A 57,420-nucleotide genomic window follows, 5' to 3' on the forward strand; every position below is an offset into this window, starting at 1 on the left:
GTCTCCAAACTTGGTAAGAAGCCCTATCTGACTGCAGGGTGCGGTGGCTTTGTCGATATTACCGCGCGCGCCAAGAAGATCGTGTTCTCGGGCTGGTTCGAAGCCGGCGCCAAGATTGATCTGGCGGATGACGGTATCCGTGTGAAGGCCCCCGGAAAATTCACCAAGATGGTGGATCAGGTCGAGCATGTCACATTCTCCGGCCGCCGTGCCCGGGAAACCGGTCAGGACGTGCTGTATGTAACCGAGCGCTGCGTTATTCGCCTGTCAGATCAAGGTCTGGTTGCGACGGAAATCATGCCCGGAATTGAGGCGCGACGCGACATTGTCGAAGCTTCGGGCGGTCGCGTCAAAGTCGCGGAGAACGCGGTTCAGATGTCCAAATCTCTGTTCGCAGTTGGCCCGATGGGGATGACGCTGTGAGCAAGCTTGGGTTTCATATCGAGGGTGCGACCGCTGTGCTGACATTGGACAACGTGTCCAAGCTCAATGCTCTGACGGTGGACATGCTGAATGCGCTGGAGGCTCGTCTGCAAGAGGTCGAGCGTGACGCATCCATTCGTGCGCTTGTTCTGACCGGTGCAGGGGAAAAAGCGTTCTGTTGCGGGGCCGATATTGGCGCATGGGGTGGTCTGAGTCCCGCCGAATTCGCGCGCCATTGGGTCCGTGACGGCCATCGGATCTTTGACCGTCTGGCACGGATCGGCAAACCGACGATTGCTGCGATCAATGGCCACGCCTTTGGCGGCGGGCTGGAGCTGGCCAGTTGTTGTGATCTGCGTCTGATGACCCCGCGCGCCACGCTGGCCTTGCCCGAAGCCAAGGTTGGAATCGTGCCGGGCTGGTCCGGGACGCAACGGTTGACCCGGCTGATCCCCGAGGCTGCGGTGAAGGAGATGGCACTCTTCGGGCGCCGTATTGGTGCCGACCGTGCGCTGGCTTTAGGCTATGCGACCGAGGTGATTGACGAGGTTCTGGCGCGCGCGCTTGAGATCACCGCCGATCTTAGCGACCTGTCGCCCCGCGCCACCGAAATCTCGAAAAACATGATCCACGCTGCGGTCGGTGAGGACAGCCATGCTGCGGTCGAAGCCCTCGGCAGTGCAGCAATTGCCGCCTCGGCGGACCGCGAAGAAGGCGTCGCGGCGTTCATGGAAAAACGAAACCCAACATTTTCGGGCCTTTGAAATTATGAAAGACATCGCAATCAACCCTGCCATCCCGTTCGAGCTGCCGCCTCTGTTTGAAGGCCGGCACCTCATCAATGGCATATGGCAGGACAGCGCCTCGGGTGAGACGTTCGAGCGCCGCTCTCCTTCGCACGGCCACATCGTCAGCCGTTCGGCCATGGGGGGAGAGGTTGAGACCCAGGCCGCGATCCAGGCGGCGCGCAAGGCGTTCGACAGCGGTGCCTGGAGCCGTGCTTCGGGCAAGGAACGCGCCTCCGTCTTGCTGAAAGTCGCCGATTTGATCGAGCAGAACGTTGACCGGATTGCCCTGATCGAAACACTGGAAAGCGGCAAGCCGATCAGTCAATCCAAGGGCGAAGTTGGCGGTGCGGCAGATCTGTGGCGCTATGCGGCCTCATTGGCACGCAGCACCCACGGCGACAGTCACAATACTCTTGGCATGGACATGATGGGTGTCGTGTTGAAAGAACCCATCGGTGTCGTGTCGATCATCACACCTTGGAACTTTCCGTTCTGGATCCTCAGCCAGAAACTGCCATTTGCACTGGCCGCAGGCTGTACTGTCGTCGTGAAGCCATCCGAGATGACGCCGTCGACGACCTTGATGCTCGGCGAGTTGCTGGTCGAAGCAGGATTGCCCGCCGGTGTCTGCAATATTGTGCTTGGTTATGGCGTTCCCGTCGGGAGCGTGATGTCCGGTCACAAGAGCGTGGATATGGTCAGCTTTACCGGCTCGACAGCCGTGGGCAAGACGATCAGCGCAGTTGCGTCTGGAACGCTCAAAAAGGTCGCGCTCGAGCTTGGGGGCAAAAACCCGCAGGTCATCTTTCCCGATGCCGATCTGGATGCAGCGGCGGATGCCGTTGTGTTTGGCATCTATTTCAATGTCGGCCAGTGCTGCAATTCAAGCAGTCGCATCATTGTGCACGAAGACATCGCCGACGATTTCCGAGGGCGTGTCGTTGCCTTGTCGCGCAAGGTCAAATTTGGCGATCCATTGGACCCGACGACGCAAGTCGGAGCTATCGTAACGCCCGAGCACAACTCAAAGATAGACGCTTATGTCAAACAAGCGAAAGCGTGCGGCGCGACTATAGACTTGGGTGGTAAGCCGCTAGAGGTCGATGGCCTGGGTGATCAGTTCTACCAGCCGACAGTGATTTCTGGCGTCTCGCCAGAAATGCCCGTCGCCCGCGATGAGGTATTTGGACCGGTTCTGTCCGTTTTGACCTTCAAAACACTGGACGAAGCAATCGCGCTAACCAATGATAGCGCTTACGGTCTGTCGGCAGGGGTCTGGAGCGAAAACGTTCACACCTGCCTTGAGTTCGCCCGTCGTGCAGAAACGGGAACGGTCTGGACCAACACCTGGATGGACGGATTCCCGGAGGTCGCCTTCGGTGGGTTCAAACAATCCGGGCAGGGGCGGGAAATCGGACGTTACGGGTTCGAGGAATTCTTCGAAGTGAAATCAGTAGTCATGCGCATCGGCAACAGCCGAGCGCCATGGGTTCCGCAAGATTAAGACCGGGCACCGGATTGGTCCCGAATAAGAAGAACGCATTAAGGGAGGAAACAAGAATGCGTAAACTGCTGAAGACAAAATCGCTGTTTGTGGCCGGTCTGCTCTGCACGACCAGCCTTGCGCACGCGGAAGACGTGGAAGTTCTGCACTGGTGGACTTCAGGTGGTGAGGCCGCAGCGTTGAATGTTCTCAAGGAAGACCTGTCCGGGCAGGGAATCGGTTGGACCGATATGCCCGTTGCGGGTGGTGGTGGCGAACAGGCGATGACCGTTCTGAGGGCTCGTGTGACTGCCGGTAACGCGCCGACTGCTGTTCAGGCTTTGGGCTTCGACATTCTGGACTGGGCCAATCAGGGCGCGCTGGCTGATCTGAATGAGGTCGCAGCGAAAGAAGGATGGGATGATGTCGTCCCGGATGCTTTGAAGGCCTTTGCCAAGCATGACGGCAAATGGGTCTCGGCACCAGTCAATGTGCATTCGACCAACTGGGTCTGGGCGAACAAAGCGGTGCTGGACGCTAACGGTATTGCACAGCCCACCAACTGGGACGAATTCGTCGCGGCGGTTGAGGCGTTGGAAGCTGCCGGTGTCACACCAATCGCGCATGGTGGTCAGGCCTGGCAGGATGCGACCATCTTCGATGCTGTGGCGATGTCGACACTTGGGCCCGATGGCTACAAAGCAGCCTTCGTTGACCTGGACGAGGAAACACTTGGTGGCGACGCCATGAAGGAAGCGTTCGACCGTATGGCGTTCATTCGCGACAACGTGGATGAGAATTTCTCGGGCCGCGACTGGAACTTGGCGACTGCAATGGTCATCAACGGTGAAGCCGGTTTCCAGATGATGGGTGACTGGGCCAAAGGCGAATTCCTGAACGCGGGCAAAGTGCCGGGTGAGGACTTTTTGTGCTTCCGATTCCCGGGTACTCAGGATCAGGTCACATTCAATGCTGACCAGTTCATGATGTTCGATCAGGGCGGTTCGGTGTCGGCCGAACAGGCCGCGCTGGCCAGCGCGATCCTTTCACCATCCTTCCAGATTGCTTTCAACAAGGTGAAGGGCTCTGTCCCGGCTCGTACTGACGTGGATGGCAGTGATCTGGATGCTTGCGGCCAACAGGGCATGAAGGATCTGGCAGCAGCGGCTTCGTCGGGCAACTTGTTTGGTTCGATGGCGCACGGCCATGCCGCGCCGGCATCAGTGAAGAATGCGGTCTATGACGTCGTCACAGCCCATTTCAACGGCGAGTATGACAGCGAGACTGCAGTGGTTGAACTGGTCGACGCAGTTTCGATCGCCAAGTGATCTTATCGTGATCCTCCCGATGGGGCGGCAGGTTGGCCGCCCTGTCACCAAGCGGGCGCTAACGCTCCGACCTACAACTACCCGAACGAGGAGGGCGCGCCATGGCTGGTTCAGCCGACGCGGATTTCAAGACACGCCTTCAGAACTGGATTCCCAAGCTGGTCCTGTCCCCATCGATCGCGATGATGACGGTCTTTGTCTACGGTTTCATTCTGTTTTCGGTCTACCTGTCCTTTACTGACAGCCGCATTCTGCCGACCTTTGGTTGGGTCGGGTGGGAAAACTACGATAAGCTGTGGCGGCTCAGCCACTGGGAAACATCGCTGATCAATATGGGCATCTACGCCAGCCTGTATATCGTGATCTGCACCTGCCTCGGGCTGGGTTTGGCAATCTTCCTTGATCAGAAAATCCGCGGCGAGGGGCTGTTGCGCCCGATCTACCTGTATCCGATGGCGCTAAGTTTCATTGTCACGGGTACCGCCTGGAAATGGTTTCTTGACCCGGGTATAGGCCTTGAGAATGTGATGCACACCTGGGGTTGGACCAGCTTCGAGTTCGACTGGATCAAGAACCGGGATTACGCAATCTACACGGTTGTTCTGGCGGCCGTATGGCAGACCAGCGGTTTCGTGATGGCGATGTTTCTGGCCGGCTTGCGTGGGATCGACAATGAAATCCTTCGGGCCGCGCAGATGGATGGGGCCTCGAACTGGAACCTCTATCGCCGGATCATCATCCCGCAACTGCGCCCTGCATTCTTGTCAGCCTTCGTGATCCTCAGCCACCTGGCGATCAAGACCTTTGACCTTGTGATTGCGTTGACGGGAGGCGGACCTGGCCGTGCGACCGAACTGCCCGCGACCTTTATGTATTCCTACACCTTTACGCGGAACCAGATGGGGATCGGCGCGGCCTCGGCCACGATCATGCTGATGACCATCGCGGCGATCATGATCCCCTATCTTTATGCCGAATTGCGGGAGAAACCCTGATGTCCCAAGCAACTCAGGATACCGCAATCCGCACTGGCCGCGTCACGCGCACCTTGATCTATCTGGTGCTGCTGCTGTTCGGTCTGTTCTACCTGCTGCCGCTTTACGTCATGCTGGTAAACTCGGTGAAACCGCTGGAGGAGATCACCGGCGGTGGCATGATGAACCTGCCACAGGTGTTCACGTTGGAGCCTTGGTTCAAGGCATGGTCCTCGGCTCAGATCGGTGTCGATCCTACGGGGTTGAAGCCCTACTTCTGGAACTCGATCAAGATGGTTGTTCCGGCGGTGATCGTTTCGACCATCCTTGGCGCGCTGAACGGCTATGTACTGACCAAGTGGCGCTTCAAATATGACACCATCCTATTCGGTCTGATGCTGTTTGCCTGCTTCATTCCGTTCCAGATCGTGCTGATCCCGATGGCGCGGATGCTGGGTATCATCGGGCTGGCGGGTACCACTTGGGGTCTGGCACTGGTGCACGTGGTCTATGGGATTGGCTTCACCACGCTGTATTTCCGCAACTACTACGCCGTGTTCCCGACCGAGCTTATCCGGGCTGCCCAGATTGATGGGGCCGGGTTCTTCCAGATCTTCTGGCGCATCCTTCTGCCCAGTTCCGGGCCGATCGCAGTGGTGTCGATCATCTGGCAGTTCACCAACATCTGGAATGACTTCCTGTTCGGTGCATCCTTTGCCGATGCCAACAGCCAACCGATGACCGTTGCGCTGAACAACCTCGTGCAGTCTTCCACCGGTGTGAAGGAATACAACGTTCATTTTGCAGGCGCCATTCTGGCCGCCATGCCAACTCTGCTCGTCTACATCGTGGCCGGACGGTACTTCGTCCGCGGCCTGATGGCGGGTTCGGTGAAAGGATAAAGTCCCATGGGATTTCTGGACATAGACAACGCGACCAAATCCTACGGGGCGGTCGAGGTTCTGCACAAGGTCGATATTTCGGTGCAGGAGGGTGAGTTCCTGGTGCTGGTCGGTCCGTCGGGCTGCGGCAAGTCGACCCTGCTGAACATGATCGCGGGGCTGGAAGAAATCACCAGCGGAGAAATCCGCATCAAAGATCAAGTTATGAATGGGGTGCACCCGTCGAACCGCAACATCGCTATGGTTTTCCAAAGCTATGCGCTTTACCCCAACATGACTGTGGGGCAAAACATCACTTTCGGGCTTGAGATGCACGGGGTGCCCAAGCCTGAGCGCGAGAAAGCGATGCAAGAAGTTGCCAAGCTGTTGCAAATCGAGCAATTGCTGGATCGCAAGCCCGGGCAGTTGTCGGGTGGTCAGCGTCAGCGGGTTGCAATGGGTCGCGCGCTGGTGCGAAACCCTGATGTCTTCCTGTTCGATGAGCCGCTCTCGAACCTCGATGCCAAGCTTCGGGTCGACATGCGAACCGAGATCAAGAAGCTGCATCAGAACCTCGGGACCACCATCGTCTACGTGACCCACGACCAGATCGAGGCGATGACTCTTTCAAGCCGCATCGCTGTGATGAACGGTGGCTACGTGCAGCAACTGGGCACGCCGCAGGAAATCTATGACACGCCCGCGAATATCTTCGTCGCGACGTTCATGGGCTCGCCCGCAATGAACGTGATGCCGGCCAAAGTATCAGTATTGAATGGTCGCCCTCACGCAGAGGTCGCCGTTCACGACGGATCTATGGCGCAATTGCCGTTCAGTCAGGACAATCTGGCCGCTTGGGACGGTCGTGATATCCTGCTGGGCATCCGGCCTGAGACGATCACTGACATGGATGGTGCGGACAGAAAGTCGTCGAACATCGCGCAGATGACCAACCGTATCGTGGTGACAGAACCTGCCGGATCGGACACCTTCGTCTCGATGCAATTGGGCGGACGAGATGTAATTGCGCGTATGCGCTCGGATGCCGAGGTTGCACCGGGACAGGATTTCAACTTTGCGGTGAACATGGAAAAGGCAGTGGCCTTTGATCCGGAAAGCGAGATGCGGATCCTTCCATGAAAAGGGCTGACGTTATAATCATTGGGTCGGGTATCGGGGGGGCAACGCTGGCTGCGGCGTTGGCTCCGTCTGGCCGTCGTATTCTGATCCTGGAAAGGGGAGAGCGGTTGCAGCCCTCACCTCAGGATCGAGACCCAAGGGCGATCTTTGCCAATGGGCACTTCCGCCCCGATGAAACATGGCTGGATGGAGCAGGCAAGCCTTTCAACCCCGGAAACTACTACTGCGTTGGTGGCAATTCCAAGTTCTACGGCGCAGCTTTGATCCGCTATCGGAAAGAGGATTTTGCGCCGCGTCAGCACATGGGGGGGCATTCGCTCGGCTGGCCCATTTCCTACGAAGTGCTGGAGACGGATTACTCCACCGCAGAACAGCTTTACGACGCGCGTGGCACCACTAAAGAAGACCCCACCGAACCGCCGCACAGTAGGGGTTACCCGCACCCACCTGTGCCGGATGAGGTTGATATTGCAGACCTGAGAAACCGGCTAAGCCACGCAGGCCTGACGCCATCCTCAGTACCGTTGGGCGTGGATATCGATACCTGGTTGCAGGCCGGGCAAACGACTTGGGATGCGTTTCCCAATACATGCAGTGGCAAAATGGATGCCGAAACCTGTGCGATCGCCAAGGCAATGAAGCACGGGAATGTCGAACTGTTGACTGGTGCGCGTGTCCGAAAACTAACGGTTGGTGACGATGGTCGCGTTACGAGTGTCGAGGTTGACGGCCACGGTACCCTGCGCGCGCCGGTCATCGCGCTTGCAGCAGGCGCGGTTCAGTCCTCGGTCCTGTTGCTGCAGTCCGCGAATGACAATTGCCCAACCGGTCTTGCCAATCGGTCCGATCAAGTCGGGCGGAATTTTATGAACCACAATTGTTCGGCGGTGCTGGCCCTTCATCCGTTGCGTCGAAACAGAGCAGTCTATCAGAAAACGTTGATGTTTAACGATTATTACAACAGCGACGGGCAGGGTGGTTTGCCATTGGGCAATATTCAGATGCTGGGAAAGATCACCGGGCCGATCCTTTCGTCGCAATCTCACCTACCGGGGCCGATTGCAGCGCTAATCGCCGATCGCAGTTTTGATTTCTATGCCATGTCCGAGGACCTGCCGAACCCGGACAGCCGGGTTACGGTCGAAGGAGACCAGATCACACTGGACTGGAAACGCTCGAATTGGGCAGCGCACGAGGCCCTTGTCGCACGGTTAAAGGCGCATCTGAAACAGGCAGGGTTTCCTGTGATACTTTCTCGACCATTTGATCGGCGCACACCGTCGCATCAATGCGGCACGGCCCGGATGGGCAACGACCCGGATAGCAGTGTCGTCGACACGTTTTGCCGCAGCCACGACCACAAGAACCTATTCATTGTCGACGCTTCTGTCCTTCCGACGTCTGCTGCGGTTAACCCGGCCCTTACGATAGCCGCGCTGGCGCTCAGGGCGGGTCGTCACATTATTGAAACGGAGTTTTCCGTATGACCGGAACAGCATTGGTGACCGGAGGACAGCAGGGTATTGGCCTTGGGGTGGCCCGCGCTTTGATTGCGGCGGGGTACAGGGTCGCGGTGGCCTCTAGATCGGCACCTGAAAAACCGGCTGTGCAGGCGGCTTTGGCCGAGCTTGGCCCAAACGCGATTTATGTGCAGCACGACGTGTCTGACATTGATCACGTACCGGTGTTGCTGGACCAGATCGAAGCCGAGTTGGGGCCGATCACAGCCCTGATCAACAATGCTGGTGTCGGGGCACCGGTACGTGGCGACATGCTGGATCTGACGCCTGAAAACTGGGACTTCGTGCAAAATATCAACCTGCGCGGCGCGTTCTTTCTGGCGCAGGATGTGGCCCGGCGCATGTTGGAGCAGCCGCAAGACACCTATCGTTCGATAACCTTTGTAACCTCAGTCAGTGCCACGATGGTGTCGATTGAACGGGCCGAGTACTGCGTGTCCAAAGCGGCCGCGGCGATGATGGCCCAGCTGTTCGCGGTGCGCATGGCGCCCCATGGCATCGGCGTTTTTGAACTGCGACCGGGCATCATCGCGACTGAGATGACGGCGGGCGTGCGCGACAAGTACACCGACCGTATCGAAGGCGGTCTTGTTCCCGCAGCACGCTGGGGTGAGCCCGAGGACATCGGGGCCGTCGTTGTCCCGCTGGTTCAGGGGCAGATGCATTTTGCCAACGGCGCCGCCATCCCGGTGGACGGCGGTCTGTCGATCTCACGTCTTTAACGCAGGGCACATCAGAATGTCTGAAGGATTTGATTTCATTGTTGTCGGAGGCGGCTCGGCAGGTTCGGTTATCGCCGCGCGCCTTTCCGAAGAACCGTCGGCGAAAGTGCTGTTGTTAGAAGCCGGCTCAACCGACCGCCACCCGTTCTTTCACCTGCCCGCCGGGTTTGCAAAAATGACCAAGGGCATCGGCAGCTGGGGTTGGTCCACGGTTCCGCAAAAACACATGCAGAACAAGGTCTTCAACTATACACAAGCCAAGGTAATCGGCGGCGGATCAGCGATCAACGCGCAGATCTACACACGAGGCGCGGCGCAGGACTACGATGACTGGCGACAGATGGGGTGCGAGGGGTGGAGCTATGCTGACGTGCTGCCCTATTTCAAAAAGTCCGAAGACAATGACACTTATGAAGACGAATTCCACGGCAAGGGCGGACCGCTGGGCGTGTCCATGCCCGCAGCACCTCTGCCAATCTGCGACGCCTATATTAAGGCCGCCGGGGAATTGGGGATTCCTGAAACACGCGATGTGAATGGCGCGAAACAGGATGGCGTGGGGTACTATCAGTTGACCCAGCGCAACGCGCGGCGCTCATCTACCGCGATGGCGTTTATTGCGCCCAACCGCAGCCGCCCGAACCTGACGGTGCGCACCGGCGCACAAGTCCGCCGCATCATTGTGGACAAGGGCAGGGCGACTGGAGTCGAGATGGTGAACGGGGACAAGATCTCCGCCGCGAAAGAAGTCATTCTTTCCTCGGGTGCCATCGGTTCACCGCGCTTGTTGCAACTATCGGGCATTGGGCCAGTGGATCATTTGGACAGTCTTGGTATCGACGCGGTTTATCATCAACCTCAGGTCGGCGCGAACCTGCAAGACCATTTGGACTTGTACTCGATCTGCGAAGTGACCGGCCCGCACACCTACGACCGTTACGCTAAGCTGCACCTTTCAGCCTTCGCAGGCCTGCAATATCTTTTCACCCGCAAGGGACCGGTCGCGTCCAGTCTGTTTGAAACGGGTGGGTTCTGGTACGCCGATCCGGATGCGCGCTCACCTGACCTTCAAATGCATCTGGGGCTTGGCACCGGAATCGAGGCAGGGGTCGAGGCGATGCCCAATGGTGGAGTTACCCTGAACGCCTGTTTCCTGCGCCCAAGGTCACGCGGAACCGTCCGGTTGCAAAGCTCAGACCCCGCGGTCATGCCGCTGATCGATCCCAACTATCTGGCGGATTCTTATGATCGCGAGATGTCCATTCGGGGTCTAAAGCTGGTGCAGAACATCCTCGCACAGGATGCGCTGAAGCCGTACATCATGGCCGAACGTTTGCCGGGCCCGGACGTGCGGACCGAGCAGGAGTATTTCGATTTTATCTGCGTACATTCCAAAACCTCGCACCACTGCGCTGGAACCTGCCGAATGGGCAGCGATGCCGAAGCCGTTCTGGACCCGCGCCTGCGCTTCAACGGGATCGAAAGGCTGCGCGTCGCGGACGCGTCGATCATGCCGACGGTCAATTCATCGAATACCAATGCACCCACAATCATGATCGGCGAAAAGGCTGCTGACATGATCAAAAAAGATCAAGGCTTCTGAAAATGATCCGCCACATCGTACTGACCAAATTTCGCCCTGACGTGACCGAAGAGACCGTCGGAGTCATCTACAAGGGCCTCGCAGAAGTATCTGAGGCCCTTCCCGGCGCCAGCGGGTTCACCGGGGGGCGCAGTAAAAGTCCCGAGCAGATCGAACGCGGATACATGCATGGGTTTGTGATCGACTTCGATGATTGGGCCGCGCTGGAGACGTATCAGAACAACGAAACACACAAGGCGTTGGGCGCGCAACTTGTCGAGAACGCCGTAGGCGGTATCGACGGTATTCTGGTTCTGGATTTGGAGGTTTGAAACAATGAAACTGATTTTGCCAAATCCCGAAGGGAAGCTTGAACCCTATGCGCTGACTGGGACGCCATTGGTGCCGCGTGCGCCGCAAGTGCCTCTGACGCGGACGGCCTTTGCAGCAGCACATGTGGTTTCAGACCCGCTGGCAGAACGTAGCCCTTGGGATGGACGCCCGGCCGTTGACTGGGACGCGACCTTGCGTTTTCGTCAGGGGCTTTGGGATCAGGGGCTGGGCCTGGCCGAGGCGATGGATACCGCACAACGCGGTATGGGGGTCGATTGGGAGACCGCGTTGGAATTGATCCAACGCACGATGAAGGCTGCGCAGGCACACCCGTTGTCGCCTCGGGTGGCTTGTGGGGCAGGGACCGATCACTTGCCGCTGAGCGCGTTGAACACAGCGGGTGAAATCCTGTCAGCCTACGAGCATCAGGCCGAGGCGATTGAAGCCGTTGGAGGGCAATTGATCCTTATGGCGTCACGCGCCTTCCCAGCTATCGATGCGGGTCCGGACACCTACCATGATGTTTATCGCACGCTGATCGATGGGGCTGCGGCGCCCATAATTCTCCATTGGTTGGGGGACATGTTCGATCCTGCGCTCAAGGGCTATTGGGGCAGTGCGGATGTTGATACGGCCAGTGATTTTGTGCTGTCCTTGATCAAGGAAAACCCTGCCAAAGTTGACGGAATCAAGATCTCTTTGCTGGACCAAGCGCACGAAGAAGCCTTCCGCGCTCGGCTGCCGGAAGGCATACGCCTTTATACCGGGGACGATTTTAACTATGCGGACCTAATTGTCGGGGATGGAACACATTTTTCCCATGCTCTTCTTGGGATTTTCGCTGCTATCGCTCCAGCCGCCAGCCAAGCGCTTGAGGCGCTTGCGATGAATGACATGGATCGCTACAGTGCTCTGTTCGCGCCGACGGTGCCACTCAGCCGTGAGATTTTCCGCGCACCAACCCGGTTCTACAAGGCCGGTATTACGTACTTGGCGTGGCTGAACGGGTCGCAGTCCCATTTCATCATGCCGGGTGGCTTCCAATCCAGCCGCGACATCTGCCACTACGCGCAGGTCTTCAGGCTGGCGGATCAGGCCGGTTTGCTCTCGGATCCGGAACTGGCTAAAGCACGGATGACCACGCTTCTCAACCTGCATGGAGTTGAACAATAGCCTAAATGCGCAGACCCACGATCATAGATGTCGCCAACTCGGCGGGCGTTTCCAAGTCGACGGTCAGCCTTGTTTTGCAGGGCAGTCCGCAGGTGAAGCCAGAGACACGCAAGCTGGTTCATGCCGCCATGAAAGAGATTGGGTATGTCTACAACCGGTCGGCGGCAAATCTGCGATCCACGGGAACGGCGCTCATAGGCTTGGTTATCAACGACCTGAACAACCCATTTTTTACTGAGTTTGCGACTTCCTTGCAGATGGCACTGGGGTCCCGAGGCTATGCGGTTGTTGTGGCTAATACAAACGAAGACCCCGAGCTTCAGGATCAGGTGGTGGGCGCGATGCTGGAGCATGGGGTTTCCGCCTTGATCCTATCGCCTGCTTATGGCGATGTCTCAAACACCCTTTCCGCGGTCGAGCGAGCTGGCATCCCTTTGATGCAGGTCTTGCGGCAGGTTGAAAGCGAAACGGCCAGATTTCCCTTTATCGCGCCTGATTACGCAGAGGGTGGGCGCGCGGCAACACAGTACCTGATCGAATCGGGCGCGCGGAACATCGCCTTCATCGGTGGTCTGGATGGCGCCGAAGTCACTCAGGAAAGACTGTCCGGCTATATCAGAGCAATGAAAGACAACCACTTGCAGCCTGTTGTTAAAACAGGGGAATCCAGCCGATCATTTGGACATAAGGCAACAGTCAGCCTCTTCAAGGAGCAACCGGCGTGCGATGCCGCAGTTTGTTTCAATGATCTTGTTGCTTTTGGGATGATTAATGCCTGCCATGAAGCTCAGGTAAAGATTGGCACGGAGTTTCAGATTGTCGGTTTCGACGACATCAAGGAAGCATCAGAATGCTGGCCAGCTTTGTCTACAGTACGTTGCGGCGTATCCGAGTTTGGAGAAAAAGTCGCGGACACTGTTTTGCTGTGGCTGCAGGATGGAGTCGCGCCAGCGCGGCACACGCGCACTTCAACGCGCTTGGTTTTGCGGCAAACCACGAAAGACACAGTATAGCATAAGGTTATACCGGCCCTTGTCGAGAAGCTCCTAGCGTCTTGTCAGAATAACTTGGGTTGAGGCGGGCAGGGTGCTCTCGTAGCTTTCGCGCATGATTAAACAGTCGCCATTCAATTACTTCAAGACCAGTCCAGAGGTCATTCGTTTGGCTGTAGTGCTATACGTTCGGTTCCCATTGCCGCTTCAAAACGTGGAAGATCTAGTGCGTGTACAGGGAACCGAGGTGAGCCACGAAACCGTCCGATTTTGGTGTAACAAGTTCGGCCCGATGTTTGCCTCCGAGACCAGGCAAGAGCGAGCCCAGCAACTGCTCGCATTCTCTAAACAGAAGCAGCACGTGGATGAGGTCTTTGTGAAGGTGAATGGCAAGAGACACAACCTTTGGCGGGCCGTTTATCACGAAGGGGAGGTGCTGGAAGCCGCTATCACCAAACGCCGAAACAAAGCTGCAGCATTGATATTCCTCAAGAAGTTATTGAAGCGCCATAGTTGTGTCGATGAGATCGTGACCGACTGTTCTGCACCCTTTAAGGCTGCGCTCAGACAATTGGCTGCTCTCAAAAACAAAGGACGGGCAGGTGGCCCAACAACTGCGTCGAGAAATCACTTCTCCCGTTTCAACGACGCGAACGCGCCATGCAACGTTTCAGGCGCATGCGAAGCTTACGGAAATGCGCCTCCGTCCACTCCTGCATCTACAACCACATCAACCCGGAAAAATCGCTAGCCAGCCGTGACACCTTCATGCTGACGCGCGCCGCCGCTCTGGCCGAGTGGCGCGAAATTGGCGCGAGATAAAAGACAGTGTCACCGGCTTATCAGAGTCGCGTTCGAATTCGTCTGACAGCTCCGCCACCAGAACAGGTTATAACTCGGAATTGCTCTGCGAATCCTTCTTATTGTTTTGTTTGCTCTGGGGTTGGGGTCTTTCGTAGCCTCTATCGATGATTTGGAAGTCACCATTCATTTGCCTCAACGCCGGTCCCAAGATCGTTCGGCTTCGCGTCATATCAAACGGCCCTCTGAGTACTCGGTGCGCAGGAAAAGCAAAAAGAAGGATCCCTTCGACCAAAACGTGAAGCAGGGTCTGGTCAGCGCATGACAAATGGGTTCGACATTGGCCGGTCTGACGTATTCAGCCAGACTGTTTTGGTCCGGGTATAGTCGTGAATAGTCTCGACGCCCGCCTCCCTGCCATAACCGGATTGATTATAGCCACCGAAGGGCGCGATTGGGGATACGGCGCGGTAGGTGTTGATCCAGCAGATTCCCGATTTCAATCGCGATGACACACGATGGGCACGGGCGACATTTTCGGTGAAAACGCCGGACCCAAGCCCAAACTGCGAGTCGTTGGCCAATGCGATGGCTTCATCTTCCGTTTCGAAAGGCAAAAGGGACATCACAGGACCGAACATTTCGACCTTCAGGGTCTCTGTCTCGGCACTTGTGCATTCAACCAGCGTCGGGGCCATGTAGTTTCCTGGCCGGTCCAGTGGCGTACCACCAAAACGGATGCGCGCGCCTTGTTCTGTGGCCTTTGCCAAAGTCGCCTGAATTCTGGCAATCTGGGCGTCGGTACAAAGCGGGCCGATATGGGTGGCTTGTTCCAAAGGATCCCCGATAACGACGCCCTTCATCTTCTCTTCGATCTTTTCGGCCAGGGCATCCAGCACCGGACGATGTATCAGCCCGCGTGACCCAGCCACGCAGCTTTGGCCTGAGGCACCAAAGTTTCCTGCAATCAGGCCGTTTGCCGCGCCATCCAGGTTGGCATCATCAAAAACTATGATCGGAGACTTGCCGCCCAACTCCAACGTGGTTACCGCAAAGTTTTCAGCCGAGTTGCGCACCACGTGGCGTGCTGTCTGCGGTCCGCCAGTGAACGCGATCCGGTCGACCTCGGGATGCCGGGTGAGGGGGATCGAACAATTCTCGGCGTCGCCTGTAATGACGGAAACAACACCGGGCGGAAAACCCGCTTCATCGATCAGCCGCGCAAACTCCAGCATCGGAGCAGGCGCAATTTCTGATGCTTTCAGAACGACCGAACACCCTGCCGCAAGAGCCGGTCCAAGCTTGGTTGCGGTCAGGAACATCTGTGCATTCCAAGGCACGATCGCGACCACTACGCCAATGGGTTCGCGCCTGGTAAAGACATGCATATCCGGTTTGTCGATCGGCAGGACCGCACCTTCGATCTTGTCTGCGAGCCCTGCATAGTATCGATAATAATCACCGACATAGGCTGTCTGGCTTGCGGTTTCGGCCAGTAGCTTTCCGCTGTCCTTTGTCTCGAGCTCGCCCAGGAGTTTGGCGTTCTGTTCGATCAGGTCCGCAAGCCTGTACAGGAGTTTGCCGCGTCCGGTTTGCGTCATGTCGCGCCACGCTGGGTCATCAAGGGACCGGCGCGCCGCAGAAATGGCGCGGTCCACGTCATCTTTAGAAGCGCAGGCGAAACTGGACCATCCCTCACCCGTTGCGGGGTTTTGCGAACTCATCACCTGTCCGCGCGATCCTTCGGTCCATTCGCCGTCAATATAGAGTTGAAAGTGTGGTTTCTGGTTCATGATCGAGCCTCACTGAAACTTTGGCATTACGTCGTCGATGAAACGCGCCAGCGACGCGCGCTTGCGCTCGAAGCTCATGCCGCTGTCGATCCAGTACGAATACTCATCATAGCCAAGGTCTTCGTAGCGTTTCAGACGGTCCGTGACCCCATCCGCAGTACCGACGGTCAGATCACGAGCCAGGTTTTCCGGGGCCATCATAGCATTGGCCGCCATCTCTTCGTCCGTCAATTCCTGGATCAAGCCCTGTTGGACTGGCCGCTTGTTTTGGAACCAGGCCCCGAAGTAATTGTAGAAGCGGGATAAATCCTTTGCGGCCTGACCCAGGTCAGCATCATCGCGGCCAACATAGGTGTGGTGCAACAGCATGATTTTGGGGCGCGGGCCTTCGTAATTTGTGCAGGCGTCTTCAAAGCGACTCATCAGCGTTTCTATTTCCTCCATGCCCTGCCACAGCGGCGTAACCTGGATGTTAAAGCCGTTCTGTACGCCGAACTCATGGCTGTTTGGATCCCGCGCCGCGATCCAGATGGGCGGCCCGCCGGGTTGTACGGGCTTGGGGGCCGAGGTGGTGGCCGGGAATTGAAAGAACACTCCGTCATGCGCACAGTCACCGTCCCAAAGCTTGGGCAGGAGGGGGGCGATTTCGCGCATACGCTGGCCGGCTTCCCACGCATCCATGCCGGGCATCATCCGTTCATACTCGTAGGAATAGGCACCGCGCGCGATGCCCAGCTCAATTCGACCGCCCGTCATAAGGTCGGCCGCTGCCGCTTCGCCGGCCAGCTTGATCGGATGCCAGAATGGCGCAATCACTGTACCGGTGCCAAGCCGCACGTTTTTGGTGTGATGTGCAATATCCACCAGTGACATCAGCGGGTTGGGCGCGATGGTGAAGTCCATGCCATGGTGCTCGCCAGTCCAGACAGCGCGCATTCCGGCCTCATCGGCCATCTTGCACAGCTCAATGAATTCGTCATACAGCTTCTCATGGGGCTGATCGGGGCTCAGCCGCTCCATGTGTGCAAAGAGAGAAAACTCCATCATTCAGGTCCTTTCCGAGAGGCTGTGCGTGTCGCCCTGCTGCGCGTTGCCGAGGTAAAGTGAGAAGTCGCGGGTTCGGCTTTCCAGTGCATAACGAGACATCATGGTGGCGATTGGAGGCGTCGCGTAAGAAAGGGTCGCCAAATCCTTGATTGCGACCGCCTCGAGATTGCCGTGCCGTGGAAATTCCGCCGCATTGGCAAGTATGTAGACATGGTGCGTCGTGGCATCGTCATAGACCGAGTAGGCAACGCCCAGACGCGCGTCTATTCCACGAGCGTGCAGGTCTTGCCGAAGGCCGTTTCGCAATTGGCTCCGGTCTGAAAGCGTGACCTGGGGCGGTCTGAAACCAGCACCGTTTTTCTCCAGCAACACATGCCCTTCATGTTCGACGATTGCGCCGCAGACGACCTTTCGCCCTGTGGGTTCAAGCGCACCGCGTTCCAGACCGAGACTGAAATACCGTCCGTTCGCAAAGCCAAGCGCTGGGGTTTCGTTGTGGGAATACGCCTCGACCTGCCCGATCAAAACGCAATGGTCGCCTGCCTCGACCACCTGATGGGTCCGGCAGGAGAACGTCGCGACCGCGCCGTCGATCAGTGGAATGCCGCGTGTGTCGAGGGTGTGGCCAGCTTTGGCAAAACGATCACCTTTGAAGCCGGCGAATGTGTTGGACACTTCTTCTTGCCCCTCGGCCAGAATGTTCACTGCAAAATGGTCGCAGGCTGAGAACTCGTTGTATGAAGACAGGCTTTTGCCGGGGCAGACCAAGATTAGCGGCGGGTCAAGCGAAACCGATGTGAAGGAATTTGCCGTGAAGCCCACGGCAGCGCCAGAGGCATTTCGTGTGGTAACGACTGTCACGCCGGTCATGAAGCTGCCAAAAGCGCGCCGGAGGTCACGGGGGTCGAGTTTGGTCATGGTTGCACCTCGCTCAGAAAGCTGGAAATGGCGGCGTTGACCTGAATTGCATGTGTCATCGGCATCATATGTGCCGCCCCGTCAATGACCTGCGCCCGCCCGTTCGGAGTGGCATCTGCCATGTCGCGGGACATGTCGGGGGTGGAGTTCGGCTCCAGACTGCCGGTCAGAAAAAGCGCGGGGCAGGCGAGTTTCTCCAACTCGTCGCGCCGCGGACTTTGGCTTTGGGCAAAAACCGTATAGGCCAACTTGTAGGCTGCTGGATCCATGGCCATCAGCCACTCACGACAGGCATCGCGTTCAGGTGAGGCGGCATCGCCGAACCACCGGCGCAACGTGCCCGTCGGATCGGCACGTGTTTCGCCGTCCAGTTCCGAGGCCCGATCCTGTACCGCCTGTGCTGCTTTTGCACTGCGTTCAAAAATGGCGTTCAAAGCCACGACACCACGGACCTGATCCGGTGCTTTGGCGGCAAGTTCCAGCGCGATCATGGCGCCCATCGAGTGGCCCACTAAAACGACCGGCCCTTTCAGACAACCCAGAACATTCAATGCCGCATTGATGTAGTCCGACAGCTCGCCGCCTGAATCACCAAGCGGGCTTTCTCCGTGACCGGACATATCCGGAGCGGTCAGGCGGTTCGCTGAGGCCAGTGCGTCCAACTGAGCGCCCCAGGCTTCAGCCCGCAGGCCAACGCCATGCAGCAACAGAACGTCCGGTCCTGAGCCAGCTTGAATTGCGGCCAGCCCGCCGACCTCAGACCGCGGCCGGGTTGTCCACGTCATGGCCCAAGTCCTTAAGGTCCTGATAGCGGTCGCCGATGCGGTGATGCGGTCTGCCCGAGGTTGCCGCGCCCAGTACAACGACAATCTCGTCGTCGCGTGGCGCGTCCGGGATCGAGAATTGAATGGTCAGGTAGTGAGAACGCCGACCGGCATCGTTCTTGTCCATCAATGGCACCATGATCGGCGCATTCGCCGGGCCACGTGTGTTTGTAAACGCCAGATAGGATTTAGCGGCAACCGCCTGTCTGTAGTGATTGCCGAACCGCAGAGTATGAATAAGGCCCGAAGCATGCTCGACCTCGCCATTCAGCCCGACGACGGCCGCCTTGCCATAGGCTTCGATTGCGTCACCACTCCCGGCCAATGCAATCATTCGTTCTGTCATCATCTTGCCAAGAACGGGGCCATAGGCCTGGATTTCAGGTTTAAGGTCTTCGACGAACCGACCGGCCCATGGATTGGTGACTATTGCAGCCACGGCAAACATGCGCCACGGGGTTTCCACGGGGCGAAACCCTTCGACAAGAACCTCCTCGTCGTAGGTTACAATCTTGCGTATCTCTGGCTGCATCTTACCCCTCCTGTCGCGCCGGCAGAGGTTAGAAACGGCCGTGGATTTTGACAAATGATTGAATTATGTGCTTTCACATTAAAAAGACTAATGGCCAGCTTGACCAATGGGAAAATCACTTCCGCCTCTGACCTGGTTCCGATCCTTTGAGGCTGCAGCTCGCACCCTTAGCTTTACGGCGGCTGCAGAAGAAATCGGGCTGACCCAATCGGCAGTTAGTCAGCAGGTGAAATCTCTTGAGATGCGTTTGGGGACCGCACTTTTTGTCCGGCATCCGCGCAGTCTGGCCCTGACAGATGCCGGGCGGAAACTGTTGCCCGAAGTTGGCAGCGCGCTTGAAGTCCTGGCTGCCGCCGCCGGAAGGGCCGATGCCAGCGCACCGGGCAATGTTTTGACGGTGGCGACATCTGTCAGCATCGCACAATGGGTCATCGCCCCGCGTCTTTCGGACTTCGCCACACGCCATCCCGAAATTAGCGTGCGGCTGTTAAGTGCAATCTGGCCTGACGATTTTCACGCGTCCCAGGCTGACGTTCAGGTCCGGTTTGGGTCAGAAAAACAAGTGGGGCAGGGGTCCGAGCGCTTGAGGCCGGACGGCCTGGTTGCGTTCAAGGCGCCGACACTTGCCGGCGACCTGTTTGACCTTCCCCTGATTGAGGCAGTCGGTACGTCAAGCGGTTGGAATGCATGGTTCGAAAAGCAGGACGTGCGGCGTCAGCCGACCGTTTTTGTCGATACATTCGGCATGGCGCTTCAACTGGCCGTTCATGGCAGCGGGGTCGCTCTGGTCAGCGAATTGCTGGCGAAACACGCGATTGCGTCCGGTCTGGTCGAACGTGCGCATAGCTGCTCTGTCGAATGCAACGAAGGGTATTACCTTTCCGCCGATACCTCCAATCCCGCAGCCGTGTTGTTTCATGACTGGTTGCTTGAGCAGATTTGCGATTGATCAGGCTTCGGCACTTAATAGTCCGTGCCGTTCTTAGGGTTTCACGAACATTTTTCGTGGTCGTTGGCACAAACACTCGGCTGGTCCGCTTTCCCTGATCAGGATCGACTCGGTGATCGCAAGACCCCAATCATCCATCCAAAGTCCCGGCATAAAATGAAACGTCATGCCTGCTTCGAGGATCGTATTGTCTTCGTCCCGCAGCGAAATCGTGCGTTCGCCCCAATCCGGAGGATAGCTGAGGCCGATGGGATAGCCGCAGCGAGCACCGCGTTCAATACCGGCGCGTTCGAGCGGTGCTGCCAGCGCCTTGGCGATATCACTCGCGCGATTGCCGGGTCTTGCGGCCTCCAGACCTGCCTCCAGCCCTTCAACCAAAGCCGCCTCGGCCTTTTTGAGGTGATCAGGTGGCTGACCCAGAAATACCGATCGACAGAAAGGCGCGTGATAGCGGCGATAGCACCCCGACAGCTCAAAGAACGTGCATTCACCCGACTTGAAAACATCACCATTCCAAGTCAGATGCGGTGCGGCAGCGTCGGATCCTGACGGCAGAAGTGGCACGATGGCGGCGTAGTCCCCCCAATCATCACCGACGCCGGTAATCGCATCATGATATATCTGCGCGACCAGTTCATTCTTGCGCAACCCGGGTTCAACGCGTTCAAGGACGCCGTCAGTAACAAACTCCGATATTCGGGCCGCCTTGCGCATCAGGGCGATTTCTTCGTCGGATTTCACAGCCCGTTGCCAGTTTACCAAAGCCGTTGCATCAATCACTGTTGCCTCAGGCAATTCAGACGTCAGCGCAATATGGGCTTTGGCCGAATAGTAGTAGTTGTCCAGCTCCACCCCAATTCGGCTAGCGCCATGCCCGCATTTGACAATCAGCTGCGCCAAATCCTGCATCGGATGCCGTGTGGTCGATTGCACGAAATGATCCGCGTATCCGAAAACCCGATCGTCCCCCATCCACACTGTGCGCAGCGCGCCGTTTGTGTCCTGACGGCGTCCCCACCAGATCGGGTCCGCATCAAGAAAGATCAGGGCGCCCTGGTGAACGTAAAAAGACCAACCCTCGTACCCGGTGAGCCACCCGATGTTCGAGGGATCTTCGACAAACAGGCAGTCTATTCCTTTTGCGACCATCGCCTCTCGGGTCTTGGCAAGACGGCGATCATACTCGGCCTGACTGAAGGCTGGATCGGAATGGGTCATGGGCGTCTCCAGTTAGCAACAGACTTTGGTTGACAGAACCCCACCGATCGGCTCACGTCAACGAACCAAAATTGGGGGGGGCATGAAGACCGATATCAATCCACACCGATTGGACCGAAGAACTGCGCCAACTGTGCCGTATCGTTCCAACGTTTCGGCCTGCACGTGGGACACCAGCGCTGTGGTCGCCGAATGAGGGGGTTCGAGCCAACGGAATTCGCGAATCGTACCAAACGCGCGCAGGCGTTGATGGATGACGCAGGTTTGTCCGCGCTGTTGCTTACCACGGAAACCGACGTGCGGTACTTTACCGGATACCTGACCAGGTTCTGGGAAAGCCCGACCCGCCCCTGGTTCCTGATCTTGCCTGCGGCCGGTAAACCTGTCGCTGTTATTCCCTCCATCGGTGCTTCGCTGATGGGGCAGACTTGGATTGATGATATCCGAACGTGGAGTTCACCCGACCTGCAGGACGACGGCGTCTCGCTTCTGGCCGATGCCCTGAGGGAGTTGACGCCAGCCGACGGTCGTATCGGAATGCCCGATGGTCACGAGACCCACGCGCGTATGCCCATGTCGGATATTGAACGTCTGCGTATCAGTCTTGGCTCGCGCCGTGTCACAGGAGACCACGGTATTTTGCGCCAACTGCGCACGGTCAAATCCGAGGCAGAGATCACCAAAATCGAAACCGCATGCGGCATAGCCGGTCGGGCATTCGCCCGAGTTCCCGAGATTGCCCGGGTCGGCGTGCCTTTGGATGAGGTTTTTCGTCGTTTCCAGATACTCTGTCTGGAGGAAGGTGCCGACTGGGTGCCGTATCTCGCGGGTGGGGCAGAGCAGGGCGGTTACTCTGACGTGATTTCGCCTGCCTCTTCGTCGCCTTTGGCGATTGGCGATGTACTGATGCTTGACACCGGCCTGGTCTGGGATGGGTATTTCAGCGATTTCGACCGCAACTGGTCTGTGGGTCCTGCAAATCCCGACGTGAAATCTGCTTACGCTAGGCTGATTGAAGCGTCCGACGCTGCGTTCGAAATCGCGCGACCCGGTGCGACCGCGGCGGACTTGTTTCATGCCATGAATACGGTGCTGACCAAGGACTCTGAAGGCACGGATGCAGGGCGACTGGGGCACGGGTTGGGGATGTCGCTGACCGAATGGCCGTCTCTTATCCCGATGGACCAAACCGTTCTTGAACCTGGTATGGTGCTGACGTTGGAGCCGGGTATTGCGGTTGGTGACAAAATTTTGGTTCACGAAGAAAACATCGTTGTAACAGCCGACGCCCCGCGGTTTATCAGCCCGCGCATCGGGCCGGAGATGATCGAACTATGACCCACGTTCCCTACACACTTGACGAAGACGACCCGCAGGCTTCGCCGCTTGGGTTGATTGTTCTGCAAGTCGACGAAACGATTGAGCCGGAATTCAGTGCGTATTTCTCAGACCGGAAGAACCCGCTTTACATAACGCGAATACCCAGTGGAATCGAGGTAACAACCGAAAGCCTCGCGGAAATGGAGAAAGCCCTGCCGGCGGCGGCGAGGTTGTTGCCAGGCGCGCGACCTTTTCGGGTGGTTGGATATGGCTGCACGTCGGCCAGTTCGGTCATTGGATCAGAGCGTGTGGCAGAGCTTGTAAAGCAGGTGTGCAATACAGACGAAGTGACAAACCCATTGCGTGCCGCTACGGCCTGCGCTGCGGACCGGGGTGTTTCGAAATTCGCGCTGCTTTCTCCTTACATCGAGGAGGTCAACGCACCGCTGCGAAACGCGTTCTCGGAAAACGGAATAACCATGGATGTATTTGGAACCTTCGGGCAGGCCGAAGAGGCAAAGGTTGCGCGGATTTCGGTCCAATCCGTGATTGAAGCCGCAACTGAACTGGGATCTGATCCGTCGGTTGAAGCCGTCTTCCTTAGCTGCACGAACCTTCGCACCCTTGAAGCTATCCCCGAGATTCGTGAGCGGATCGGCAAGCCTGTTCTTTCGAGTAATCAAAGCCTTGCATGGCATATGCGCCGCCTCAACGGTGTTCACTGAGCGGTAAAGTTAAATTCAAAATGCGGAAATGCGCTATATATTGTTGCCAAGTGCCTACTGCATGGTCTTAACTGCTGCTTACAGATCAATGAAATCCGAAACTCTCGGATAATCATTTGACGAAACAGGGGGTCTTGTGACCGGTACAATGAACGACGCCGCGTTTGTCGAATTCCAACGCGTTCAGAAGTCTTATGATGGCGAGAACCTCGTCGTTAAAGATCTAAATCTTGCGATGCCCAAGGGTGAGTTTCTGACAATGCTCGGGCCGTCAGGTTCGGGTAAGACGACATGTCTTATGATGCTCGCAGGGTTTGAAACCGCCACCCACGGTGAAATCCTGCTTGATGGCAAGCCCATCAACAATATTCCACCGCACAAGCGCGGAATCGGTATGGTTTTCCAGAACTATGCTCTGTTTCCGCACATGACAGTGGCCGAAAATCTTTCGTTCCCGTTGGAGGTCCGCAAACTGGGCAAGTCCGAGCGTGAGGAAAAGGTTCAGCGCGCTTTGGACATGGTCCAGATGGGCCATTTTGGAGGTCGACGTCCGGCTCAGTTGTCCGGTGGCCAACAACAGCGGATCGCGTTGGCGCGCGCCCTGGTTTTCGAACCCGAACTGGTTTTGATGGACGAACCCCTGGGCGCATTGGACAAACAGCTGCGTGAGCATATGCAGTTCGAAATCACGCGCCTTGCGCATGAACTGGGAATCACCACGGTCTACGTTACCCACGACCAGACCGAGGCCCTGACCATGTCCGATCGTGTTGCCGTGTTTGACGATGGCCGCATTCAGCAGCTTGCGCCGCCTGATCAGCTATACGAAGAACCGGAAAACAGCTTTGTTGCGCAATTCATCGGGGAAAACAACACCTTGGAAGGTGTCGTTAAATCGATTGGTGGTGGCACATGTGTTGTCCAACTGGATGATGGCTCTGAAATCGACGCGGTTCCGATCAATGTTCACAAACCGGGTGAACGGACCAAGGTGTCGATCCGGCCTGAGCGGGTAGAATTCAACAAGAATCGCCTGCACGCGGATGCGCATACTCTGAAGGCAACCGTCGAAGAGTTCATTTATATGGGCGACGTTTTCCGGTTCCGGATGTCCGTCGCAGGGAACGATGACTTCATCGTCAAAACCCGGAACGCACCAGACGCAATCCGCCTGTCCCCGGGGCAGGAGATCGAGATTGGCTGGCTGGCTCAGGATTGTCGTGCGCTCGACGCATAGACCAAGTCGCGCGGAACAAGCGCGACCTCACTGAGGGACTGGCTGGTGAATACCCGTGCATCAGCCGACCACACACATAAACGGGAAGAACTGGGAGTTATACATGAAAACAACCAAAACATTGTTGACAGCAGCGGCACTCGGGGTGGTTGCTGGCGGTGCCTTCGCACAGGAAATGACCATCGTTTCCTGGGGTGGGGCCTATTCCAAGTCGCAGCTGAAGGCCTATCACGAGCCCTATTCCGAGAAGACCGGGGTGACCATCCTGAACGATGACAGCTCGAACGAAGCTGTGGCCAAGCTACGTGCGATGAACGAAGCGGGCAACATCACCTGGGATGTGGTTGACGTGGTCGCTGCGGATGCAATTCGTCTGTGCGATGAAGGGCTTGCGCTTGAAATCGACTTTGACACCCAACTCGCTCCGGCCCCCGATGGCACACCGGCCTCCGAGGATTTCGGCGACCTGCTGGTCAGCGACTGCTTTATCCCGCAGATCGTCTACTCCACCACCTTCGGTTACCGCACCGATCTGGTGGGCGATACGCCACCGACCGACATCTGCGCCGTGTTCGATCTGGAAACCTATCCCGGCAAGCGTTCGTTGGAAAAACGCCCCATCAACAATATGGAATGGGCGCTGCTTTGTGATGGCGTGGCCAAGGATGACGTCTATGACGTCTTGGCCACTGCCGAGGGTCAGGACCAGGCGCTGGCCAAGCTGGACACCATCAAAGACAGCGTTGTCTGGTGGTCCGCCGGTGCGGACACACCGCAGTTGCTGGCCGATGGCGAGGTTGTGATGGGTTCGACCTATAACGGCCGTTTGTTCAGCGTGATCGAAGAGCAGAAGCAGCCCGTCGCCATGCTTTGGGACGCGCAGGTGTTCGATCTGGACGGCTGGATCATCCCGGCCGGCCTGAGCGAAGAGCGTCAGCAGCGTGCGCTGGACTACATTATGTTCGCGACCGATACGCAGCGTCTGGCGGATCAGGCCAAGTACATCTCGTACGGCCCGGCACGCGCTTCGTCGGCTCCGCTGGTTGGTCAGCACGCCGATCTGGGTATCGACATGGCACCGCACATGCCGACCGATCCGGAGAACGCCAAGAACACGTTCCTTTACAACTACGAGTTCTGGGCTGACTACCGCGACGATATCGACGCCAAATTCCAGGCGTGGCTGGCGCAATAAGCTTCCATTGAATTGGTGACACTGTCAGGGGCGGATTCCTGCCCCTGACCCCAAAAAAGCCAAGGGACAACAATGACTGACGCAACCCAAAACGCGGGCCCCATGCTGGCCGCTGATGGTACACCGCTTAAGCAGTCGCTGGCGCGTTCGCTACGACGGCAAAAGCTCAGGGCGTTGATGTTGGTTGCGCCGCTTCTTCTGTTTGTCCTGTTTTCATTCCTTGTTCCCATTGCGTCGATGCTGTTCCGGTCAGTGGAAAACAGCATCGTGTCTGACACTCTTCCATTGACTGTTGAGGCCCTGAACAACTGGGACGAACAATCAGGAGAGTTGCCGGGCGAGGATGTGTATGACGCATTCGTGCGCGACATGATTGTTGCGATTGACAACAAAGAGCACACAAAGCTCGGCACGCGTTTGAACTATGAAGAGACAGGTATGTCCTCGATGTTCCGCAAATCCGGGCGTCAGATCAAAAAGCTGGATCCTGAAACGGACGGGCCGTTCAAGGAGAAGTTGATCGAGATCCACGACGGCTGGGGGGATCCGCAAACCTGGCGGGTGATGAAAACCCATTCACCGACGATCACCAACGGGTACTTCCTGAATGCCGTCGATATGCGCAGAACGCCGGAAGGGGCGCAGGCCCAACCCGAAGACAAGCAGATCCTCATCAAGCTTTTCGGACGCACGTTGTTCATGTCGCTCGTCATAACAGGTGCCTGTATCTTGCTTGCGTACCCTGTCAGCTATCTATTGGCGACGCTTCCGATGCGGGTGTCGAACCTGTTGATGATTCTGGTGCTGTTGCCATTCTGGACATCCCTTCTGGTTCGGACATCGGCCTGGAAAGTCATGTTGCAACAACAGGGGGTCATAAACGATACGCTTGTTTGGTTGGGGCTGGTAGCGGACGACGCTCGACTGATCATCATCAACAACCAGATCGGCACAATCGTCGCGATGACGCATATCTTGCTGCCGTTCATGATCCTGCCAATGTATTCGGTGATGCAAACCATTCCGGCCACTTACACGCGCGCGGCCAAATCCATGGGTGCGACGAACTGGACGACTTTCTGGCGTATCTACTTCCCGCAGTCCATTCCGGGGATCGGCGCCGGGTCGATCCTCGTGTTCATTCTGGCGATCGGTTACTACATTACGCCCGAGATCGTGGGCGGAACCAAAGGCGTCTTTATTTCGAACCGGATCGCCTATCACATCTCGTCCTCATTGAACTGGGGGCTTGCCGCGGCCTTGGGTACGATCCTTCTGGGGGTCGTGCTGCTGCTCTACTGGGTCTACGACAAGATCGTGGGCATCGATAACGTGAAGTTGGGATAATCAAGATGGCTGCACTGACACCGATATCCCGCAAACCCATGTCCATGGTTCTGCCCAGTGTCGCACTGGCAGGGGCTTTTGCCGGCATCTTTGTCGGCGCAGGAAATGGCTCGGTTTTTCTTGGAATTCTGGGTGGAGCTGTCCTGATTACGGGGCTGGCCTGGGTCTACATAAATCTTGTTAAGAATGAAAAACTCGCACGGTGGATCAACATCGTCGGATTCGGCGTCATAGGGTTTTTGGTGGCCGGCCTGATGGGCGGCGTGTTGGGTTTACTCGGCGGCTGGTTTTTCGTCTGGTTTATCTACTGGCTGTATGAGGGGCGCTATCGGCGCAAGCTTTTGCCGTACCTGACAGCGCAACAGGTGTTTTACCACTATCTGTTTCGCGTGATCTGTGGTGCGATCTTCGTCTTCCTGATCACGCCGATCCTTGTGGTACTGCCTCTGTCGTTCAACGCGCAGGACTTCTTCACCTTTACGCCCGAGATGCTGCGGCTGGACCCGGAAGGCTATTCGCTAAAGCACTATCGGGACTTCTTCACCAACAACGAATGGCAGCGCAGCTTCAAGAACTCGCTCATCATTGCGCCGATTGCGACGGTTATTTCGGTATCGCTGGGAACTCTGGCCGCCATTGGTCTTAGCCAGTCCCACGTTCCCGGGCGCCGCGCGATCATGGGTATTCTGATTTCTCCGATGATTGTCCCGCTGATCATCTCGGCGACGGGCATGTTCTTTTTCTACAGCGATATCGGACGGTTCCTTGAAGGCACGCTGGGCATGAACAAGAACTTCGTGGGCTATCTGAAAGTGATTTTGGCGCACGCCGTGCTGGGAATTCCCTTTGTGATCATCACCGTGACCGCGACTCTGGTCGGATTTGACCGGTCTCTGACTCGGGCTGCGGCCAATATGGGCGCGGGGCCGGTGAGGACCTTCTTCAAGATCCAGATGCCGCTGATCCTGCCTGGCGTCATCTCGGGTGGTCTGTTTGCCTTCATCACGTCATTCGACGAAGTGGTCGTGGTACTGTTTGTCGGTTCCGCCAGCCAGAAGACCTTGCCGTGGCAGATGTTCACCGGCCTGCGTGAGCAGATCAGCCCGACCATTCTGGCGGTTGCGACAATCCTTGTGGTCTTGTCGATTGCCCTGTTGACCACGGTCGAACTGTTGCGGCGCCGTTCCGAACGGTTGCGGGGTCTTTCGCCCGCTTGACGTAGCAAACAGTCTGATCTATCGATTCACCTGTTCATCTCCGCCGCGATGGCGTCGCGGCGTCTAAGGAGGTGATCGGCTCTCGGACCCCGAGACCGCCTGTCCTGAACGCCGGGACATGTGGCCGGGGATTGCACACCCGGCAAGGATGAGAGACCAAAGATGACTGACATTTCAAACCGCCCCGAGTTCTTCACCTGCCACAATGGTGACAAGGCCCCGTTGCCGTTCAGCAAGGCCGAGTATGACCGCCGTCTTGGCAAGCTGCGCGCGATCATGGCCAAGCGGGATATCCCCGTCGTGCTGCTGACGTCGATGCAGAACATCGCCTACTACTCGGGCTTTCTGTATTGTTCCTTCGGTCGCCCGTATGGCTGCGTTGTGACCCAAGACAACTGCACCACCGTGTCCGCAAATATCGATGCCGGGCAACCGTGGCGCCGGTCGGTTGAAGACAACGTGATCTACACCGACTGGAAGCGCGACAACTACTGGCGTGCCGTTGCAAGTCTGATCGGAAACGCCAAGCGGGTCGGGATCGAAAGCGACCACATGACCATTGCGGCGCGTGAAACTGCCCTGCGCATGCTGGGTGCCCCCGAGTTGCTCGATGTCGCGCCCGATACGATGGCGGCTCGTATGGTCAAATCCGCAGAGGAAATTGAACTGATCAAGGGCGGCGCGCGCACTGCGGATGTTGGCGGTGCGGCCATTCACGCGGCCATCCGCGAAGGCGTAACCGAGATCGAAGTTGCAATGGCGGGTCGAGACGCGATGGAAGAGGAAATCGCGCGTGCCTATCCGGATGCCGAATACCGCGACACCTGGGTTTGGTTCCAATCCGGTCTGAACACCGATGGCGCACATAACCCGGTGACAAAACGCGCGCTGCAAAAGGGCGATATCCTGTCCCTGAACACCTTCCCGATGATCTCGGGCTATTATACCGCACTGGAACGGACCCTGTTTCTGGGCGAGCCGGATGCCGACAGCCTGCGCCTTTGGAAGGCAAACGTGGCCGCGCACGAACTTGGCCTCAGCCTGATCAAGCCAGGCGCCACCTGTTCCGGCATCACTGCTGAGATCAACCGGTTCTTTGCCGACGAAGGCCTGCTTCAGTATCGTTCTTTCGGCTATGGCCACTCTTTTGGTGTTCTGAGTCATTACTATGGTCGTGAGGCCGGTCTGGAATTGCGTGAGGACATCGACACTGTGCTGGAACCCGGAATGGTCGTATCGATCGAGCCGATGCTGTGGATTCCCGAAGGCCAGCCCGGTGCGGGCGGTTACCGGGAACACGATATTCTGGTGGTGGGTGAAGACGGGGCCGAAAACATCACCGGTTTCCCATACGGACCGGGTCACAACATTATCGGTGCCTGATGATCAAGGGGGTGGAGCTTTTGCTCCACCCTTTTTGGGATGCGCGCCGAGCAGGCAAACATCGGCAACAATAGTGTTCCGGTTTTCGACGTATGGAGATTGCCCGAAAGTCGAAATTCCCACGAGATGTAGATTTAGGCAGCCAGACGCGGGCAGGGCGGCCGTCCTTCGGGGAATGCCAAGCCTTCGGAAATCAGTTTCCACCCGCTCTCCAGTCTTCAACCCTTCGCGTGCCAGCCGTTGTCGACATAGGTGGCTGTTCCATTGACGAAACTCGCATCATCCGAGGCGAGGAAAACCACGGTTCTGGCCACTTCTTCAGGGTAGCAAATGCGCCCCTGCGTTGCGGCCATGCCGCTGTCCTCCCATTCCTGGCCGGCGGCGTCCAGTTCAGCAATTTCCTTCAGCCCATGCGCTGTTTCAACAAATCCGGGACAGATCGCGTTGCAGCGTATTCCGGCGTCCCGATACTCGGTCGAGATCGTGCGGGACAGCTGCAGGACGGCGGCCTTGGACATGCAGTAGACGGACTCCAACGCGTACCCCAACTCGGCTGCGATCGACGAAGTGATGACGATCGAACCACCGCCATTGTCGGCCATCTCTTTCACCGCGCGTCTGCAAACAAGAAAAGCAGATTTCACGTTCAGGTCCATCAACCAATCGTATTCTTCTTCCGATGTCTCATGCAGGGATTTTACGATGATCGAGCCTGCATGATTGAACAGCACATCGTATGCCCCGAACTCGGCGACGCAGGCATCAAATGCGGCGTCGATATCACGGGCGCTGGTGACGTCGCAGTGAAAGAACTTAGCTTGGCCGCCCTGATCACGGATCATCTGAGCTGTTTTCTGACCCTCGTCATCGTTGATATCGAAGACCGAAACAGTTGCGCCTTCCTGCGCGAACAACAGGGCCGTAGCACGCCCCATCCCTGTTGCTCCGCCGGTGATGACGGCCGTTTTTCCTTCCAGTCTGGCCCGCTGAACCATCAACCCCTCCCTTTTTTCAGATACACTCACCCCCGTCGATCACCAACGCGTGGCCCGTCATGAAGGTGGACATGTCAGAGGCCAAGAACACCACCGCATCGGCGATTTCATCGGCCTGCGCCCAACGTCCCATCGGAATGCTGTTCGCGATATAGCTTTCCAGAGCCGGCCGCCCGCCCATCTGGGTTTCAAAGCCAGCGTTGAATGGTGTGTCGACCCAACCGGGGCACAGCGCATTGAACCTGATATTGTCCTTGGCATAGTCCGCAGCCATCTGGCGCACCATCGCCACAACTGCGTGCTTCGTGGTCGCATAGGCAATCATTTCGCGGTCGTACTGCACCCCAGAATTGGAAGAAGTGATAATGACGCTGCCGCCGCCCTGAGTACGCATCTGCCCGACCACCGCCCGTGCCGCAATGAAATGCGCCCTTACGTTTAACCTCCAGCTTTCATCCATGCCTTCGGGGCTGACCTGTTCCAACGTGCCCTCGACCTGAATACCTGCGTGCGAATGCAGTATGTCCAGTCGGCCTAGTTTTTCGATTGTCGTCCGGAGTGAGCCAACAACGGCGCTGTCATCCGTCATGTCCAGCGCAATGCTGTCGGCACTGCCGCCATTTTCCATGATTTTTTGGGCGGTCGCTTCGGCCAGTTCACCGACAAGATCGGTTACGACAACGTGCGCTCCACACTCAGCCATCGAGATGGCACTGGCCCTTCCGATACCGGATCCAGCCCCGGTCACAAAGGCAATGCGACCGTCGAGAGAGGTCATTTCAGAACGTGTCTTCATAAGCTTAACGGCTGTCATTTCTTCTTGTCTCCCCTCCGCAGAAGGACCTGGGCTGTGATCAATAGGACCAATGACGCGGCCAGAACCATTGTGCCTATGGCGTTGATCTCTGGCGTGACACCGCGGCGGATTGACGAAAACACGTAGATTGGAAGCGTTGTCTCGGACCCGGCGACAAAGAATGCGATGATGAAATCGTCAAAGCTGAAGGTGAAGCTTAATAGAAACCCGGCCAATATCGCTGGAAAGATTAATGGCAAGGTGACCTGTCTGAAGGTGCCAAATGGCGTCGCATAGAGGTCCGACGACGCCTCGGTCAGGGTGGCGTCCATGCCGGAAAGTCTTGCGCGAACAATGATCACGACCAGTGCCATCGTGAACATGGTGTGCGCCGCAATGAGAGAGCCCATACCCATGTTGAGCTTTGGGGGCTCAGCCCCTTCCGGCCAGAGCGCTGCAATACCCGGGTTCACGAAGTTGAACACGGTGACAAGTGCGATCAGGGTCGCAATTCCGATGACGATGCCGGGGATCATGATGGCCACGTAGATCAAACCGTCGAAGGCCGTGCGCATCGGCCCGCGGATACCTTGCAAACCCACAGCCGCCATTGTTCCGAACAAAGAGGCCAGAGTGGCCGATACAAGTGCCACGATAAGGCTGGTTTCCAACGCATCCATGACGAACGGGTTGTTCAGCGCCTTGCCGTACCATTGCGTGGACAAACCTTGCAGCTGGCTGGCATGGCGTCCGGCATTAAAACTGAACAGCGCTATGACCCCGATCGGGATGTAGAGAAACAAATAAACGCACAAAGCATATAGTCGCATCTTATCCCCCTACATCAACGATACGTCTTCGCGCTGGGTCCCCAGTCGCGAGATCAGGCGCATGTAGATCGTGACCGAGATCAGCATGATGAATACCAGCGTTGCCGCCACCGCCGATCCATAAGCCCAGTTGCGCGATTGCAGGAACAGATCGACCAGCGCGTTGCCAACAAAGAACACTTTGCCTCCGCCCAGCAGCGCCGGGATCAGGAATTCCCCCATCAGGAGGATAAATACGAGCAGACAGCCCGTGGCGACGCCGGGTACCGACAGCGGCAAAGTCACTTGCAGGAAGGTCCGCACAGGAGTGGCACCAAGGTCTGAAGAGGCTTCGAGCAGACGCTTGTCCAACCGATCAAGGCTGACGAAGATCGGAAACACCATCAGCGGAAGGTAGCCATAGATGATGCCAATCAGGACCGCGAAAGGTGTATTGATAAGACGTGGCTTTGCAAATCCTATAAAGTCGATCAGTTCTGGAATTCCGCGACCGCCCAGCAGGAATATCCACGCATAGCTGCGGATCAGGATCGAGGTCCAGAACGGAACGATCACCAGAACCAGCAGGATGGTTTTCCATTTAGGATCAGCCCTGACGGCCAGAAAATACGCCAGCGGATAGGCTATGAACAAGGCGGCAATGGTGCCGACCGGGGCCAGCACCATCGTGTTTTTGAACGCCGTCCAACGTGCCGGAAGGTTGGCGTATTGTTCCAGCGTGAAAGCCGGCACATATCCGCCAGCCGGGCCGCGTTCCCCAAAGCTGAAGATAAGAACGACCGTCAACGGCAGCACAAGCATCACCAGGAACCAGGTCCCGGCCGGGGCCAGCAAGAGCCAGTTGCGCGTTCTCGCATTCATGTCGTTCTCATCTCCGGTTTGCGGACTTTAGGCAGATTTGAACCGGGCCATAAGTTCAGCGCGGTTCGGGTCGGTCAGCGTTACCGCCGCACCGAATTCAAGCGCGTCCAGAAGTTCCTGCGCCGGATACAGGATCGGGTCGTTCTGCAACTCCTCCGGCAACATCGCGATCGATTTCGCATCTGCTGTCGGGTAGCCGTGCGCCAGCACCTCTTTAACATTCACCGCTGGATCCAGCAGGTAGTTGATCAGCGCATAGGCTGCATCCATGTGGGGCGCCCCTTTCGGGATGGCGTAGTAATCGCTCCACAACTCGCCGCCTTCCTTGCCGAGGATGTACATGATCTCGGGCATGTCGGTGTTAAGCTGTTTGCCGTCACCAGACCAGGCCATCGCCAGTGTCGCGTCTCCGCTGCGCATGGACGGCTGGATGTCTGATGAAATTGCAAACAGGTGCGGCTTTGCGTCAATGAGCAGTTTCTCGGCGTCGGCCAGCTCTTTCTCGTCGACCGAGTTGAAGGAATAGCCAAAGTACTTGAGCGCGTTCCCGATCGTTGTCAGCTGATAGTCATGTACGATTGTACCGCCAGACAGATCTCCCATCGTCAAATCAAAGAACTCTTTCCAGCTCGACGGCGTGGGCGCACCGTTGAGTTGGCTGGTATTGGCGACAAAACCGGTCGAGCCCCAGTTTTTGGGAACGGCGTAGAGCTTGCCATCGACCGAGCCGGCCTCGGCATAACGCGGGTCATAGGCGGACGCGTCGTAGTTCGGCAGCCGCGATGTATCAAGCGGTTCGATCAGGTCTTCACTGACATAGGTGGTGATGGTGTAATTGGTCGGGACGTACACGTCCCAGCCGGTTGCCCCGGCCTGAAGCTTGGCCAACATCTCTTCGTTCGACCCAAAGACGTTGACCTGAACATTGGCACCGGTCGCTTCGGCAAAGGCGTCGAAATTGGCGGTGTCGTGGTAGTTCGGCCAGGTGGCGAGAACCACGCGATCCCCAATATCGCCGGATGCCCAGGCGGGACCCGGCCGAAGACCCGGCACGGCCGAGCCAAGCACAGCCGTCGCCGCCCCCAGACCCGTCACACCGAGAAAGTGCCGGCGTGTGACCGAACCGCGCTTGTAGCGGTACAGCTCTTCCATGAATTTCTGCTTCGAGATGTGATCCGGTGTTTTTGTCATGAGTTTTCCCCTGTTGGCTGGATCGTTAGGTTAGTCTCCGGAAAGGATGAGCGCTCCGCTGGCGTTCCAGGACGCAAAGAGCGGCTCATCCACTTTGAACGATCCCTCGTTCAATTCTGACTGGCGTGGCGACAACACCAGGAACTCTCCCAGTGTGTCATGCCTGACCAGGTATTCGGTATGTTCCCCCAGAAAGATGCGATTGAGGACTGTGACCCCAAGGTCGGTTTCTGCCTTTGATGTCCTGCTGAGGTGGATTTGTTCAGGCCGAACGCTCAGGCCGACGGCTTCTCCCAAATTCAGATTGAATGGGTTCTGTCCCGTGACGGATTGCCCGGTAACCAGCTGCACATCGGCATTTTGGTTACTTGTTGCAGTGATCGAACCGTTGAAGATGTTGGTCGTGCCAACAAAACCAGCCACATATCGGTTTGCTGGCCGGTCGTACAGGTCCTGTGGGCTGCCAACCTGCTCGATCCGGCCGTCGCGCATGATGCAGATCCTGTCACTCATCGACAACGCTTCTTCCTGATCGTGGGTTACTAGGACAAAGGTGATGCCCAGGCGGCGCTGGATGTTTTGCAGCTCGATCTGCATTTCCTTGCGCAATTTTCTGTCCAGCGCCGCCAGCGGTTCATCAAGCAGCAGCAGCTTGGGTTCGTTCACGATAGCTCGGGCAAGTGCTACGCGTTGTTGCTGTCCACCGGACATTTCCCAAATTCGGCGCGCTTCGTACCCTTCGAGCCGAACAATTTCCAATGCCTTGCTGACCTTTTGCGCGATCGTCGCTTTGGGCAGCTTCGGGCGCCGCTGTTTCAGACCGTATCCAATATTCTGTGCAACGGTCAGGTGCGGGAACAGTGCGTAATGCTGAAACACCATGTTGACCGGACGCAGATGGGCATCCAGCGAGTTCACCACCTCTCCGTCCAGCAAAACATCGCCTTCCGACGGGCTTTCAAAACCTGCCAGCATTCTAAGAGCCGTTGTCTTGCCGCACCCGGACGGACCTAGAAACGACAGAAACTCTCCTTCTGCGATTTTAAGGTTTAGATCATTGGCCGCCAACACGTCCCCAAACCTTTTGGACACGCCGCGAAGCTCGGCGATAGTGCTTCCTGTCGATCTGTCCGATTGTTGGGTATATTCACCGTTTGGCATTTTTTCGGGACATATCCTCATTTTTGAAATACCACTTGTTTCAGGTAAACGGTAAAAAATTTGTCGATTCTTGTATATATCACGAATGTGGTATTCAAATTTGAGTAGGAGGCGGCCGTGACAGATTGGTTGACCGAAGCAGGCGCAGTAATAGCTGCTATCGGAACAGACGATTTCTCCCAGACGCTTTCGAAATCTCTGCAGGAAATCAGTGGGTTCGACTATACTGTTATATTTGGGTATCTCGGATCAGCGCGCCCGATCGACCTGTTTGACGATTTCCCAAAATCGAAGCGGAAGATCATGGTTGAGGATTATCAGGAGGGTCCATATCTTCTGGATCCGTTTTACCTGGCCAGCGCAAATTCCATTGATCCAGGTCTGTACCGGTTACGTGATCTGGCACCAGATCGGTTTTATCAGGGTGAGTACTTTCGAAATTACTATGTTCAGACCGGTTTGGCCGAAGAGATTTGCTATGTTGTTGACCTGCCTGACGAGGCAACCGTTTGTGTTTCGTTGATGCGGGCAGAAAAGGCATTTAGCGCCAAGGACTTCCGGGAACTTGGAAAGGCCTGGCCTGTGGTCAGTGAAACCTGCAGGCATCACTGGAACGGATTGGCCGGAGAGTTTGGGCAGAAACCGGCAAGTACGCGGCGTCGGGGGCGGGTGCTGAATGTGGACGAGGCGTTTGAAAAGTTTGACGAAGGCCTGCTGACGCCTCGCGAAAAGGAGGTTGTCGAGTTTACCCTCAAAGGCCATTCCGCTGACGCCGTTGGCCGAATACTGGGTATTTCTCCGGGAACGGTTCGTATTCACCGCCGGAACATATACTCCAAGCTTAGAATCCGTTCCCAGGGAGAGTTGTTTTCGCGGTTCATCGACGCGTTGTTGGGGCCGGAGGAAAAGTGAAGCCTTCAGTGACGTGCCGCTTGGCGCTTTCCAGAAACCGTTCCCAGCGATGGGATGTTTGAGAGGCATAACTATTGCGCTTGCTGGGCCAGAATGGTTCCCGGCTTGTCAAAGCAACTGAGCCACCACATCTTCCGCCGCTCGCAAACCTTCCAGGTGGGCGCCACTGACAGAGCATTGTTGGTTGGGATGTGTCGCTTCGCCAGCAAAGTGGACCCATTCTGCATGGGGTTGTCGCAAAACGGCACGTTGGCCATAGCCCCCCGGCTGGGATCCTGCGTAAGACCCAAGCACGTATGGTTCATGTCGCCAGGCGGTTGCGTGTCCCTTTATGAATTTTTCTCTGATGGCCGAGCCGAAGAAACCAACCAGCGTCTCAAGTGCATGTTCGATGGCGCTTTCAGGTCCTGCGTTCTGCAAGTCTCTGGAAAGGCTTCCGGAACTTTCAAAGCTGGTGAGGCCGGTGCTTGAGATGTTGCAAAGAAAGCCGCCACCGCGGGCTACTCCGGACGCGTCGGGTTCTAAGTGGTAGGTCAGCCATGTGTCGGGTTGCACGGGTAATGCACCTGGGTGAAAAAGAAGGCCTGCGTGATTGTAGTCTCCCATTGTAATGAGTTCGAGCGCTGCGCGCCGGTCGGATTCAAGGGGAGGATCAAAACGGATGACGTCTTCGGCCAGCACCCCGACGGATACTGTTACGACCACGGTGCGCGCTTTGGTTTTGCCAGTCGCCGTGGTTACCTGCACACCGTCACTCAGGGCTTCGATTTCTGTGACCGGACTGGACAGTTTGATCGGAAGACCCTGCGCCGTGCACGCGATGAGGTGCCCGAAACCTTCACGGCAAAACCAGTCGTCGCCCCCCTCCCAGGCAATGATGTCTCGCAGAGAAGTGTCCGGCAAATCCCTGGCAAGCGACAGCGCAAAGGTCATGGCTGCCGTAAATGACCAAGGTCCCTTGTCTTCCCAGATGTCAGCCAAAGACCGGTCGGTTGGAACTCCGGTACTTGTTTCAATTTCCGCATCGATGCGCGCCGCTTCAGCTATGTCTTTGTGGATGTCCTCCACTTCGTTCCAAAGGACGGCATCATTTTTCAGGCCGTATGTCATTGCGTTATCCGGGGCTGCATAAAGGTCAAGGCCAAGCGCAAGACCCGGCGCTTTCAGAGCGTTGGCATGTTCGGCGTGCATCCAATGCGCCCCCACGTCGAAAGGGATGCCAAAGATTTCCGTATCCGTGTGGGTGCGCCCCCCGACGCGGTTCGATGCCTCGACACAGATAACTGACAAACCTGCCGACATCAGAGCCCGGGTCGCTGCGATTCCCGCTGCGCCAGCGCCCACAACGACGACGTCATAGTCAAACGCGTTCACTTTGTTTCCTCCGGCGGATAGAGTGGCTTGTAGGCTGAATTCAAAGATTGCACTTCGATTGCTCGCCGTTGCGACGCCCACCAATCATCAGAATCTTTCAGAGGTGTGATCCTTATCGCAGGCGTTATCATGCCTCAGTGCATCCATCTAAAACGCCAAGCATTTCTGGTACTGAAACCCCCTCGTAACGGGCCAGATCAAGCGGGTCTTCGGCGTCAAATTTGCTGCACCTCCGGTAAATTTCCAGCATCTCGGCAGAGATTCTGCCGTTCTGATAGAAGTACATTGCGGCCGCATACCTTGTGGCGCCGGAGCCTTGGATTCCGACTTCCGTCACAAGAAGTTGCTTTTGAAGTTCTGCTTCCGACATAGAACGCGCCCTTGTTCACGTCTTGGGCGCAGCCGACATGGCGGTATTGAGCGACGCGACTTCATCTTCGCCTGGCGCGGTTTCTGAATTGTAGACGGGCAGTATTTTGCGGAGGTGGTCGTGATGTGACCGGACACCATATTCGAGGTCCGAAAGGTAGAAACCCTCGAACGATTCCGAAGCCATGGATTCGTTCGACCAGATCGTCAGTTGAATATCTTCCTCCACGGTTTCGCGATCAATCCGGGCGGCGAGATACCGGGCTGCCCTTTGTTGGCGATCTTCGTGCGGATTTCGATATGTTGCGCTCCGCAGCACGGACTTTTTCGTCGTGATTGGAAACTCCTGATAAAACAACATTGTCTCGGGAGTCACAGCAATTACTGCGTTAGGGAAGATGCCATAGTAAAGCCAGGTTTTGTGCAAGTGTTCGGGCAGGTGGGGTTGGGGCTTTGTGAACTTCTTGTAGTTGCGAACAGCCCATCTACGCCCTTTTGTCGGAGTGAATCTTGCATCAGAGCGAGAGACACCATCGACAAAAGGTTCGTCTGAATAGGTTGAACCGTACAAATCCTGCAGGGCAGGGTGCGCAAGCGGAACGTGGTATCCTTCGTTGTCCACGTCTCTGATTGATTTCCAATTGACCGGCGTCTCCTCCGTCCAAATCCCATCTGTCGGAACATGTTCGGCCATTTTGTAGGCTGAGATTTCCTGTTCAATCGGGGCCAGAAGTTCCGCCACTGATGGCTGGGGCCCCGGTTTGAAGCGGATAAACACAAGACCGTGCCAGATTTCCATTTCAAGTTCTTTCAGGCCAAACTTATGCTTGTCCAAGTCCGGAAAGGACTCTGGCCGGGCGGCACCACGCAGCGTTCCATCAAGATTGTAAACCCAGCCATGGAATGGGCAAACCAAGGCGTTTTCACACTTTCCTTGATCTTTGGGCACGAGCCGAGACCCGCGATGACGGCAAACATTAAGAAACGCCCGAATGTCCGAATTGTTGTCTCGTACGATCAGTGCGCGCTCGCCGCACATGTCGAAACAAAGGAAGCTGCCGGGTTCCGGAACATCCGAAACGTGACATGCTATTTGCCAATGGGTTTTGAACAGATTGCTCTTTTCAAGGTCCAGAAGAGCGGTGCTGTGATAGCACCAGCCCGGCAGTCCACGTCTGTCCCAATTGGCTGGAACTTCGATGTTCCGGGGTTCGTCATGCATCAGTTCAATCCGCGTAGTTTTGACTTGATCAGCCAGTGTTTTGGTCAGTTCGGCCAAACCAAGCCTGCGATCTTGGATTTCAGTTGGATCAGCCATCGTTCGATTGGTTGTAGATTTTGCCGAATTTGATCTGTTCGTCAATCATTTCTGACTGAATAGTCATTCAAAGATAGTTCCCAAATGGTTCCCTGCGACCCAATTGAGGTTGATGCGAGCACGGAAAGTTAGAAAGTTTTCTGTCAATTAAGCGACTTGTCGGCTTTTGATCAAAATTGGATCAGCTTTGCTTGACAGCGGCGATTTCATCGGACTACCGTTTTGAATGGCCAGTCAGATAAATTAATGATGATTGGAGGGGAATGGGGTGCAAGATGAGCAAACCTGTCAAAAGGGGGGCTCATAAAAACAGTGTTCAGCAGACAAAGTAAGCAAAATTGCTGCAGCCACCACTCAGGGAGAGGAAGCGAAATTATGAACTCAATCAGGAAAGTCGCCGGGGTTACCGTTCTAGCAGTAACGGCTACTGCAATTTCCGGATCGGTACTTGCACAAGAGCGTGTATTGAAAGTCACAAACTGGGGGGAATACATCGCTGAAGACACGATCGAGAACTTCGAAAAAGAGTACGGCATCAAGGTAATTTACGATCCGTACGACTCGGCTGAAGCAATCGATGCCAAACTGCTGGCAGGAAACAGCGGCTATGATGTGGTCAGCCATGCAGGCAGTGATACGGCGCGGCTGATTAAGGCCGGTATCGTCGCGGAGCTTGATTTATCGAAGCTGGACAACGTTCAGCACATTGATCCGGCTATCATGGAGCAACTGGCCAGTGAGTGGGACCCGGGCAACAAGCATTTCATTCCGTATATGTGGGGAACGCACGGGGTCACTTATAACGAAGAATTGGTGAAAGAGACGTATCCGGACGCGCCCATCGGTTCGATGGACATGGTGTTTGATCCCGTGCACATGAAAGAGCTGTCCAAGTGCGGTGTTTCTTTCCTGGATTCTCCGGGCGACATCATACCGATGGCTTTGGCGCACATGGGGTTGGATCCGAATTCCACGAACGCAGAAGACTATGAAAAGGTCGGAGAAATGCTGGCCGCAGTCCGCCCTTACATCAAAACCTTCGACAACTACGCGTACCAAAGAATGCCTCAGAAAGAGTTCTGCGTCTCAACGACTTGGGGACCGGATGGCCTTCTTGCGATGTCCGGGGCAGCCGAAGCCGACACTGGGGTTGTGCTGGACTTCTTCTTGCCTGAAGGCGAACGCACGGCGCAGTTGTGGATCGATGGTTGGCTGATCCCGGAAGACGCAGCCAACAAGGAAGACGCGCATCTTTTCTTGAACTACATGATGCGCCCAGAAGTTGCGGCCAATGACAGTAACTTCACCTGGTATGCGACTGCCAACCTGTCGGCCAAGCCAATGGTCGACGAAGCTGTCACATCCAGCCCGGCCGCATTCCCGACGTCTGATCAGGTTGCCAAGATGTACACAACTGCGGTTCTTCCTCCCAAGGTCGAGCGTTTGCAGACCCGTACCTGGACTGACTTCAAAGCCGGTAACTAATCCACTCACACCGGCAAGTGCAGTAGCGAACCTATTCGGATCGCTACTGCACTTCGGATCCATTCAGGCAGACTGCGAGGCCCAAATTGACCGTTTCCAAAGCTGTCAGTGCAGCACCTTGGCTAGACCAAACAGAACAACAACCATTGGTTCAGATCAGAGGTGTGACAAAGAAGTACGGTGAAGTAACGGCCGTCGATAACGTCGATCTGGATATCTACAAGGGTGAGTTGTTCTGTCTTCTGGGCGGATCAGGGTGCGGAAAGTCCACTCTGCTGCGAATGCTCGCAGGCTTTGAGGATTTGAACGCCGGCTCGATCATCATTGATGGCGTCGATATGGCTGACGTACCTGCCTACGAACGCCCAACCAACATGATGTTCCAAAGCTATGCTCTGTTTCCGCATATGTCTGTCGAAAAGAACGTATCTTTCGGGTTGGAACAAGACCATGTCCCAAAATTTGACATAGCCGACAGGGTGCACGACATCCTCAAGCTTGTCGAACTGGAAGACTTCAAAAAGAGAAAACCCAAGCAATTGTCAGGCGGGCAACGCCAGCGCGTTGCGCTGGCTCGTGCGTTGGTCAAACGCCCAAAGCTGCTGCTTTTGGATGAGCCTCTGGCTGCGCTTGACAAGAAGCTGCGCAAGCAAACGCAGTTTGAGCTTGCCAATATTCAGGACAAGGTCGGTGTCACGTTTATTGTGGTGACCCACGATCAGGAAGAAGCGATGACGTTGTCGTCGCGCATGGCGGTTATGGATGCTGGGCGGTTCAAGCAGATTGGAACGCCAACAGAAATATACGAGTTTCCCGCGTCTCGCTTTGTCGCCGACTTCATCGGGTCAGCGAATATTTTTGAGGGCAGGGTAACCGAGGAAGGTGCAGATCATGTTCGGGTCGAGACTGAATTCTGCGAGGTTTTCATAGATCACGGTCACTCCGTGAAAGTTGGCAGCAAGATCTGGGTGGCTTTGAGGCCCGAAAAAATCCGTCTTTCGAAATCCGATGAAGTTGCTCCAGGCCCCAACCAGACATCAGCCATCATCGACGACGTGGGTTATTTAGGAGAGACGTCGATCTACAAGGTGAGGCTTCCCAATGGAGAGATATTTGATGTCACCAGGCCCAACCAGTCACGCCCAACGCATGCCACCCAGCGCATTACGTGGGAGGACAAGGTGAATATCAGCTGGGATCCGTCCAGTGCCATGTTGCTCCACTCATGACGGATTTCACGGGAGATAGGCCTGAACCGTTACAGGTTGAACGACAGCCGATGCTTGGTCTTTTTATGCGGCGCTTGCAAAGCAAGTGGCGACAGATCGTTACCGTCATACCGTTCTTCTGGCTTCTGGTTTTCTTCCTGGCACCGTTCTTTATTGTCGCCAAAATCAGCTTGGCTGAACTTGCCATTGCAAGCCCTCCATTCACCAGTTTGATCGAGTGGTCGGACAGCGGGATCATGACGATCCGTCTGGTGTTCGACAATTTTATCTACATCTGGGAAGACAGCCTTTATTTTGACACCTACGTCAACTCGCTCAAGATTTCGGTGACATCGACGTTCCTGTGCCTGTTGTTTGGCTACCCCATTGCCTATGCAATCGTGCGATCAGGCCCAGTCGCCAAGCCGCTATTGCTTTTCGCAATAATCCTGCCGTTCTGGACGTCGTTCCTGCTGCGCGTCTACGCGTGGATGGGATTGCTTGCAGATCAAGGTACAATCAATAACCTGTTGATCGCAATTGGTATAATCGACGAACCGATCCGGATGCTGTACACGGAATTCGCTGTCTATATTGGCATCGTCTACACCTACATGCCCTTCATGATCCTGCCGCTCTACGCGAACATGGAAAAGCTGGATGACAGCCTGAATGAAGCTGCAGCGGACCTTGGATCCCGGCCAACGAACACGTTCTTCAAAATCACGTTGCCTTTGACGATGCCCGGCATCATCGCGGGCTCATTGCTGGTCTTCATTCCTGCGACCGGGGAGTACGTTATTCCCGATCTTTTAGGGGGTGGAAACGTACAAATGATTGGCCGGGTTCTCTACAACGAGTTCTCCAGAAACAGTGATTGGCCGGTTGCTGCTGCGGTTGCAATTGTTCTGCTGGTTATTCTGGTGCTGCCCATCATGGTGTTCCAACACTACCAGGGCAAAGCGTCGGAGGAGCAATAGATGTACAGCAAACGCTCCCGATTCCTGACGATCATGCTGACACTGGGTTTGGCATTTTTCTATATCCCGATGATTTTGCTGATCATTTATTCGTTCAACTACTCCAAGCTGGTTCCGGTCTGGGGGGGATGGTCCTTACGATGGTACAAGGAGCTATTTCAATCTGCAGAAGTCTGGAGCGCGGTTTCCCTTAGCCTTCAGATCGCCGTTGTAAATGCAACCTTTGCAACAGCGCTTGGTACGCTTGCAGGTCTTGCGATGGTGCGATTTGGCCGGTTCAAAGGTCGGACTTTGTTTGGTGGCATGTTGGTCGCGCCGTTGGTGATGCCCGAGGTGATAACCGGATTGTCCTTGCTGGTTTTCTTTATTTCCCTGAACCAGCTAATCGGATGGCCCGCCGAGCGCGGGTTCGCGACGATTACGATCGCGCATATTACCTTTTCGATGGCCTATGTCGCTGTGACAATTCAGGCACGATTGACCGGCGTGGGGCAAACTCTGGAAGAAGCTGCCGCCGATCTCGGTGCCAAGCCTTTTAAAGTCTTGACTGCAATCACCATTCCTCAGCTGACACCGGCCCTTATTTCAGGTTGGCTGCTGGCGTTTACTTTGTCTCTCGATGACCTGGTCATAGCCAGTTTTGTTACAGGTCCGGGGGCAAATACCTTGCCAATCCTGATCTTTTCGCGCATTCGACTGGGCCTCAGGCCGGATATCAATGCGCTTGCGACTATAATGATCCTCGTGATCGCTATTTGCGTCGCTATCGCAGCTATCGTTATGTTCCGGCAACAAAGGGCGGATCTGCTGGACAGACAAATGGCCGAACGAGAGGAAGGATAAATTGGAGTCGCACGAGCTTCAGAAAAAACGACGCACCGAACCTCCGGAAGTTCGCCGCCTGCAGTTGATAATGGCGGCCATAGACTCGATTTCGAGGCGCGGGTTTTCTGACACGACGCTGAAACACGTGACCGAAGCTGCCAATCTGTCCCATGGGGTTGTGAATTACCACTTCGACAGCAAGGAAGCATTGTATGACGCCGCGCTGGGTTTTCTGGCACAAGAGCACTACGAAAATTGGCTAAGGTATTATGACGACGCAGAACCTACGGCCGCACATCGGCTTGCGGCCATTATCCGCGCGGATTTTGACAAAAGCATCTGCACGCACAAGCGCCTAGCGGTTTGGTTTGCATTCTGGGGGCAAGCAAAGTACCGTCCTAATTACTTGAAGATTCACAATAAATTTGACAACGAGAGATACGATCGAATTCTGCGTCTATGTGGAGAGTTGATCGCCGACGGCAATTACGACGATCTTGAGGCCGAAAAAACAGCCCGAGCTGTTGAGGCAATGTCTGACGGCGCCTGGCTCAGCCTGATGTTGTATCCCAAGGTGGCTGACCGGCGAGAGTTCAGGGATGTTTGCCTGCTTTCGCTGTCGCGGTTCTTTCCAAAACACTTTCCGGTTTAAGCCGCAATCCCGTGTAATTGTGCTTCAGCACTTTATCTTCTTCATCCCGGGGTCGTAGAGCGGCTTTAGCGAAGCAGTGGCGTCGAATTTCTCGTCGGCAATCTCGATCTGCCAGTGTCCCTTTGCGACGATGTCTGCCGTCAGCGGTTCTTCAGTCTCGGCAAAACCAATCCCGACAGCCGCGCCAAGCGTGTGTCCATACCCGCCAACCTGAATGTACCCGACTTCCTTGCCGTTCAGATAAATCATCTCGTTGCCATACATCAGGGGCTCAGCGTCTTTCAGCAGAAACTGTAGCATTCGGTTTTTGGGTGTGCCTTTTGCTTTTATTGCAGCCAGCGCTTCCCTGCCGATGAATCCTCCGGGTTTGTCCAGTTTGATGGCAAAACCAAGCCCGGCCTCAATGGGGTTGTCCGTGTTGTCCACATCGATTCCGAAATCACGATAGGCCTTTTCGAGTCGCAGGGAGTTTAGGGTTTGCATGCCCGCGTTTCGAACCCCCAAGTCACGACCCGTTTCCATTATCAGATCGTATGTCTGAACGGCCTGTGTGGCAGGTACATGAAGCTCCCAGCCCAGTTCCCCGATAAAGGTCACGCGATAGGCCAGAACAACGGCATACCCGACGTCAATCTCTCGAGCCGTCATGAATGGGAAACCTTCGTCCGACAAATCAGCGCCGGATATTCTGCTCAGAAGATCGCGTGACTTTGGGCCGTGAACGTTGATTTGGCAGCGCGCAGCAGTGACGTCTGTGATGACCACATTCTCATCGTCCAGAATGTGCCGCCGCATGCGCATTTCGGTATGACCTGCCGAGTTTTCGCCGACAATAACCCAGTACTTCCGCTCGGACAGTCGAGTAACCGTGAGGTCGGCCTCAAACCCACCTTGTTCATTCACCCAGGCAGTGTAGACAACGCGGCCGGGTTCAACATCGACCTCATTGCAGGAAAGGCGCGAGAGAAGGGCGCGTGCATCTGGACCTTCGACGGTGAAACACGCCATTGACGTCATGTCCATGACGATGACATCCTCGCGCGCTGCCTTGTGTTCTTCGGCGTGCCATTCAAACCAGTTTTGGCGATACCAACTGTATTTCTCGACCTTGGCCTGTTCCGGTGTCGGGGCAAACCAATCAGGTTGTTCCCAACCATTTCCTTCGCCGAAAAACGCCCCCGCATCCTTCAGGCGGTCATACAGCACGGAACGCTTTACGTTTCTGGCCGTCTTGTAATTCTCATTGTGGTAATGCTGGCCGAAGAGCTTGCCCAACAGCTCCGGCGTTCTGTCGCGCCGGAACGCCGGTGTGGCCATTTCACGCGAAAAGCGATTGACGTTGATGCCCGTGACATCGATTGGGGGCAAGCCATCCACAATCCAATGGGCCAGAACCATACCCGTACCGGCGCCATTGAGGATGCCCAAAGAGTTCATCCCGCATGCAACCCAGAGGTTGCGAAGTTCCGGTGTCGGGCCAACAAGCGGTGCAAGATCGGGCGTAAAGCTCTCCGGTCCGCAGAACAGTTTCTTGACGCCATAATTCATCGTGTCCGGCACGCGCGAATAGGCTTTTTCGAGGTCGGGGCCAACACGTTCCCAGTCTGGCTCGATCTCTCCGAATTGCCATTCGTCGGGGATACCACCCAGCTTCCACGCCGCAGCACCTGGTTCGAAAAGACCCAACATCATCCCCCCAACTTCTTCGCGGTAATAAGTGTACCTGGAAGGGTCTTCGAGAACGGGCAGATCGCGGGGCAAGCCCGGGATGCTCTCGGTAATCAGGTAGTAGTGCTCAGCCGCCTGAAGGGGCAGGTTGACGCCGTGCTTGGCCCCCAACTGGCGAGACCACATGCCACCGCATATCACAACGTTTTCAGCCGTGATGGCGTGACCGTTCGCAGTGCGGATTCCAGTCGCGGTGCCGTTCTTGACCAGAATCTCTTCGACCCGAACACCTTCGAAGAAGCGGGCGCCTCTGCTTCTGGCCCCCTTTGCCAGCGACATTGTCACGTCCACCGGGTTGGCGCGCCCGTCCTCGGGTATCAGGAACGCACCAACGACGTCCGACAGGTCACCAATAGGGAACAAATCCTGCGCTTCTCTTACTGAAACTTCGTGATTGTTTATCCCGAAGCGGCGCATGAAGGCTGCGACACGGCGCATTTCATGCAGGCGTTCTTTGTTGGTCGCAATCTGCAAATATCCAACGTCCCGGAAACCTGTGGAAATACCGGTTTCTTTCTCAAGGTTGGCGTATAGATCGCGTCCATGCGTGTAGATTGCACATTCCGCTTCCGACTTGAGCAGGCCGGCCACGATCAGGCCCGCGGCGTGCCAAGTCGTTCCGGATGTCAGTTGCCCCTGCTCAAGAACCACAACATCGGTATGGCCAAGTTTGGTCAGGTGATAGGCCGTATTCGCGCCAATGGAACCTCCCCCGATGATGACGGTCCGGGCGTGCGTCGGCAGGGTGTCAGCCATGGCGAGAATGTCCTTTCTGGGCGTTCATTTCCTCGCATATCAGTCATGGCGTTCAATGTCTACTGACTGAATGATCATTCAATAGTTGACTTTGAGCATCGCCTTCCTATCTGGAAAAAGGCTTGTCAGGGCAGCGCGATCAGGCTTCACTGTGGCGGTGAACTGGCAATCAGATGCGGGGGAAGCTTATGTCAGACGATATCCTTTACGACCGTCAGGTGATCAACTTCCTGGAAGAGCTTTGGGGGGAGGGGTTCCTGTCGCCAGGAGGCCCCGAGGAAGTCGCTCGGGTTGTTGAGGGTATCGATCTCAAAGGCAACCATATCCTTGATATTGGATGTGGTTCAGGGGCAATTGCAGTGCTGATGGCGCAGGAGTTCGGCGCGGGGAAAGTGACAGGCATAGATGTGGAGGCTCCCGTTTGCGCGGCGGCGAGAGAGCGAGTGAAGCGGGCCGGTTTGGAGGAAAAGGTGGAAATCCTTGAGGTCACTCCGGGCCCAATGCCTTTCGAAGATGATACTTTTGACGTCGTGTTCTCAAAAGACTCGATCATCCACATTCCCGACAAGGTCGCGATGGCTGCCGAGGCCTTTCGTGTGCTGAAGCCAGGTGGGCAGTTTGCCGCTTCTGACTGGCTGACCAATCATGATGGGGACATGTCACCTGAGATGGCGCATTATGTGAAGATGGAAGCTTTGGAGTTTCAAATGGCGTCACCTTCCAAGTATCGCGCCGCGATGGAGTTGGCTGGCTTTGAAGACGTGGAATTGGTCAACCGCAATCCCTGGTATGCGGAAGTTTCTGCTGGGGAACTTGCGGATTTGACCGGGCCGAACCGCGCTGGCTGGGAAGCCCGGCATGGTGCCGAGTTTATCGAACACCAAATCGAGATCTGGGACGCGATGCAGCCTGTGCTGAAATCCGGAGAGCACTGCCCGCATCACATCCGAGGTCGAAAGCCAGCATGACTTGGCCGGCGCCAAGTCCTGGCGACGTGGCCGCTATTCGCAGTAGTCCTTGCTGACCTGCACCATTCCTGCCTCCATGATGTCGAACATGTCGTCGATCTGGGAAGGGGTGATGATCAGAGGAGGAGAGAACACGGCCATGTTTCCGAATGGTCGCAATAGCAAACCCAACTCTTCGCACGCGTCGTCCAGTTTCTGCCCAAACTTGACGTGTGCTTCATAGCTTTCGACCTTCAGCCCGGGGCGGCATTCGATACACCCCAGTAGACCGTCGCCGCGCACGTCCCCGACGATCGGGAACTTTTCCTTGATCTGGCGCAGGCGTTCTTGAAATTGCGGTGTTACGCGTTGAACGTGTCCAAGAATATCCTCCCGCTCCATGATCTCGATGTTTTTGATTGCTGCAACACAGCTCACCGGGTGCCCTGAATAGGTATAGCCATTGTAGAAGACATCGCCGCCCGGAGCGTCAGAGATGCGTTGCATTACTGCGTCCGAGATGATGCAAGCGCCAAGTGGCAGATACCCGGAGGTCAGGCCTTTTGCGCAGGTTATTATGTCTGGAACGATGCCAAAAACGTCTTCTGATGCGAACCAATGGCCGAGCCTGCCAAAGCCGGTTACGACCTCATCCGAGATGTACAGAATGTCGTTTGCACGGCAAATTTCGAGTGTGCGCTTGTGGTAGCCCGGAGGCGGGACAATCACGCCGCCAGAACAGAGGATCGGTTCGGCGATAAAGGCGGCAATACGGTCAGCACCGACCTCGGCAATCAGGTTTTCAAGGTCGGCGACCTTGGCGTCGCACCAGGCATCGATACTCATTCCCTCGGGCCGGTGGTAAGGGTTCACGTCGGGTAGGAAACGCACCAAATCCTGCGCCTTTTCAAAGCTTGTTTCGAAGCGTTCTTTCCCGGTGACCGTTGCAGCCAGAAAAGTCGACCCGTGATAGCCTTTTTCCCGGCCGATCACGATTTTCTTTTCTGGTCGGCCAAGCCTCTTGTTCATGAAAAGCGCGGTTCTGAGCGCGGTATCGACAGCCGTGGATCCGCCGGTTGTAAAGTGCACTGTATTCAGGTCGCCTGGAGTGCGCTCGGCGATCATCCGGGCCAAAACGGCCGCGGGCTCAGTCGTAAATGACCAGGGCGACGCGTAGGGCATCGTCATGACCTGCTGCGAAATGGCGTCGGCCATCTCCCGGCGGCCGTAACCGATCTGTGTGCACCACATACCGCCGGGACCATCGATATAGCGCTTTCCGGCAGCGTCCCAAAGGTAGATACCATCCGCTGTGTTGACCCGCATGTACTCATCGGACCCAAAGCCTTCGGTCCCTGCCCAGGGGTGTAGGTGATGGTCGCGATCCCAGGTGACAAGATCGCCATCGGTTGGAGTGTTGCCAAGTGTGTTCACGTCTTCTTCTCCTTTAGGTGCGGGCGGGCGGTGTCGCACGTGCGCGCGGCGGTGCGAAAAAGGCTTTGGTGACGGGCGTGAGATGCGCCATTCTGGTATCCCATTTGCCTTCCTGCAGTGTGTAGATTTCCGCCATCAAACTGGATGAGCGGCTTGCATCCGGCATACGAACATGTGCCAGTGCGATGTTACGTTTGGCGGTGGGGGACCAAATTCCGGAGGTCACGTGCCCAACTTCTTTTTTGCGCCGGTTGTAGACCAATGACCCTTCCGAGGGTTTGAAGCCTTCGACATCGAAACGCATGAGGAGGCTTCTGGGAGCATCGCGTTTCGACAGCAACGCACGGCGACCATTGAAGTGGTCTTTCTCGAAGTCGACCAGCCGTCCTAGGCCGAGTTCGAATGGCGTTTGGCCCCGGTGCAACCGCTCGGTCGCATGAACGGGCTGAAAGTCCACCCCTGCGGTCAGAAATCCCGCCTCGATGCGTGCGATATTGACAGCATCGTACCCAATGGCGCGCAGTCCCTGATGCAAGCCACCTTTCCAAATTCTGTCCCAGAGATCTTCAGCCTTGTCCCAGTCGCACCAAAGCTCATAGCCGAGGTCACCGGTAAAGCCCGTCCGTGAAATCATGAGGTCAGGTTCGATCTGGACCAGATCGAAAGGTTTCAGCGCGCCAACATCTAGTCCCGCAGCCTCCAACACCGCATAGGATGTCGGACCTTGCAACGAAAGGCCGGCAACGCTGTGAGTTTCATCCCGAACCGCAACATCGAAACCCCATGCCGCGTCCAGCAACCACGTCAGCATCGGTTCTTGACAGCACAAGCGCCAATCGTTGTCGCCGAGATGGAAAAGAGTCCCGTCATCGATGACCATGCCCTCTTCATCGCACCAGGTTGCGTATCCAACGCGGCCCGCTGCGATCTTGCGGACATCACGCGTGACCAGGCGATTGAGCATTGCGGTCGTGTCAGGACCTGTCAGCCTGTATTTGTGCATCGGTGAGATATCGAACACAGAGGCCTGATTGCGCAGCGCGAAATACTCGAACTCGACACTGTCGAGAACTCCGGGGGCAGCGTAACCCGCCCAGTCATACCAGTTTTGAGCGCGATTCTGCTCTTCGAGCTTCTTGTGAAAGGCGGCGGGGATTAAGCCAAGTTTCGGGTCGGTGAAGATGCTCATGGCTGCTCCTCCAGCGCCGCCAGGGCCGCATTGCGACCGGCGAGGCCCATGACATCGCCTCCGGGGTGGGTTCCAGCGCCGCACAGGTACAGCCCCTTGGGACCCATGGAATAGCGGCACATTCCGTTTGCGGGGCGAAGTGTCAGAAGCTGGTCCAGGGACATTTCCGCGTGGTGCCAGTGGCCCCCGGGCGCTCCGGTTGCGCTTTCGATTTGATCCGGTGTTATGACTTGTCTGCCTGCGATGTGATCCTTCAGGCCGGGCAGGGCGCGGCCCAGTGTATCTACGGCGATTTGCGCAAGCTGATCTTTCGCGGCTTCAGTCCAGCCGCCTTCTAGGTCGGATGGCGCGTATTGCACTATGGTCGACAACCAGCCTGATCCATCGGCTGTCTGCATCTTGAAGGCTTCGATCACCGGGGCCTTGGACATTTGTCGATATTTTGCTGGATTGAACGCAGCTTCCACGTATTCTGCGGAGGGGGCATAGATCAGACGGCTATTTTCCAACCCATCAGGCAAGCCTGGCAGTGGCATGTTGTCCTTTAATTTTAGGTTGACCTTGGCTGCTGTTCCTCGTGCCCGGATGTTCCGAATGCGCCGCATCGTTTCGATGTCAAAAACAGATGGCCCGGTCATACGGCTTGTTGGCTTAGGTGCGAGGTTGCTCAGCACGAGAGGTGCGTTCAAAGTTTGCCCATCAGTGGTTATGACGCCAGAGACGGCATCCTTGTCCACGAGAACGCGGGAAACCTCGGTTCCCGGCATCAGGACGCACCCCGTCTTTAGCGCTGCTTCAACGATTAAATCTGTCAGCGCAGACACTCCGCCCGCAGGTTGGGTGATGGTGCCCCCGTGACCCATCCGGTAGATCAGGTTGAACACGGTTCCCGGAGATCTTGGACCGGCGGCTGCCCCCCAGATTGCATCAGCAGCAAGCATCCCAGCCACCGGTCCGTCCGACAAGTCATCAAGGACAATGTCATAGACATTGGACAGAACGACCTGCAGGAAGCGCCGCATTTCCGATTTACCCAGCCTTTTCAGTCCGATGCCCAGTTTCGCCAGGCGCAGAACCTCAGCCATTCCGCCCCGCGAAAGCACAGCTTTGTGACCGCCGGGTGGTGGGGCTTCGGCGAGTTGGCGTAGCAAGCCCCCATACGTAATCAACTGTTGCGTCAGATCAGACCAGGCTTTGGAGTCCGGGTGCGCTGTCCCGTCACTCCAGCAGACGCCTTCGTCACTGAAGACGATGTGCCGACCATCTTCAGCCAATGAGACCGTGGAGGTCGGTTTCCCGGCCAAAACAGGGTGTTGCAGGTCCAAACCGATGTCACTCAGGGCGCGCGGGCTGAGGTTGTAAAGCGAGTGGGCCAATGTTGGGCCCCCGTCCACGGAGTAGGACGCCATTCCGCCAAAACTGTCAGATTTTTCAATGATGCAGACATTCTTGCCGCGCCGACCGAGAAGCGTTCCGGCAATCAAACCGTTGACACCGCCACCCACGACAATTGCATCAAACTGGTTCATGCGGCATACCCCTTCATTCGGCCATGCCGTGTTTCGTTCCTCAGGATTGCGCGGGCCGCGTTGGCGCCGGGCGCCCCCATAACTCCGCCGCCCGGATGTGCGGACGAACCGCACAGATACAGCCCCTTGATTGGCAGGCTGTACTGCGACCACCCCGGGACCGGGCGATTGAAGAAAAGCTGGTCAAAGGTCAGTTCGCCTTGGAAAATGTTGCCTTCGGTCAAACCGACCTCGCGTTCGATTTCCAGCGGTGAACGGACTTCCATGTGCACAACGCGCTCGCGAATGTCAGGGCAAGCCACAGCCATCTGGTCCAGTACAGTTTCAGACATTGCCTTGCGCTGTTGGTCGTCCCAGTTGTCTGCCGACCGGACGCCGCCGACTTCCAGATCATACGGGGCGTACTGAACAAACACCGTCATCATATGCGCACCTGTCGGAGCCATCGTTGGGTCGATCTGGCTGGGGATCAGCATGTCGATGTACGGCTTTTCCGACCAGCGGCCTACCTTCCAATCATCATAAGCCTTTTCCAGTTCAAAGAGGTTCTGCGACACATGCAGATCGCCCCTCAGAAAACTGGTGTGCTTTGGTGCAGCGGGGAAGTTTGGAAAGCGGTCAAGGGCGATGTTGAGTTTCGCCGAAGACCCGCGAATTTTGAAGTTCCGCACCGCTTTGGTGAATTCATCCGGCAGATCGGCCGCATCAACGTGGTGTAAAATGGTGCGCTTGATATCCATGTTGGATGCGACGACGGGGGCATGGAAAACCTTGCCGTCTTCCAGCGCTACGCCTTCCACGCGTCCATCTTTGCTCAGGATTCTCTCGACCCCTGCACCCGTGTGGATCGTACCGCCGTGATCTTTGAATGAGGCCGAAATGGCATTCGAAATCGCGCCCATGCCGCCGCGGGCGAAACCCCAGGCTCCGATGCCACCATCGATATCGCCCATGTAGTGGTGCAGCAAAACATAGGCGGTTCCGGGCGAATACACCCCAAGACCAGTGCCGATAATACCCGATCCAGCCAAATGCGCCTTGATCAGGTCGTTCTCGAAATGCTCATCCAGAAAGTCGCCAATGGACATCGTCCAGAATTTCAGCGTTTCTCCAAATTCGCGACTTCCCAGTCTGTGGGCCTTCTTGACCAGGTACGCCATTTCACCGAGGTCACGTGGGCGGAGCGAAGCAGGGTCCGGTGCGTCTCGAAGCAGAAACGGGCGGATAAAACGGCATTGCCGCATGATGGATTGCGAATAGCGACGATAGGCGTCTGCATCACGTGCAGAATGGCGCGCCATCTCGCGCTTGAGGGCGTTGTGATCGGAGTAATAGGCGAAGTAATCTCCGTCGCGTGTGAAGCTCGCACCACCTTCGTAGGGGATAACCTGAAGCCCGTATTTCGGGAGTTCGAGGTCTCTGGCGATTTCGCGCCGCAAAAGAGAGCAGACATAAGAGCAGTTCGAGTAAGTCCAGCCTTCGTGCAGCGAACGGCTGACTGCTGCGCCACCAATCCAGTCATTCTTTTCGACGACCAAAACACGCATGCCCGCACGGGACAGATAAGCGGCCGCTGTCAATCCGTTATGACCGGCACCGGCCACAATCACGTCGTATCTGTTCTCAGTCGTCAAATTTTTCATCCCTTTCCTCTCCGTTTACAGACCGGACATGATTCCGTAAAGTTTATTTGAGCGCTCAAATAAATTTTAGACCATTGACGCGTGTTTTTCGCGCACTGTAGATGGCGGTAATCCTAGGAGGAGCGGCAATTGGTCGACGCAGAGCGGAAACGCCCCCGCAAAGAGCGGAAGGAAAACGCAGATCGCCGCCGCCGGCAGCTGCTGGACGCGGCGTGCCGTTCCATACTGGCGCATGGATTGGCGAAAACGACACTTGCGACGGTCGCGTCCGAAGCCGAGCTGTCTCAGGGCGTTGCAGCCTTTTACTTCAAATCAAAGGGAGGCCTTCTGACCGAAGCGCTTCGCGACTTGTACCGACGCTATGAGGAGCACTGGACGGTCTCTCTGGAACAGGCAGGGGATAAGCCAGCGGAAAAGATAAGGGCACTCATCAAAGCGGACTTCCACCCTGATGCATGTGGTCCGAACGTCCTGCCTTTGTGGTATGCGTTTTGGGGGGAACTCAGATTCCAGCAGCACTATGATGAGGTTGCGGAACACTTTGAAGCGCGGCGGCGCGAAACTTTGTATGCGATCTGGCAAGAATTGCTGGCCGAGGATGATGTTGCCTCTCCGGGTCAAATGACGGAATGGATGGAGACGCTGACGGATGGTTATTGGCAGCGCCTGCATCTTGCGCCGGAAAACCTGAGCCGAGAAGAGGCGGAACAAGCTGCGTGGGGATGCCTCGTGCGCTTGGTTCCGGGCCTGCTGACTGAAACGCCATAGCCACTTTCGGCTGAGAGGCCCCGATGTCATGACGCGAGTGCGGATCTCACAACAGCCGCTGCCGCCCAGGGCTGCGATAGTGCAGGAAGCGCGTGATGTTGCGCGACTTGCCCTGCCAATAGTCATTTCCCTTGCCGCCGCTGCTTTGATTGGCGTTGTGGATACCGTGATGGTGGCCCCATTGGGAACGCTTCCTCTGGCAGCAGTGTCGATAACGGCCTCGGTGCTGATCATCTTTTACTCTGCGCTTTATGGCTTTGTGTCCGCAATTGGCGTGCGAATGGCGGAAGCCTTCGGCAAGTCCAGCGAGGAAGGGCTTGCTTCGGCCACAACTGCCGGGCTTTTGGTTTCTCTGCTCGTCGGGGTTGTCGGTGCGAGCGTAATGATCTGCCTGAAACCGGCTCTTTCCTGGATCGGACAGCCCCCGGAAGTCGTAGGCTTGCTTGGCGGCTACTGGAACGCGATGAGCCTTCTTTTGGTTCCATTCACTGTTTTCTACGCGTTAAAAGCTCTGTTTGACGCCATGAACCAACCTTGGATTGGCGTTGGGCTTGCGTTTCTTGCGGTCGGTTTCAACATTCCTTCGAATTATGTGTTGATCCACGGTGTTGCTGGCTGGCCTGGTCTGGGTCTTGTTGGGGCAGGGATCGCAAGTCTGTTGTCTCAGACGGTGCCTTTGATTGCGGCATTTGTGATTTTGGGCGCAAGGAAACGGAAATGGGACCTTCTGAGGACCGAAGGTTTTGACTGGTCTGAGTTCAAGGCGCAGATCAAAGAAGGGATCGTCATCTCCGTCGGTTACCTGGGGGAGGGGGCCGCTTACGCCGTAGCAGGCCTGATGCTTGGGTGGTTCAGCGCCGCCGCGCTTGCAGCACATCAAATCGTTTCTGCGGTCAGCGACGTTATTTACATGGTGCCGTTGGGCGTTTCGATTGCAATCTCAATACGCGTGGCTCAGACAATCGGTGCCGGTGATAAGGACAGGCTGAAGCCAATTGTATTAGCGTCGCTTCTGGTCGTTGTGAGTTGGATGACAGTCGTTATCCTGGGTATTTTGGTTGGCCGTATTCCTCTGGCGAACAGCTTGTCAGATGATCCGAATGTCGTTTCTCTCGCGATTTCGATGTTCCTTGTGATCGCCGCAATGCAGATCGCAGATGGCGTTCAGGGGACAATGCTGGGCGCATTTCGGGGCATGATGGACAATCATGTTCCGGTTGCCATTACCCTGATTGCCTATTGGATCGTTGCTTTGCCGCTTGGATATGGATTGGGCTTTTGGCTCGGGTTCGGACCCAACGGTGTTTGGATTGGGTACGGCACGGGCCTCTCACTGGCCGCGATCGCATTGACCTATCGCTTCTTCTCCAAAAACCGTTAACCAACGCGGTTTTCTGTCTCAAAGACCCAACTTGTCCAGGAGTTTCAGGCGCAGGATTTCTGCTTCGACAAGGGTCTCTCGGGCAAACGAAAAAGGTAGAGGTTTGAGGGGGGTAACCGGAAACTCAAGCTCATCGACATTGGTCCCGGCCGCCCACCGGGCCAGGACCCGCCCCATTGCGGTGGCGATGGCAACGCCACGACCGTTGTAACCCAGACCTGTCATTACGCCCGGGGTGAGTTCATGCAGGTGGGGATAGTGATCCCTCGTCAGCGCCACATACCCGCCCCACTCAAATTCCCACTGAACTCCGGACAATTGGGGGAAAAGCTCAACGGAAATGCGTTTCAGCCGCTCAATTTGTTTGATGGTGGAATTGTCATGGTAGGTGCCGCGACCGCCCATCAGGAACCGGCCGTCTGCATCTTGCCTGAAGTACAAAAGAAGGCGTCTTGCGTCGGACAAGGCGTTGCCTTCTGGCAGAATTGTTTGGCGGATATTGTCGGACAATGGCGCCGTCGCCACCTGAACTGACCGAACGGGCAGGACGGATTGCGCCAGGCGCGGATGCAGATCACCAGAATAGGCGTTTGTGCAAATCAGGACCTTGTCCGAAAAGACAGCTCCGTTAGGTGTCTCAACCCGAAAGCGGCTGCCCTCTGACGAGAGCCGGTTGGCGGGCGTTTCTCCGAAGATTTCCACGCCATTGCGACGGGCTGCTTCGGCCAGTCCAAGTGCATAGTTCAGTGGGTGCAAAACTCCGCTGCGTCGGTCTAGAACTCCACCCAGATAGGCTTCTGTCCCGGTCAGACGCTGCATTTCGCCTTGATCAAGCTGAACCATGCCGCCGCCGTGATTGTCCCAATCCTCAGCAAGTTTGTGCAATTCGTTGAGTGTTTTGGTCGTATGCGCCGCGCGCAGCCATCCCAGGCGGTTTGCATCGCACATAATACCGTGCCGAGCGATCAAATCGAAAACAAGATCGGCCGCGTCACCGGCCATTCGGATCATTCTGTTTCCCCAGAAATCTCCAAACTTTGCCTTGATGCCGGTTGGCCCGTCCTTGAGGCCTACATTGATCTGCCCACCGTTGCGCCCAGATGCGCCCCAGCCGGGGTGTTGGGCGTCGATCAGAACAACTTTGATGCCTTCCTCGGCCAGGTGAAGCGCTGCCGAAAGGCCAGTGAACCCGGCGCCAATCACCGTTACGTCTGATTGTTGCTCGGTAGCGAGTTGCGGGTAA

Annotated in this window: 51 protein-coding genes and 2 pseudogenes (2 of these 53 running past the window's edge); 31 read left to right on the top strand and 22 right to left on the bottom strand. The window is 56.3% G+C overall.

Features of this window, described 5'->3' with window-relative positions; translation table 11 throughout:
- The 14 genes and pseudogenes from ACR0FE_RS10750 to ACR0FE_RS10815 all read left to right on the top strand — a co-directional run.
- Positions 1-423, top strand: partial view of an acyl CoA:acetate/3-ketoacid CoA transferase gene (locus tag ACR0FE_RS10750; RefSeq protein ID WP_480912741.1) — the end only. 1,149 nt of this gene lie to the left of the window's left edge; only the last 423 of its 1,572 coding nucleotides appear in the window; its start codon lies off the left edge, out of view; it ends in the stop codon at positions 421-423.
- On the top strand, positions 420-1,187 hold the full coding sequence (locus tag ACR0FE_RS10755; RefSeq protein ID WP_170680589.1) for an enoyl-CoA hydratase/isomerase family protein: 768 nt from the start codon (positions 420-422) through the stop codon (positions 1,185-1,187). The genes ACR0FE_RS10750 and ACR0FE_RS10755 overlap by 4 nt, the downstream gene beginning before the upstream one ends.
- Before the next feature lie 4 nt (positions 1,188-1,191).
- The gene (locus tag ACR0FE_RS10760; RefSeq protein ID WP_480912742.1) at positions 1,192-2,715 is read left to right on the top strand and encodes an aldehyde dehydrogenase family protein; all 1,524 of its coding nucleotides are present in this window, start codon (positions 1,192-1,194) and stop codon (positions 2,713-2,715) included.
- A gap of 56 nt (positions 2,716-2,771) precedes the next feature.
- Complete coding sequence (locus ACR0FE_RS10765; RefSeq protein ID WP_480912743.1) at positions 2,772-4,022, top strand: ABC transporter substrate-binding protein; 1,251 nt, start codon at positions 2,772-2,774, stop codon at positions 4,020-4,022.
- A gap of 101 nt (positions 4,023-4,123) precedes the next feature.
- Positions 4,124-5,017, top strand: coding sequence for a carbohydrate ABC transporter permease (locus tag ACR0FE_RS10770; protein WP_480912744.1), 894 nt, complete (start codon positions 4,124-4,126; stop codon positions 5,015-5,017).
- The gene (locus tag ACR0FE_RS10775; protein WP_170614506.1) at positions 5,017-5,898 is read left to right on the top strand and encodes a carbohydrate ABC transporter permease; all 882 of its coding nucleotides are present in this window, start codon (positions 5,017-5,019) and stop codon (positions 5,896-5,898) included. Before ACR0FE_RS10770 ends, ACR0FE_RS10775 begins: the two co-directional genes overlap by 1 nt.
- A gap of 6 nt (positions 5,899-5,904) precedes the next feature.
- A complete protein-coding gene (locus tag ACR0FE_RS10780; protein WP_480912745.1) occupies positions 5,905-7,017 on the top strand; it encodes an ABC transporter ATP-binding protein in 1,113 nt (370 codons plus the stop codon).
- The gene (locus ACR0FE_RS10785) at positions 7,014-8,504 is read left to right on the top strand and encodes a GMC family oxidoreductase (protein ID WP_170614508.1); all 1,491 of its coding nucleotides are present in this window, start codon (positions 7,014-7,016) and stop codon (positions 8,502-8,504) included. The genes ACR0FE_RS10780 and ACR0FE_RS10785 overlap by 4 nt, the downstream gene beginning before the upstream one ends.
- A complete protein-coding gene (locus ACR0FE_RS10790) occupies positions 8,501-9,259 on the top strand; it encodes a 3-ketoacyl-ACP reductase (protein ID WP_480912746.1) in 759 nt (252 codons plus the stop codon). Before ACR0FE_RS10785 ends, ACR0FE_RS10790 begins: the two co-directional genes overlap by 4 nt.
- A gap of 16 nt (positions 9,260-9,275) precedes the next feature.
- On the top strand, positions 9,276-10,862 hold the full coding sequence (locus ACR0FE_RS10795; RefSeq protein WP_480912747.1) for a GMC family oxidoreductase: 1,587 nt from the start codon (positions 9,276-9,278) through the stop codon (positions 10,860-10,862).
- Between the two features lie 2 nt (positions 10,863-10,864).
- Complete coding sequence (locus tag ACR0FE_RS10800; RefSeq protein WP_170806510.1) at positions 10,865-11,173, top strand: Dabb family protein; 309 nt, start codon at positions 10,865-10,867, stop codon at positions 11,171-11,173.
- A gap of 4 nt (positions 11,174-11,177) precedes the next feature.
- A complete protein-coding gene (locus ACR0FE_RS10805) occupies positions 11,178-12,347 on the top strand; it encodes a dihydrodipicolinate synthase family protein (protein WP_480912748.1) in 1,170 nt (389 codons plus the stop codon).
- 5 nt (positions 12,348-12,352) lie between these two features.
- A complete protein-coding gene (locus ACR0FE_RS10810) occupies positions 12,353-13,360 on the top strand; it encodes a LacI family DNA-binding transcriptional regulator (protein WP_480912749.1) in 1,008 nt (335 codons plus the stop codon).
- A gap of 94 nt (positions 13,361-13,454) precedes the next feature.
- Positions 13,455-14,161 (top strand): annotated as a pseudogene (locus ACR0FE_RS10815) (IS6 family transposase).
- Between the two features lie 293 nt (positions 14,162-14,454).
- Here ACR0FE_RS10815 and ACR0FE_RS10820 read toward each other — a convergent pair.
- From ACR0FE_RS10820 to ACR0FE_RS10840, 5 genes are read right to left on the bottom strand one after another with little or no spacing between them, the layout of a single operon-like run.
- The gene (locus ACR0FE_RS10820) at positions 14,455-15,933 is read right to left on the bottom strand and encodes an aldehyde dehydrogenase (protein WP_480912750.1); all 1,479 of its coding nucleotides are present in this window, start codon (positions 15,931-15,933) and stop codon (positions 14,455-14,457) included.
- Between the two features lie 9 nt (positions 15,934-15,942).
- Entirely contained in the window at positions 15,943-16,977 is a 1,035-nt protein-coding gene (locus tag ACR0FE_RS10825) for an LLM class flavin-dependent oxidoreductase (RefSeq protein WP_480912843.1), read from the bottom strand.
- A gap of 3 nt (positions 16,978-16,980) precedes the next feature.
- Complete coding sequence (locus tag ACR0FE_RS10830) at positions 16,981-17,898, bottom strand: flavin reductase family protein (protein ID WP_480912751.1); 918 nt, start codon at positions 17,896-17,898, stop codon at positions 16,981-16,983.
- Positions 17,895-18,683: an alpha/beta fold hydrolase gene (locus ACR0FE_RS10835; protein ID WP_480912752.1), complete on the bottom strand. Its 789-nt coding sequence runs from the start codon at positions 18,681-18,683 to the stop codon at positions 17,895-17,897. Before ACR0FE_RS10835 ends, ACR0FE_RS10830 begins: the two co-directional genes overlap by 4 nt.
- Positions 18,655-19,254, bottom strand: a complete 600-nt coding sequence (locus ACR0FE_RS10840) for an amino acid synthesis family protein (RefSeq protein ID WP_480912753.1) — start codon at positions 19,252-19,254, stop codon at positions 18,655-18,657. Before ACR0FE_RS10840 ends, ACR0FE_RS10835 begins: the two co-directional genes overlap by 29 nt.
- 106 nt (positions 19,255-19,360) lie before the next feature.
- Here ACR0FE_RS10840 and ACR0FE_RS10845 point away from each other — a divergent pair, with 106 nt between their 5' ends.
- Complete coding sequence (locus ACR0FE_RS10845; protein ID WP_480912754.1) at positions 19,361-20,203, top strand: LysR family transcriptional regulator; 843 nt, start codon at positions 19,361-19,363, stop codon at positions 20,201-20,203.
- 33 nt (positions 20,204-20,236) lie between these two features.
- Here ACR0FE_RS10845 and ACR0FE_RS10850 read toward each other — a convergent pair whose 3' ends face one another.
- The gene (locus ACR0FE_RS10850; protein ID WP_480912755.1) at positions 20,237-21,421 is read right to left on the bottom strand and encodes a M24 family metallopeptidase; all 1,185 of its coding nucleotides are present in this window, start codon (positions 21,419-21,421) and stop codon (positions 20,237-20,239) included.
- A 192-nt stretch (positions 21,422-21,613) separates the two neighbouring features.
- Here ACR0FE_RS10850 and ACR0FE_RS10855 point away from each other — a divergent pair, with 192 nt between their 5' ends.
- From ACR0FE_RS10855 to ACR0FE_RS10885, 7 genes are all read left to right on the top strand, one after another.
- Positions 21,614-22,759, top strand: a complete 1,146-nt coding sequence (locus ACR0FE_RS10855) for a M24 family metallopeptidase (protein ID WP_480912756.1) — start codon at positions 21,614-21,616, stop codon at positions 22,757-22,759.
- Positions 22,756-23,466 carry a maleate cis-trans isomerase family protein gene (locus ACR0FE_RS10860; protein ID WP_480912757.1) on the top strand — a complete coding sequence of 237 codons (711 nt, stop codon included), beginning with the start codon at positions 22,756-22,758 and terminating at the stop codon, positions 23,464-23,466. The genes ACR0FE_RS10855 and ACR0FE_RS10860 overlap by 4 nt, the downstream gene beginning before the upstream one ends.
- 148 nt (positions 23,467-23,614) lie before the next feature.
- A complete protein-coding gene (locus ACR0FE_RS10865; protein ID WP_170806700.1) occupies positions 23,615-24,703 on the top strand; it encodes an ABC transporter ATP-binding protein in 1,089 nt (362 codons plus the stop codon).
- Between the two features lie 103 nt (positions 24,704-24,806).
- Positions 24,807-25,898, top strand: coding sequence for an extracellular solute-binding protein (locus ACR0FE_RS10870; protein WP_321253967.1), 1,092 nt, complete (start codon positions 24,807-24,809; stop codon positions 25,896-25,898).
- A 72-nt stretch (positions 25,899-25,970) separates the two neighbouring features.
- On the top strand, positions 25,971-27,245 hold the full coding sequence (locus ACR0FE_RS10875; RefSeq protein WP_170806499.1) for an ABC transporter permease: 1,275 nt from the start codon (positions 25,971-25,973) through the stop codon (positions 27,243-27,245).
- A 5-nt stretch (positions 27,246-27,250) separates the two neighbouring features.
- Entirely contained in the window at positions 27,251-28,462 is a 1,212-nt protein-coding gene (locus ACR0FE_RS10880; protein ID WP_170614525.1) for an ABC transporter permease, read from the top strand.
- Positions 28,463-28,624: 162 nt separating this feature from the next.
- Positions 28,625-29,845 carry an aminopeptidase P family protein gene (locus ACR0FE_RS10885; protein WP_480912758.1) on the top strand — a complete coding sequence of 407 codons (1,221 nt, stop codon included), beginning with the start codon at positions 28,625-28,627 and terminating at the stop codon, positions 29,843-29,845.
- A gap of 218 nt (positions 29,846-30,063) precedes the next feature.
- Here ACR0FE_RS10885 and ACR0FE_RS10890 read toward each other — a convergent pair whose 3' ends face one another.
- Genes ACR0FE_RS10890 through ACR0FE_RS10915 form a run of 6 tightly spaced genes read right to left on the bottom strand, consistent with a single transcriptional unit; the run spans position 30,064 to position 35,679 of the window.
- Positions 30,064-30,840: an SDR family NAD(P)-dependent oxidoreductase gene (locus ACR0FE_RS10890; RefSeq protein ID WP_480812133.1), complete on the bottom strand. Its 777-nt coding sequence runs from the start codon at positions 30,838-30,840 to the stop codon at positions 30,064-30,066.
- Between the two features lie 16 nt (positions 30,841-30,856).
- A complete protein-coding gene (locus tag ACR0FE_RS10895) occupies positions 30,857-31,618 on the bottom strand; it encodes an SDR family NAD(P)-dependent oxidoreductase (RefSeq protein WP_480912759.1) in 762 nt (253 codons plus the stop codon).
- 32 nt (positions 31,619-31,650) lie between these two features.
- Entirely contained in the window at positions 31,651-32,466 is an 816-nt protein-coding gene (locus tag ACR0FE_RS10900; protein ID WP_170614528.1) for an ABC transporter permease, read from the bottom strand.
- 9 nt (positions 32,467-32,475) lie between these two features.
- Complete coding sequence (locus ACR0FE_RS10905) at positions 32,476-33,327, bottom strand: ABC transporter permease (protein WP_480525313.1); 852 nt, start codon at positions 33,325-33,327, stop codon at positions 32,476-32,478.
- A gap of 27 nt (positions 33,328-33,354) precedes the next feature.
- Positions 33,355-34,518, bottom strand: coding sequence for an ABC transporter substrate-binding protein (locus ACR0FE_RS10910; RefSeq protein WP_321253959.1), 1,164 nt, complete (start codon positions 34,516-34,518; stop codon positions 33,355-33,357).
- Positions 34,519-34,548: 30 nt separating this feature from the next.
- Complete coding sequence (locus ACR0FE_RS10915) at positions 34,549-35,679, bottom strand: ABC transporter ATP-binding protein (protein ID WP_170614531.1); 1,131 nt, start codon at positions 35,677-35,679, stop codon at positions 34,549-34,551.
- A gap of 117 nt (positions 35,680-35,796) precedes the next feature.
- Here ACR0FE_RS10915 and ACR0FE_RS10920 point away from each other — a divergent pair, with 117 nt between their 5' ends.
- Positions 35,797-36,591, top strand: a complete 795-nt coding sequence (locus tag ACR0FE_RS10920; RefSeq protein WP_170614532.1) for a helix-turn-helix transcriptional regulator — start codon at positions 35,797-35,799, stop codon at positions 36,589-36,591.
- A gap of 108 nt (positions 36,592-36,699) precedes the next feature.
- Here ACR0FE_RS10920 and ACR0FE_RS10925 read toward each other — a convergent pair whose 3' ends face one another.
- The 4 genes and pseudogenes from ACR0FE_RS10925 to ACR0FE_RS10940 all read right to left on the bottom strand — a co-directional run.
- Entirely contained in the window at positions 36,700-37,965 is a 1,266-nt protein-coding gene (locus tag ACR0FE_RS10925; protein WP_480912760.1) for a flavin monoamine oxidase family protein, read from the bottom strand.
- A 127-nt stretch (positions 37,966-38,092) separates the two neighbouring features.
- The gene (locus tag ACR0FE_RS10930; RefSeq protein ID WP_480912761.1) at positions 38,093-38,335 is read right to left on the bottom strand and encodes a hypothetical protein; all 243 of its coding nucleotides are present in this window, start codon (positions 38,333-38,335) and stop codon (positions 38,093-38,095) included.
- A 15-nt stretch (positions 38,336-38,350) separates the two neighbouring features.
- Positions 38,351-39,028 (bottom strand): RHO alpha subunit C-terminal catalytic domain-containing protein, encoded by a 678-nt coding sequence (locus ACR0FE_RS10935; RefSeq protein ID WP_480912844.1) that lies wholly within the window; start codon positions 39,026-39,028, stop codon positions 38,351-38,353.
- Between the two features lie 219 nt (positions 39,029-39,247).
- Positions 39,248-39,652, bottom strand: a pseudogene (locus ACR0FE_RS10940) (Rieske 2Fe-2S domain-containing protein); the annotation flags it as partial.
- 375 nt (positions 39,653-40,027) lie between these two features.
- Between ACR0FE_RS10940 and ACR0FE_RS10945 the strand changes: the two are divergent.
- From ACR0FE_RS10945 to ACR0FE_RS10965, 5 genes are all read left to right on the top strand, one after another.
- Positions 40,028-41,137, top strand: a complete 1,110-nt coding sequence (locus tag ACR0FE_RS10945) for an extracellular solute-binding protein (protein WP_170680759.1) — start codon at positions 40,028-40,030, stop codon at positions 41,135-41,137.
- Positions 41,138-41,283: 146 nt separating this feature from the next.
- A complete protein-coding gene (locus tag ACR0FE_RS10950) occupies positions 41,284-42,366 on the top strand; it encodes an ABC transporter ATP-binding protein (RefSeq protein ID WP_480854256.1) in 1,083 nt (360 codons plus the stop codon).
- Positions 42,367-42,416: 50 nt separating this feature from the next.
- A complete protein-coding gene (locus tag ACR0FE_RS10955) occupies positions 42,417-43,325 on the top strand; it encodes an ABC transporter permease subunit (RefSeq protein ID WP_480489611.1) in 909 nt (302 codons plus the stop codon).
- Positions 43,326-44,168 (top strand): ABC transporter permease subunit, encoded by an 843-nt coding sequence (locus tag ACR0FE_RS10960; protein ID WP_170614538.1) that lies wholly within the window; start codon positions 43,326-43,328, stop codon positions 44,166-44,168. It abuts the gene before it with no gap.
- Between the two features lie 70 nt (positions 44,169-44,238).
- The gene (locus tag ACR0FE_RS10965) at positions 44,239-44,802 is read left to right on the top strand and encodes a TetR/AcrR family transcriptional regulator (RefSeq protein ID WP_480912762.1); all 564 of its coding nucleotides are present in this window, start codon (positions 44,239-44,241) and stop codon (positions 44,800-44,802) included.
- Positions 44,803-44,826: 24 nt separating this feature from the next.
- Here the strand turns inward: ACR0FE_RS10965 and ACR0FE_RS10970 are convergent, their stop codons facing one another.
- Positions 44,827-47,286: a GcvT family protein gene (locus tag ACR0FE_RS10970; protein WP_480912763.1), complete on the bottom strand. Its 2,460-nt coding sequence runs from the start codon at positions 47,284-47,286 to the stop codon at positions 44,827-44,829.
- Positions 47,287-47,474: 188 nt separating this feature from the next.
- Between ACR0FE_RS10970 and ACR0FE_RS10975 the strand changes: the two genes are divergently transcribed.
- Positions 47,475-48,254: a methyltransferase domain-containing protein gene (locus ACR0FE_RS10975; RefSeq protein WP_480912764.1), complete on the top strand. Its 780-nt coding sequence runs from the start codon at positions 47,475-47,477 to the stop codon at positions 48,252-48,254.
- Positions 48,255-48,287: 33 nt separating this feature from the next.
- Here the strand turns inward: ACR0FE_RS10975 and ACR0FE_RS10980 are convergent, their stop codons facing one another.
- Genes ACR0FE_RS10980 through ACR0FE_RS10995 form a run of 4 tightly spaced genes read right to left on the bottom strand, consistent with a single transcriptional unit; the run spans position 48,288 to position 54,028 of the window.
- On the bottom strand, positions 48,288-49,667 hold the full coding sequence (locus tag ACR0FE_RS10980; RefSeq protein WP_480912765.1) for an aminotransferase: 1,380 nt from the start codon (positions 49,665-49,667) through the stop codon (positions 48,288-48,290).
- A 13-nt stretch (positions 49,668-49,680) separates the two neighbouring features.
- Complete coding sequence (locus tag ACR0FE_RS10985; protein ID WP_480912766.1) at positions 49,681-50,856, bottom strand: aminomethyl transferase family protein; 1,176 nt, start codon at positions 50,854-50,856, stop codon at positions 49,681-49,683.
- Positions 50,853-52,385: a phytoene desaturase family protein gene (locus ACR0FE_RS10990; RefSeq protein WP_480912767.1), complete on the bottom strand. Its 1,533-nt coding sequence runs from the start codon at positions 52,383-52,385 to the stop codon at positions 50,853-50,855. Before ACR0FE_RS10990 ends, ACR0FE_RS10985 begins: the two co-directional genes overlap by 4 nt.
- Complete coding sequence (locus tag ACR0FE_RS10995) at positions 52,382-54,028, bottom strand: phytoene desaturase family protein (RefSeq protein WP_480912768.1); 1,647 nt, start codon at positions 54,026-54,028, stop codon at positions 52,382-52,384. Before ACR0FE_RS10995 ends, ACR0FE_RS10990 begins: the two co-directional genes overlap by 4 nt.
- A gap of 129 nt (positions 54,029-54,157) precedes the next feature.
- Here ACR0FE_RS10995 and ACR0FE_RS11000 point away from each other — a divergent pair, with 129 nt between their 5' ends.
- Entirely contained in the window at positions 54,158-54,796 is a 639-nt protein-coding gene (locus ACR0FE_RS11000) for a TetR family transcriptional regulator C-terminal domain-containing protein (protein WP_480912769.1), read from the top strand.
- A gap of 79 nt (positions 54,797-54,875) precedes the next feature.
- Positions 54,876-56,177, top strand: a complete 1,302-nt coding sequence (locus ACR0FE_RS11005; RefSeq protein ID WP_480912770.1) for an MATE family efflux transporter — start codon at positions 54,876-54,878, stop codon at positions 56,175-56,177.
- 18 nt (positions 56,178-56,195) lie between these two features.
- Here the strand turns inward: ACR0FE_RS11005 and ACR0FE_RS11010 are convergent, their stop codons facing one another.
- Positions 56,196-57,420: the 3' portion of an NAD(P)/FAD-dependent oxidoreductase gene (locus ACR0FE_RS11010; protein WP_480912771.1), read on the bottom strand. 68 nt of this gene lie beyond the right edge of the window; the window shows 1,225 of its 1,293 coding nt (coding positions 69-1,293); its start codon lies off the right edge, out of view; its stop codon occupies positions 56,196-56,198.

The organism is Ruegeria sp. K7 (assembly GCF_056531785.1).

What these genes read in the sequence shown, in the direction of transcription:
- ACR0FE_RS10760 (WP_480912742.1), top strand. Translation starts at nt 1,192, where the DNA reads ATGAAAGACATCGCAATCAACCCTGCCATCCCGTTCGAGCTGCCGCCT.
- ACR0FE_RS10765 (WP_480912743.1), top strand. Translation starts at nt 2,772, where the DNA reads ATGCGTAAACTGCTGAAGACAAAATCGCTGTTTGTGGCCGGTCTGCTC.
- ACR0FE_RS10770 (WP_480912744.1), top strand. Translation starts at nt 4,124, where the DNA reads ATGGCTGGTTCAGCCGACGCGGATTTCAAGACACGCCTTCAGAACTGG.
- ACR0FE_RS10775 (WP_170614506.1), top strand. Translation starts at nt 5,017, where the DNA reads ATGTCCCAAGCAACTCAGGATACCGCAATCCGCACTGGCCGCGTCACG.
- ACR0FE_RS10780 (WP_480912745.1), top strand. Translation starts at nt 5,905, where the DNA reads ATGGGATTTCTGGACATAGACAACGCGACCAAATCCTACGGGGCGGTC.
- ACR0FE_RS10785 (WP_170614508.1), top strand. Translation starts at nt 7,014, where the DNA reads ATGAAAAGGGCTGACGTTATAATCATTGGGTCGGGTATCGGGGGGGCA.
- ACR0FE_RS10790 (WP_480912746.1), top strand. Translation starts at nt 8,501, where the DNA reads ATGACCGGAACAGCATTGGTGACCGGAGGACAGCAGGGTATTGGCCTT.
- ACR0FE_RS10795 (WP_480912747.1), top strand. Translation starts at nt 9,276, where the DNA reads ATGTCTGAAGGATTTGATTTCATTGTTGTCGGAGGCGGCTCGGCAGGT.
- ACR0FE_RS10800 (WP_170806510.1), top strand. Translation starts at nt 10,865, where the DNA reads ATGATCCGCCACATCGTACTGACCAAATTTCGCCCTGACGTGACCGAA.
- ACR0FE_RS10805 (WP_480912748.1), top strand. Translation starts at nt 11,178, where the DNA reads ATGAAACTGATTTTGCCAAATCCCGAAGGGAAGCTTGAACCCTATGCG.
- ACR0FE_RS10810 (WP_480912749.1), top strand. Translation starts at nt 12,353, where the DNA reads ATGCGCAGACCCACGATCATAGATGTCGCCAACTCGGCGGGCGTTTCC.
- ACR0FE_RS10820 (WP_480912750.1), bottom strand. Translation starts at nt 15,933, where the DNA reads ATGAACCAGAAACCACACTTTCAACTCTATATTGACGGCGAATGGACC.
- ACR0FE_RS10825 (WP_480912843.1), bottom strand. Translation starts at nt 16,977, where the DNA reads ATGGAGTTTTCTCTCTTTGCACACATGGAGCGGCTGAGCCCCGATCAG.
- ACR0FE_RS10830 (WP_480912751.1), bottom strand. Translation starts at nt 17,898, where the DNA reads ATGACCAAACTCGACCCCCGTGACCTCCGGCGCGCTTTTGGCAGCTTC.
- ACR0FE_RS10835 (WP_480912752.1), bottom strand. Translation starts at nt 18,683, where the DNA reads ATGACGTGGACAACCCGGCCGCGGTCTGAGGTCGGCGGGCTGGCCGCA.
- ACR0FE_RS10840 (WP_480912753.1), bottom strand. Translation starts at nt 19,254, where the DNA reads ATGCAGCCAGAGATACGCAAGATTGTAACCTACGACGAGGAGGTTCTT.
- ACR0FE_RS10845 (WP_480912754.1), top strand. Translation starts at nt 19,361, where the DNA reads ATGGGAAAATCACTTCCGCCTCTGACCTGGTTCCGATCCTTTGAGGCT.
- ACR0FE_RS10850 (WP_480912755.1), bottom strand. Translation starts at nt 21,421, where the DNA reads ATGACCCATTCCGATCCAGCCTTCAGTCAGGCCGAGTATGATCGCCGT.
- ACR0FE_RS10855 (WP_480912756.1), top strand. Translation starts at nt 21,614, where the DNA reads ATGAGGGGGTTCGAGCCAACGGAATTCGCGAATCGTACCAAACGCGCG.
- ACR0FE_RS10860 (WP_480912757.1), top strand. Translation starts at nt 22,756, where the DNA reads ATGACCCACGTTCCCTACACACTTGACGAAGACGACCCGCAGGCTTCG.
- ACR0FE_RS10865 (WP_170806700.1), top strand. Translation starts at nt 23,615, where the DNA reads ATGAACGACGCCGCGTTTGTCGAATTCCAACGCGTTCAGAAGTCTTAT.
- ACR0FE_RS10870 (WP_321253967.1), top strand. Translation starts at nt 24,807, where the DNA reads ATGAAAACAACCAAAACATTGTTGACAGCAGCGGCACTCGGGGTGGTT.
- ACR0FE_RS10875 (WP_170806499.1), top strand. Translation starts at nt 25,971, where the DNA reads ATGACTGACGCAACCCAAAACGCGGGCCCCATGCTGGCCGCTGATGGT.
- ACR0FE_RS10880 (WP_170614525.1), top strand. Translation starts at nt 27,251, where the DNA reads ATGGCTGCACTGACACCGATATCCCGCAAACCCATGTCCATGGTTCTG.
- ACR0FE_RS10885 (WP_480912758.1), top strand. Translation starts at nt 28,625, where the DNA reads ATGACTGACATTTCAAACCGCCCCGAGTTCTTCACCTGCCACAATGGT.
- ACR0FE_RS10890 (WP_480812133.1), bottom strand. Translation starts at nt 30,840, where the DNA reads ATGGTTCAGCGGGCCAGACTGGAAGGAAAAACGGCCGTCATCACCGGC.
- ACR0FE_RS10895 (WP_480912759.1), bottom strand. Translation starts at nt 31,618, where the DNA reads ATGACCTCTCTCGACGGTCGCATTGCCTTTGTGACCGGGGCTGGATCC.
- ACR0FE_RS10900 (WP_170614528.1), bottom strand. Translation starts at nt 32,466, where the DNA reads ATGCGACTATATGCTTTGTGCGTTTATTTGTTTCTCTACATCCCGATC.
- ACR0FE_RS10905 (WP_480525313.1), bottom strand. Translation starts at nt 33,327, where the DNA reads ATGAATGCGAGAACGCGCAACTGGCTCTTGCTGGCCCCGGCCGGGACC.
- ACR0FE_RS10910 (WP_321253959.1), bottom strand. Translation starts at nt 34,518, where the DNA reads ATGACAAAAACACCGGATCACATCTCGAAGCAGAAATTCATGGAAGAG.
- ACR0FE_RS10915 (WP_170614531.1), bottom strand. Translation starts at nt 35,679, where the DNA reads ATGCCAAACGGTGAATATACCCAACAATCGGACAGATCGACAGGAAGC.
- ACR0FE_RS10930 (WP_480912761.1), bottom strand. Translation starts at nt 38,335, where the DNA reads ATGTCGGAAGCAGAACTTCAAAAGCAACTTCTTGTGACGGAAGTCGGA.
- ACR0FE_RS10935 (WP_480912844.1), bottom strand. Translation starts at nt 39,028, where the DNA reads ATGGCCGAACATGTTCCGACAGATGGGATTTGGACGGAGGAGACGCCG.
- ACR0FE_RS10945 (WP_170680759.1), top strand. Translation starts at nt 40,028, where the DNA reads ATGAACTCAATCAGGAAAGTCGCCGGGGTTACCGTTCTAGCAGTAACG.
- ACR0FE_RS10955 (WP_480489611.1), top strand. Translation starts at nt 42,417, where the DNA reads ATGCTTGGTCTTTTTATGCGGCGCTTGCAAAGCAAGTGGCGACAGATC.
- ACR0FE_RS10960 (WP_170614538.1), top strand. Translation starts at nt 43,326, where the DNA reads ATGTACAGCAAACGCTCCCGATTCCTGACGATCATGCTGACACTGGGT.
- ACR0FE_RS10965 (WP_480912762.1), top strand. Translation starts at nt 44,239, where the DNA reads ATGGCGGCCATAGACTCGATTTCGAGGCGCGGGTTTTCTGACACGACG.
- ACR0FE_RS10970 (WP_480912763.1), bottom strand. Translation starts at nt 47,286, where the DNA reads ATGGCTGACACCCTGCCGACGCACGCCCGGACCGTCATCATCGGGGGA.
- ACR0FE_RS10975 (WP_480912764.1), top strand. Translation starts at nt 47,475, where the DNA reads ATGTCAGACGATATCCTTTACGACCGTCAGGTGATCAACTTCCTGGAA.
- ACR0FE_RS10985 (WP_480912766.1), bottom strand. Translation starts at nt 50,856, where the DNA reads ATGAGCATCTTCACCGACCCGAAACTTGGCTTAATCCCCGCCGCCTTT.
- ACR0FE_RS10990 (WP_480912767.1), bottom strand. Translation starts at nt 52,385, where the DNA reads ATGAACCAGTTTGATGCAATTGTCGTGGGTGGCGGTGTCAACGGTTTG.
- ACR0FE_RS10995 (WP_480912768.1), bottom strand. Translation starts at nt 54,028, where the DNA reads ATGAAAAATTTGACGACTGAGAACAGATACGACGTGATTGTGGCCGGT.